A 55,001-nucleotide genomic window follows, 5' to 3' on the forward strand; every position below is an offset into this window, starting at 1 on the left:
CATCGCGGCCCATGCAGCACCGTGAGAAATGTCCGGGCTTTTGGGGGCTACAACAGCGAGTGCGTTTCCAGAGCGGCATCAGCACCTTTCCGCCGATCGGTGCGATCGCGCATCGCATCCGGGCAGGCGATCTCGCGCTGGTCCATGATCTCGGCGACCGTTCCGGCGTCGAGATCGGCCATGTCACGCAGGATACGAGCATTCCCGCGACCGTCAGCATCCAGGATATGCTGTCGCGTCACTTCGCCCTGGTCGGGACCACCGGCGTTGGCAAGTCGAGCGCGGTCTCGCTGCTGCTGCGCCGTGCCGTATCGGTTCGGCCGCGCCTGCGTGTGCTCATCCTCGATCCGCACAACGAATACTCCAGCGCCTTTCCGGACCTGGCCCTGACCATCGACGGCGAAAGCCTCGATCTGCCCTTCTGGATGTTCAAGCAGGACGAGCTGGCCGATGTCGTGTTCCGGGGGCGGGCGGCCCTTGAGGACGAGCCGGATATCCTGCGCGAGGTCGTCTCGGCCGCGCGGACGCGCTATCGCCTGCCCAGCGGGCAGGATCTGGCGCGCGATCTCGGTTCCAGCCTGCTGAAGCGCCCGCTCGATCTCGGCGCCCCGCGCCAGTCGGCGGACGCGCACCAGACCGGGGGAGTTGACGCCGCCACGCCCTATCGGCTCAAGGATCTGTTCGCCGTCATCGACGAGCTGATCGGCTTGCACGAGCAGCGCTGGCCCCGCGTCGCCCTGCGCTCGCTGAAGGTGCGGCTGGAATCGCTCCATGCCGATCCGCGCTACCGCTTCATGTTCGGGCGGGCCAACATGTACGAGACCGTGGCGCCGATCCTCTCCCAGGTTTTCCGCATTCCGATGCATGGCCGGCCGATCACGGCCTTCCAGCTCGGCGGCCTGCCGGCCGAGGTCGTGAACGCAGTGGCCTCTGTGCTGTCGCGCCTGGCCTTCGACCTTGCCAGCGCGAGTCAGGGCGCCTGCGAAATCCTCGTGCTCTGCGAGGAGGCGCATCGCTATGTGCCCTCCGATCCCAAACTCGGTTTCGCGCCGACGCGGCAGGCGCTCGCCCGGATCGCCAAGGAAGGCCGCAAATACGGCGCCTATCTCGGCATCGTGACCCAGCGCCCGGGTGAGCTCGACCCGACCATCCTGTCGCAATGCTCGACCATCTTCGCGATGCGACTGGCGAACGAACGCGACCAGCAGATCATTCGCTCGGCGATCTCCGACGCCTCCGCCAGCACGATCAATTTCCTGTCCTCGATCGGCAATCGCGAGGCGATCGCCTTCGGCGAGGGCGTCGCGACGACGATGCGGATGCGCTTCGCCGAGCTGAAGCCGCACGAACTCCCTGCAATGGGCGCGCGCGGCGGCGAGGTCGCAGGCCGGCCCGAGCCGACGCTGGATGATATGGTGCGCCGCTTAGGCGCCTGAGGCCGACGCGGCCACCGCGAATTTCTTGCATCGCGGTGGCTTTGCCTGTAAGGCCGTGCTCAATCCATTCCCTGCATCGCTGAGATCGGAAGAAGCCGGCCATGGCTCGCGTTACCGTTGAAGACTGCATCGACAAGGTCGAGAACCGCTTCGAGCTGGTGCTGCTTGCCAGCCACCGCGCGCGGATGATCCAGTCGGGCTCGTCGATCCTCGTTCCCCGCGACAACGACAAGAACCCCGTCGTTGCGCTCCGCGAGATCGCCGATGAGAAGCTCAAGCCCGAGGATCTCAAGGAAGATCTGATCCACTCCCTGCAGAAGCATGTCGAGGTCGACGAGCCGGAGCAGGAGACCGTTCCGCTGCTCGCCAGCCCCACCAGCGCCGCGACGCCGGACAGCGAAGTGCAGTTCGACCGCATGAGCGAAGAGGACCTGCTGCGCGGCCTCGACGGCCTCGTGCCGCCGACCGAGAGCGCCGACGACGAGGACTGATCCTCGATCACGAAATCCGGTGCGCGGATCGAATGTGAATCGATTGTTCACCGTTTCCGACTAAAGCCCGGCACTGCCGGGCTTTTTTCATGGCCCTTCCGGAAAACGCCTTGCTGCCGCCGATGCCTGTGCAAATAATAATGTGTTGCAATGATTGCAGGACGAGGCTGGGGCCCGCATGGGCATGATGCGGCAATACGAGCTCGTTGACCGGGTCAGGAGCTACAATCCGAATACCGACGAGGACCTGCTCAACCGGGCCTATGTCTATGCCATGCGTGCTCACGGCACGCAGAAGCGCGCCTCCGGCGATCCCTTCTTCGCGCATCCGCTCGAAGTCGCGGCGATCCTGACCGATCTCAAGCTCGACGACGCCACCATCGTCGCCGCCGTCCTGCACGACACGGTCGAGGACACGGCCGCGACGCTGGAAGAGATCGAGACCATGTTCGGGCCGGACATCCGCCGGCTCGTCGACGGCCTTACCAAGATCAAGAAGCTCGACCTCGTCTCGAAGAAGGCGGCGCAGGGCGAGAATTTCCGCAAGCTGCTGCTCGCCATCGTCGACGACATCCGCGTGCTGCTGGTCAAGCTGGCCGACCGCCTGCACAACATGCGGACGCTGCATTTCGTCCCGCCCGAGAAGCGCCTGCGCATCGCCGAGGAAACGATCGAGATCTACGCGCCGCTCGCCGGCCGCATGGGTATGCAGGAACTGCGCGAGGAGCTGGAGGAACTCTCCTTCCGCCACATCAAGCCCGAAGCCCACGCCACCGTGACCAAGCGGCTGGAGGAAGTGACCGCACGTGAGGGCAAGGTCATCGGCGAGATCGAGGAGGACCTGAAGGGCAAGCTCGCCGCCAGCGGCATCCAGGCCGAGGTCTTCGGGCGCCGCAAGCGTCCCTATTCGATCTGGAAGAAGATGGAGCGGAAATCCGTCTCCTTCGAGCAGCTCTCCGACATCTTCGGCTTCCGCGTCATCGTCGAGAGGCCGGAGGATTGCTACCGCGTGCTCGGCATCGTCCACATGACCTGGCCGATGGTGCCCGGCCGCTACAAGGACTACATCTCGACGCCGAAGCAGAACGACTACCGTTCGATCCATACGACGGTGGTCGGCCCCGGCCATAGCCGCGTCGAACTGCAGATCCGCACCGACAACATGGACCGCATCGCCGAGTACGGCATCGCCGCCCATGCCCATTACAAGGATGGCCGCGCCGGCGAGCCGATCGGCCTGGCCGACGAGAGCCGCGCCTATCAATGGCTGCGCCGCACAGTCGACCTGCTGGCCGAGGGCGACAGCCCCGAGGAATTCCTCGAGCACACCAAGCTCGAGCTCTTCCACGATCAGGTCTTCTGCTTCACGCCGAAGGGGCGGCTCATCGCCCTGCCGCGCGGCGCGACGCCGATCGATTTCGCATATGCGGTTCATACCGATGTCGGCAACAGCGCCGTCGGAGCCAAGATCAACGGCCGCATCGCGCCGCTCCTGACCGAGTTGCAGAATGGCGACGAGGTCGAGATCACCCGTGCCGACGGGCAGGCCCCGCCCGCCGCCTGGGAATCGCTCGTCGTCACCGGCAAGGCCCGCGCCGCCATCCGCCGCGCCACCCGCGCCGCCGTGCGTCGTCAATATGCCGGCCTGGGCCGCCAGATCCTCGAACGCGCTTTCTCCCGCGCCGAGCGCGCCTTCTCCGACGACAAGCTCAAGGCTGCGCTGAAACGCCTTGCCCGCAACACCGTGGACGACGTGCTCGCCGCCGTCGGGCGTGGCGAGATGTATTCGGGCGACGTGGTCAAGGCCGTCTATCCGGACCTCGAACTGGAGAAGCGCGGTTCGACCGAGGGCAAGCCAGGCGCGGCCGCCAGCGGAAAGGGCTGGTTCGAGCTGCGCCAGAACGAGAACCTCAAGTTCAAGCTGCCGGGCGAGGAGCCGGATACCGCGATCCCGATCCGCGGTCTTGGCGGAGACCTGCCGGTGCGCTTCGCGCCGCATGGCGGGGCTGTACCGGGCGATCGCATCGTCGGCATCCTGACCCCGGGCGAGGGGGTGACGATCTACCCGATCCAGTCGCCCGCGCTCGCCGCCTTCGACAACGAGCCGGATCGCTGGCTCGATGTCCGCTGGGACCTCGACGACAAGGCGCCGCAGCGCTTCCCGGCGCGCATCGCCCTGAAGTCGATCAACGAGCCCGGCTCGCTCGCCCAGATCACCACGACCATCGCGGAGCATGACGGCAACATCGATTCCGTCTCGATGAACCGCCCGAACCAGGACTTCACCGATGTCACCATCGACCTCACGGTCTGGGACCTGAAGCACCTCTCGGCCATCATCAGCGAGTTGCGCGAGAAGCGGGTGATCAGCCGCGTCGAGCGCGTGGTCGGGTAGGGGCTGCGGTCATTTCCGGCTCAGGCCTGCGGCCCGAGCCGGAAACCACCTTTGTCATTCCGGGGCTTCGCGGAGCGAAGAACCCGGAACCCACGATGGGGTGGGCCATTTGCAGCTCGTCATTGAAGGTCCCACCCGGTCGTGGGTTCCGGGTTCGCGCCTGTGGTGCGCCCCGGAATGACAAGGGGACGAGACCGGTGCGATCTGGCGCCGACGGCTGCAGGGCGGCGCCATCGGGGTGAAGACTACCCCCGGAAAGCCGCTGCCAGTTCGCGAACGAAAGCGCCCGCGCGCGGCGTTGCGACATTGCTCCTGAGCACGACCTGCGATCCGCCGAGCACGGGCAGCCCCCATGCAGGCCCGATATCGACCGCGCCCGCCGGCGCGATCCGCGCGGCCAGCGGCGAAATGCCGAGCCCGACTTGAACGGCCGCCGCAACCGCTGCCATGCCGCCGCCGACGAAGGCTTCGCGCCATGCGATGCCGGCGCGGTCCAGCGTATCCATGCTGTGCCGGCGCAGGCGGCATTCTGCGACGAGGCTGACCAGCGGCACGGGCGCATCGGGCGGCCGCACGAAGCTGGGCGCCGCGAACCAGCCGACCGCATCGTCGCGCAGGACCTCTCCGGTCCGACCCGCCGCGAGCCGGCGCACGATCACGACATCGAGCTCGCCTCGTTCGAACGCCTCTTCCAGCATCCGCGACGGCTCGATCCTGAGATTGATGACGATGCCAGGATCATGCGCCGTCAGGCGTGCGAGCACGGCTGGGACCTCGGCGCCAACAGCCTGCTCGCTGATGCCGACCGCGATATGCTCGGGCGCGACCGCGAAGGCCGCGAGCGCCTTGCCATGAGCGGCCATCAACTCGCGCGCGGCCGGCAGGAAGCGCTCGCCCTCGGCCGTCAAGCGGACAAGCCGCGGGTGGCGCTGCAGCAGCAGCCGGCCGAGCCCATCTTCCAGTCGCTTCACCCGCGTGCTGACCAGCGATTGCGTCGTGCCGAGCGCCTCGGCGGCGCGGGTGAAGCTTTTCAGCTCGGCCGCGCGCAGGAACGAGGCGACGGCGTCGATGTCGAGAGTGCCCATAAATCATAATATCATATCATTGGTATCATCATAGATATGATTTTCAGATTGTATGGGGCGGCCTATGTTCGTCTCGACAGGCGCGGTTGCGCCTCGAGACGGAGACAGACCATGCCCCTGATCAGGATTTCCATGCGCCGCGGCCGCCCGGCTTCCGAGCCGGCTGCCATCATCGACGGTGTCTACAAGGCGCTGCGCGAGACCTTCGAAGTGCCGGAGAAGGATCTCTTCGCCGTCGTCCACCAGCACGATGCCGACGAGTTCGTCTTCGACGCCAATTATTTCGGCTTCAACCGCAGCGACAGGCTGGTGATCATTCAGCTTACCGTCGCCAATACGCGCGGCGTGACGCAGAAAAAGAAGCTCTACGCCGCGATCACCGAGAATCTCATGAAGGAGCCCGGCCTGAATCCGGACGACATCTTCATCAACCTCGTCGAGGTCAAGCGCGAGGATTGGTCCTTCGGCGGCGGCATCGCCCAGTACGTGGCGTGAAGCCTCTTGGAAGGTCTCAGAAACACGCCGTCATCCCGGATCTCCGCTTCGCTGCGTCCGGGGTGACCCGCGCTTTCCAATAAAACCCGAGGCTTCACGAGATGGGGAGCGCCCCATAGCCGGTATGACGTCGCGTATGAAATTGCAGCAACGCGCCTCTCGCCCTAAATCCTGTCCTCATGGAATGGACCGACGAGGGCACGATCATCGGCCTCAAGGCTCATGGCGAAAGCGCCGTGATCCTGGAGGCGATGACGCGCGAGCACGGCCGCCATCTCGGCCTCGTCAGGGGCGGGCGCTCGTCCAAGGCGCAGGCCTCGCTGCAGCCGGGCAATCATGTCTCGCTGACCTGGCGCGCCCGGCTCGACGAGCATCTCGGCGAGTACAAGGTCGAGCTGCTCGGCTCCCATGCCGCCCGCCTGATCGCCGCGCCGGTCGCGCTCTACGGGCTCGGCACCATCGCCGGCCTGCTGCGCCTGCTGCCGGAGCGCGATCCGCATCCCGGTCTCTATGAAGGGTTGTCCGTCCTCGTGGCCCATCTCGACGAGGCCGAGATGGCGCCGGCGCTGATCATCCGTTTCGAACTGGCGATGCTCACCGAACTTGGTTTCGGGCTCGATCTGGCGCGCTGCGCCGTCACGGGCTCGCCTGATGATCTCAGCCATGTCTCGCCGAAATCCGGCAAGGCCGTCAGCCGGCGAGCTGCGCAGCCCTATCTCGACCGCCTGCTGAAACTGCCTTCGTTCCTTGTCGAGGGGCAGGGCGGGCGGCGCCCGTCTCCAGCCGACATCCTCTCGGGTTTCGCGCTGACGGGCTTCTTCCTGCGCCGCCATATCCTCGATCCGCGCGGCCTGCGCGAGCCGCCTGAGCGGGAGCGGCTGATCGAAATGGCGACGCGGGCCGCGGCGAATGCACCGCCCGGCGAATCATCCACCGCCTAAGCGCGAAAAGGCATCCCCTGCGTTTGCGAAGGGGGCTTCGTACCTGCATTGTTCTGGCGGGCTGATTCGCGACGTGCCATAGAGCAGGCGCGAATTTTTGGACAGCACAAGGGCTGACGCAGCATGGGCAAACCGGTCGATCCGCCGCCGGAAGATGAAGCCGAGCGCATCGATCTGAAATCGGCGCTCGAAGAGCGCTATCTCGCCTATGCGCTCTCCACCATCATGCACCGTGCCCTGCCGGATGCGCGCGACGGCCTGAAGCCGGTCCACCGCCGCATCCTGCACGCCATGCGGCTGCTGCGGCTCGACCCCGGCCAGGTCCACAAGAAATGCGCCCGCATCGTCGGCGACGTCATCGGCAAGTTCCATCCGCATGGCGACCAGTCGGTCTATGACGCGCTGGTGCGCCTCGCGCAGGATTTCGCCCAGCGTTACCCGCTCGTCGACGGGCAGGGCAATTTCGGCAATATCGACGGCGATAACGCCGCCGCCTACCGCTATACCGAAGCGCGCATGACCGAGGTCGCGCGCCTGCTCCTTGACGGCATCGACGAGGATGCGGTCGACTTCCGCGAGACCTATAACGGCGAGGACGAGGAGCCGGTCGTTCTCCCAGCAGCCTTCCCGAACCTGCTGGCCAACGGCTCGCAGGGCATCGCGGTCGGCATGGCGACCTCGATCCCGCCGCACAACGCCGCCGAGCTCTGCGACGCCGCGCTCTACCTGATCCAGCACCCGGAGACGACCTCCGAGCAGCTGATGACCTTCGTGCCCGGCCCGGATTTCCCGACGGGCGGCATCATCGTCGAGACCCGCGCCTCGATGGCGGAGACCTACCGCACCGGCCGCGGCGCCTTCCGCACCCGCGCGCGCTGGCATTCCGAGGATCAGGGCCGCGGCACCTGGCTCGCTGTGGTCACCGAGATCCCCTACATGGTCTCGAAGGGCCGGCTGATCGAGAAGATCGCCGAGCTCCTCAACGACAAGAAGCTGCCTTTGGTCGGCGACCTGCGCGACGAGTCGGCCGAGGATATCCGCATCGTCATCGAGCCGCGCGCCCGCAATGTCGATCCCAACCTGATGATGGAATCGCTGTTCCGGCTCTCCGAGCTCGAATCGCGCATTTCAATGAACATGAACGTGCTGACCGGCGGGCTGGTGCCGCGCGTGCTCGGCCTCGCCGAGGCTCTGCGCGCCTGGCTCGACCACCGCCGCGAGGTGCTGCAGCGGCGCTCGCGCTTCCGCCTTGGCCAGATCGACAAGCGCCTCGAAATCCTGCGCGGCCTGCTGATCGTCTATCTCGACCTCGACCGGGTGATCAAAATCATCCGCGAGGAGGACGAGCCCAAGATCGAACTGATGAAGGTCTTCGACCTCACCGAGATCCAGGCCAACGCGATCCTCGACACGCGCCTGCGCGCCTTGCGCAAGCTCGAGGAGATGCAGCTCAAGACCGAGCTCGACGAATTGACCAAGGAGAAGGAGCAGATCGAAGGCCTGCTCGCCTCCGAGGCGACGCAGTGGAAGACCATCGCCTGGGACATCCGGCAGGTGAAGAAGACCTTCGGCCCGGAAACCGCGATCGGCAAGCGCCGCACCGATTTCGCCGATATGCCGGAGACCGCCGATATCGACCTGACCCAGGCCATGGTCGAGCGTGAGCCGATCACGGTCGTCATCTCGAAGAAGGGCTGGATCAGGGCCTTGAAGGGCCATGTCCAGGACAAGTCGAGCTTCTCCTTCAAGGGCGACGACGCGCTCCAGACCGCCTTCTTCACCGAGACGACGGCGAAGGTGCTGGTGCTCGCCTCGAACGGCAAGGTCTTCACGCTGGATGCGTCCAAGCTGCCGGGCGGACGCGGCTTCGGCGATCCGATCCGCCTGATGATCGAGCTGGAGGAGACGGCCGAGATCGTCTCTGCCTTCCCCTACAAGCCGGGCACGAAGCTGCTGATGGTGTCGAGCGAGGGCAGGGGCTTCGTCGCGCCCGCCGACGATGTCGTCGCCAATACCCGTAAGGGTCGGCAGGTGCTCAATGTCGACGGCACGCATGTCGCGATGCTGGCGGCGCCGGCCGATGGCGACCATGTCGCGATCATCGGCGAGAACCGCAAGCTGCTCTGCTTCCCGATCTCGGAAGTGGCGGAGATGGGCCGTGGCAAGGGCGTGCGCCTGCAACGCTACAAGGATGGCGGCCTCTCCGACGCCAGGACCTTCAACCTCGCTGACGGCCTGACTTGGCTCGACACCTCCGGCCGCACCTGGACGGTGACGCAGGCCGATCTGCTGGAATGGCTCGGCCACCGCGCCGAAGCCGGGCGCCTGCCGCCCAAGGGCTTCCCGAAGAGCAATACGTTCGGGGGGTGAGGCAGGAATAGCGTCATGCTCGGGCTTGGTCCGAGCATCTCGGGACCAGCGCGCTCTTGGCAAAGGCTTCTCGGGTCAAGCCCGAGAATGACGCCAGATCAAAGGCTTGCCGGGAAAGCCGGAATCAAGATTGTAACCGCCTGAATCAGCGTCTCAGCGGATTTCCTGCCCGATGATGCCGGCTTCGAGGCCGATCGTGATCTTGTCGGTGACGGCCCAGAGCACTCCGGCGCGCGCCTCGGGTCGCACGGCGATGTTGCTGCGGCTGAAAGGTGAGGAGAAGGCCGTCGCGCCGTAGCGCCAGGTCTCGTTGGCCGCGGTCAACCCTGCCGTCGTGTAGAGCATGACGTCGGGCGTCACGAGCACGCCAGCCTGAACCCTGAAGGCGCCGGCCAGGTCACGAGTATAGGCGACATTGCCGAAGCTCGGATAACCATAGCCGCCGACAGCGGGGGCGTAGTCGATCGCGCCGGCGATACCGTAGACGAAATTGCCCTCGCGCAGCATCTTGCCCGCTTCCAGTCCGATCGTCGGGCCGGCGCTGGTGCGCATATGCTTGCTGCTGGTGACCTGGAAGCCCGAAGAGATGCGGGCATAGGACCCTTCCCATTTCGGCGACAGGCTGGGCTGGTCCCAGGCGAAGGAGGGCAGCGGCGCGAAACCGGAGAGCGGCAGGAACGCCTGCGCCTGCGCCGATTCACCTGCGCCGAGCAGGGCGGCGAGCGTCGCGGCGGATAGAAGCGGAAATCTCACGTCGAAAGCGTCCTCGCGACAGCGTGCTCGGTCGGAAGCTAGCATGGAGCGAGGCGAATGTCGCGGTTTTGTGGCCGGGGCCGGCTGCGCCTCAGGCGATCTTGGTCCTGAGCTTGAGGAAGCCCAGCGTCCGCTCCGCCGTCGCGAGATCGAGCTTGTCATAGGCGTCGACATCGTCATCGACGTCGCGCGGCGAGAAATAGAGCCGGCGTGCCCGCAATTGCAGGATGGCGCGGAAGGCGGTGGCGCCGATGCCGAGCGAGCGGCAGGCGACGGCGATGCCGCTGGAATCCCGCTGCATCAGCACGCGCAGCGCCTGTTCGATCGAGATGCCGCCGATTTCGGAGAGCACCTGCGAGAGGTGATAGGCGCGATCCTCGTCGGCCAGCATGGTCAAGACGTCGTCGACCTCGCGCACCTTGGCGGCGAGGTCGGAGAGCAGCAGCTTGACCTCGAGGCGTTGCTGGCGCGCCTGGCGGGCAAGCGAGACGCTCGCGTCAGTGGCAGGCGCCGCATTGCCGCCGTCGGAGAACTGTTCGACGATCCGCAGGACGCGCTGCGCGCGGTTCGGCGCGAGATCGGAGCGCCGGGCGAGGGCGTCGGTGATGGCGGCATCGTCCCCGCCACGCTCCAGCAGCCGGTCGAAGCCGCGATCGGAGAAGGCGGCGCCTTCATTGGCGCTGACGGTATGCAGCACCTTCTGGTCGCCGCGTTCGACGAGGATGTCGGTGACGCCCTCGGAGAGGCGCGCGCGCTCGGCAATGGCGACGAGATGTTGCTGCGACTGGCTGACAGCGATGGCGGCGAGATCGGTATCGGTCAGGACCGGGGAGAGGGACAGCACGAGGCGCGCGACCTCGGCATTGCCGTCGCCGCCGAGCGTGACCGCGACATTGTGCGGCAGGGTCGGCATCGCGGCAACGCGATCGGCATAGCCCTTGCGGTCCTCGTCGCCGAGATGGCCGAGCGAGCCGGCCGCGATCTCACCGTAATGCTCCTTCACGGCCTCGTTCGGATCGTGGTCGAGCAGGAAGAGATCCGTCACGGCATGGAGAAGCTGCCGGCGCGAATCCGACGACATGTCCGCCGGCATCCGGGTCAGGTTACGCAGCATGAGGGCTCCCACGGCAAAGCAGTGGCAGCACTCTGCGCAGGTCCGGCTTGATTTACTCTTAAGGCGATCGCGTTCTTTTCTGAACAACGGGGCAATGACGCCCCGTTGTTCAGTCCGTGGGTAAGCCTGCTGCTCGGGGAAGCAGGCTTCTCGGTTATGCGCTCATAGGTTGTATGTTTCTTGTCAGTACGGCGTCGATCATCACCATGACGATAAGCGACAGCCCGACCAGCGGAAAGATGAGACCGCCAATGGCGAGCAAGGCCACGACCACACGCAGCGTTGCCTTCTCAGCCGGCAGCGGCGGCACGCCGAGCGACCCTTGCGGGCGCCGCTTCCACCACATCACCAACGCCGAGACGCAGAGCAGGACGATGGCGAAGCAGGCGGCGAGCATCACGATCTGGTTCGCTACGCCGAATTCCTGCCCCATATGGACATTGATGCCCCATTCCAGCGCTTTGCCGAGCGGGCCGTAATCGGCATAGCTCATGTCGATCAGAGGTTTGCCGCTATACTGGTCGAGATGGATGACGCGCTGGAGCGCCATGTCCTTCGGGTAGACCGAGCCGGTATAGACCCCGCTTGGGCCGCCGGGGAGATTGACGGCATAGCCGCGCGTCAGGCCCAGCCGATCGAAGGTGGCGACGGCGGCATCGAGGCCGATCGCATCGCCGCCCGTGGCCTGAGAGGCCGGCAGTTTCGCTTGCTCCAGCGACCATGTCGTTGGCGCGACATGGGCGAGATGCTCGTCCGACATCGGCACGGCGACGCGCAGGCCGGTCGGATAGCCGAAATTATGGCCGTTGGCCCATTGATTGACCTTGGCGCCCCAGAGCACCGACCAGGGCATGCCGGTGATCGCGAGGAACAGGATGAAGCCGCCGGCAACGAGGCCGGTAACCGCATGGAGATCGCGCCAGAACACGCGCTGGCGCGGCTTGCCCCGGACCGTGACAACGCCGCCGCTCTGCTTGCGCGGCCACCACAGATAGAGGCCGGTCAGCACCAGCAGGATCGCCCAGCCCCCGGCGATTTCGAGGGCGCCGTTCGCGATCGGCCCGAAATAGGCGAGGCTGTGGATCTGCCGGATCACCCACATCACCGTGCCCTTGTCGGGGAACTGGCCGAGCACGCGGGCGTCGTAGGGGTCGACATAGACCACCATCCGCGTCCCCGCCGGATTGCGGACCGTGACCTCGGCCGAGGCGGTCGCGGTTTCCGCCTGCAGGTACTTCACCGCCTTTCCGGGGAAGGCTTTCACGGCCTGCGCCACGATTTCGCTGGGCGGCCGCTCGCCCGTCATCCGGGCCTCGACCCGCTTGACGTCGCGATGGATCAGGCCGTCGATCTCAGCCCGGAAGAGGTAGAGCCCGCCGGTCACGGCCAGCAGGATGAGGAAGGGCAGGGTGATCAGTCCGGCATAGAAATGCCAGCGCCAGACGGCGCGGTAGAGCGATGCGGCTGGCCGGCCTGCGCGTTCGGGCGCGGCCGTCGCCGTTGAGACGGTTGTCATGGATAAATCCTGGTCTGAGCTGAAGGAGGAAGGGCTTCAGACCGGGACAGGGGGAGCGCGCGCGCCGAGTGGGTATCCCGGAGCGGAGGGAGACGAAACCTGTTCCCCCGTCAGGTTGTCGGCGAAAGAGCGTGCGGGCTGGCGCGCGACAAGGGTGGTGGCTGGAGAGGTCGGCGGCAGCGCGATCGCCGTCGACAGGCACAAGCTCGCGCAGCAATCCGGCAGTTTCGCGCCGCTGCCGTCGGGCGCCGGGTCGAACGGCGTCGTCTGGCCGGGCGCGCAAAGCGGATGCACGAGCCCGGCGGAGGGTTGCGCCGACAATCCGGCGGCAAGCGCGACCAGCGTCGTCTGCAGGATGAGGACATAGACGGCGATGAGCGCGATCGCGCTCCTTCGCCAGTTCATCCGTCCCGCAGCTCCCGTCATGGAGGAAGGCTTAGCCAATCCGCGCGATCGGCGGAAGCGGGCTTCGTGACGCGCCCTTGCTTACGCCGGCAGGCAGGCCGGGCCGAGCGGCTCGAAGCTCTTGTAGGTCAGGATGAATTCCTGATGACCCAGTTCTTCCGATTTCGTCCGGCCGCCCTGCCCGAGCGAGACGACGAGATCGCGGATCTCGGTGCCGACTTCGTCGAGCCCGGCGCGGCCTTCGAGGATGCGCCCGGCATCGACATCCATATCCTCGGACATCCGGCGATAGGTCTCAGGATTGGCGCAGATTTTGACGACGGGCGAGATCGCCGAGCCGACGACCGAGCCTCTGCCCGTCACGAACAGCACGCAATGCGCGCCACAGGCGATCAGTTCCGCAATCTCGGCATTGTCGTTGATGTTCGGGAAGCCGAAGCGGACTTCGCCATCCGGCACGACGTCGAGCAGGTAGAGTCCGCCATGCGGCGGCACGTCGCCCGGCTTGATCAGGCCGGAGATCGGCGATGCCCCGGACTTGGCATAGGCGCCCATCGATTTTTCCTCGATGGTGGAGAGCCCGCCCTCGGCATTGCCGGCGGCGAAGGAGCCGTAGCCGAGCGTCGCGTAGTAGCGTGCCGCCTTGGCCACGGATTTCTCCAGTTCGGCGCCGAGCTCCGGCGTGATCGCGCGCGCCGCCATGATGTGCTCGCAGCCGATCAGCTCGCCGGTTTCCTCGAAGATGCAGGCGGCCCCATCTGCGATGAGCTGGTCGAAGGCGCGTCCGGCGGCCGGATTGCCGGTGATGCCGGAGGTGCCGTCGGAACCGCCGCAGACCGTGCCGACCACGAGTTCGGAGACGGCCATCGGCACCGTCTCCTGCGCATCGAGGAGGCTGCGTTGTTCCTCGACCCAGGCGCGACCCTCGCGGATCGAGGCGCGGGTGCCGCCGGTGCCCTGGATGATGATCGTCTTCACCGGCCGCCCGCTGGCGCGCACCGCACGCTCCAGCGCGTATTTGTTGAAGCTTTCGCAGCCGAGCGAGACCAGGAGCACCGCGCCGACATTCGGGTGAGTGCAGAGCTGCTCCATCATCCGCTCGGCATAGGGGTTCGGGTAGCAGCCGGGAAAGCCGATGGCGTGGACGCCTTCCTCGCGCCAGGGCAGGGCGATCTCGCGTGCGACATGGTGGGCGCATTCGACGAGATAGGCGACCGCGACAGTGTTGCGGATGCCCTTGCGCCCGTCGGAGCGAAGATAGCCGCGCATCGTGCTCATGCCGAGGCTCCCGCCTTGCGTTCGTCTTCGAGATGATAGGTCGGCGTGTAGTCGCTGCGCATGTTGTGAACATGGACATGCGCGCCCGGTGCGATCGTCTCGGTCGCGACACCGATCGGCGCGCCGTATTTCAGGATCTTCTCGCCGGCCGCAATCGTGCGGCGGGCGAGTTTGTGGGCGAGCGCGATGTCACGGTCGAGCGCGGCCTGTCCGGAGCCGGTCTCGACCGTCTCGCCGGCCTTGAGGCGAACCCGCGCGACGAGGACGTTGTCGCGCGGATCGAGCAGGATGAGGCGCGGATCGTGGGTCATGGTGAGCCGCCCTTTGAAGGAGGAAACGCGTCAGAACTTGCCGTATTGCAGATAGGCTTTCTGCGGGTCGGTGCCGGCGAGGATCGCGGTGCGGACCTTGTTCTCGGCCGTGATCGCGGTCTCGGACTTCTCCAGGACTTCCTCGATGATCTCGGCGGGGATGCGCACGACGCCGTCGCGATCGGCGAGGATATAGTCGCCCGGCCGGATCCAGACCTCGCCGATCTTGATCGGCTCGTCGACCGCCTTGGGAAGCCAGGCGCCGACGATGTCGCGCGGCGTATAGGCCTTGAAATAGGCTTGGAAGCCCATCTCGACCATGAATTCGGTATCGCGCGAGAGGCCGTCGATGACGCAGCCGCGCACGCCCTTGTTCTTCAGCGTCTCGGCCGAGAGCTCGCCCATCAGCGCGATCTCGTTGGTGTTCGGCTGGCAGACCCAGACATGGCCGGGCTTGGCGGCCGAGAGCAGGCCGGTCCAGCCCAGCAGCGTCTCATGCGCGTCGAATTCGCCGGTCTTGCCCTCGACGGTGAAGGCCGGCCCCGCCAGCTTCTGGCCGGGCAGGAGCGGGCGCAGTTCCGGCGGCAGGACGAAGTCCTTCAGGCCCATCGCCCGCATCGTGTCGTGGATGATGCCGGTGTAGCAGCGCTCCAGCCTGTCGGTCAGTTCCTGGCTCATCATTCCTCCGGGGCGGCCCCTGTCATGCGTGTCTGCCGCGGGCCGTTGCCGCTACAGTGTCGGCAGGAGCGATGGGCGGCAAGCGCGTTTTCCGCGCGTCGCTGATGCGTTTCAATCGGTTGAAACGTTGCGTTCAACCCGCTCCCAGCCTTGCGGCATCAGGCGTTCCTGCGGCAGGAAGCGCGACTTGTAGGTCATCTTCGGCGAGCCCTCGACCCAATAGCCGAGATAGACGTAAGGCAGGCCGAGGCGGCGCGCCCGGGCGATATGGTCGAGCACCATGAAGGTGCCGAGCGAGCGCAGTTCCAGTCCGGGGTCATAGACCGAATAGACCATCGAGAGCCCGTCGCTGAGCGTATCGGTCAGGGCCATCGCGAAGAGGTCGCCGGCGCCTCGCCCGGTGAAACCGGAATCGGGGCCACGGCGGCGATATTCGATCAGGCTGGTCTCGACATGGGTGTCCTCGACCATCATCGCGAAATCGAGCGCCGACATCGTCGCCATGCCGCCATCGGGATGGCGCTCGTCGAGATAGGAGCGGAACAGGGAATAATGCTCGGAGCGCGGCCGCGGCGGCAGGGCTTCGCCGATCAGGTCGCTGTTGCGGGCGAGCACCCGGCGGAAGCCGCGCGTCATCCGGAAATCGTTGACGCAGACGCGCACCGAGACGCAGGCGCGACACATCTCGCAGGCCGGGCGATAGGCGATGCTCTGCGAACGCCGGAAGCCGCCTTGCGAGAGCACGTCGTTGAGCTCGCGGGCCCGCGAGCCGACGAGGTGCGTGAACACCTTCCGCTCCTCGCGCCCGGGCAGATACGGGCACGTGGTAGGCGAGGTCAGGTAGAATTGCGGGGCATCCCGCAATGGGCGCGTCACGTCGGCTGGCTCCCCGGAAGCTTCCGACTCTCAATGTAACATCGGCCGCACCGGCAACAAGCGCGGCGCGGCCGATCGGGAGCGGTTTCGCGGTCTTTTGACCTGGCTCAATCAGGTGCGAACAACGACGAGGCCCGTCAGCAGGTCGTGGCCCATGCGCCGGTCCTCGCGGGCAAAGCCGCAGGCGACGTCGACGAGCCAGAGCAGGAAGGTGCCGGCCGCGACATAGAACAGAAGCGCATGCACGGCTGCGGCCAGCCCGTCGGGGCGCCCGCCGCTGGCGGTCTCCACCCTCAGGCCCGCAACGCGCATGCCCCAGGTCGACTGCTTGCGCCCGCCGATCGTCAGCGCGGCATAGCCGAGCGCCGTCGCGACGGTGGCGATCGGAATCAGCAGCCAGGTCGCGCCGAAGGTGACGACGCCGAGCAGGGCCAGCAGGAACACGACCAGCCAGCCCAGGAAGAACAGCACGACGATGTCGACCAGCCAGGCGAACAGTCGCGAGCCGAGAACGCCACTGACGTTCTGGTAGGGACGCGGCTCCAGCGCCGTGACCGGCGGCTGGCCATAACGGGTATCGCTCATCGGGACTTCGATCCTCCATCGGCGCGCGGAATGCTGCGCCCGCCGGATAATGTTTGTTTAGCGGGCCGGTTCCGCAAGACCGCGCGGCAGAATCCGCCGCGGCGCGAAGCCGTTCTTGGCGAGCGCGTCCTCGATCGCGCGCGAATGCGCCGCCCCGCGCGTCTCCACGGTGACGTCGAGCGTGACGCCCTTCGCGGGCACGTCGAGGAAGAGCCGGCCATGGCTGACTTCGAGGATATTGGCTCCTTCCTCGCCGAGCAGGCTCGCGATCCTGCCGAGCAGGCCCGGCCGGTCGCTGGTGGTCAGGCGGAAGGCGACGATGCGGTCGTCGCGCTCCAGCTCGCGCACCATGATGGCGGCGAGCAGGCGCGTATCGATATTGCCGCCGGTGAGCACGAGCCCGACCTTGCGGCCGGCATAGCGCTCCGGCTCCTTCAGCATCGCGGCGAGGCCGGCCGCGCCGGCTCCTTCCGCGAGGCTGTGCTGAAGGCTCGCATAAGCGTTGACGGCGCGTTCGATCAGGTCCTCGCCGACGAGGACGATGTCGCCGACCAGGGCGGAGATCACCGGCAGGGTCAGCTGGCCGACGGTCTTGACCGCGATGCCTTCGGCGAGCGTCGGCCCGCCGATCGGCTTGTCCTGGCGATGCACGGCATTGAAGAAGGAGGGGTAGAGCCCGGCCTCGACGCCGATCAGCTCGATTCCCGGCTTGATCGCCTTGGCCGCCACCGCGTTGCCGGCCATCAGGCCGCCGCCGCCGAGCGGGATGATCAGCATGTCGAGATCGGGTGCGTCCGCCAGCATTTCGCGTGCGAGCGTGCCTTGCCCGGCCATCACGGCCGCGTCGTCGTAAGGGTGGACGAAGGTGAGTTTCTCGGCTCCGGCAAGTTCATGCGCCTTCTGGCTGGCTTCGGCGAGCGTCTCGCCGTGCAGCACGACGCGGGCGCCATGGGCGCGGGTGTTCTCGACCTTCACCAGCGGCGTCGGCTCGGGCATCACGATCGTCGCAGGCGTGCCGAAGCGCTTCGCGTGATAAGCCACTGCCTGGGCATGGTTGCCGGCCGACATCGCGATGACGCCGCGCGCCCGCTCGGCCTCGCTCAGCGTCAGCAGCTTGTTGACCGCACCGCGTTCCTTGAACGAGGCGGTCGCCTGCATGTTCTCGTGCTTCACCAGCACGGTCGCGCCGGTCAATTCTGAGAGGCGCGGCGCCGGCACCAAGGGCGTGCGCAGCACATGCCCGGCGATCCGCCCGGCAGCGGCGTCGATGTCCTCGGGGGTGATCGCGAAGCTCTCGCTCATGCTCGGGTCTCGAATCCGGTCGGCAGGCGAAGGAGAGGGCATCACACGCGGCGCGGCGTCAATTCGCCGTCGCCGAAAAAGCCGCCGGGGCGCCAGATCAGCACGATGGCGAGCAATGAATAGACCGCGAGGTCGCGCTGCTCGATCGGCAGCGTCGCCGACCAGATCGCCTCGAAGGCGGCGATGCAGAGGCCGCCCAAAGCTGCGCCGCTGACCGAGCCGATGCCGCCGAGGACCGCCGCGACGAGCGCCTTCAGGCCGAGCGAGAAGCCGCCGGCAAAGCCCATGCCGCCATAGATCGCGGTGACGATGACGCCGGCGATGCCGCAGCAGACGCAGGCGATGATGACGGCGACGTCATGGACCGCGCGCGCGTCGACGCCGAACAGCGCGGCGGTCTTGGCGTCGTCCGACACAGCCCGCCAGGCGCGGCCATAGGCCGTGCGGCGGATCAGCATGACGACAGCGAGCGTCGCACCAAGCCCGATTGCCGCCAGCGCCAGCGCGAGCGGATTCAGCGTGACCACGAAATTGCCGGTATGGGCGAGCGGGATCGGCGTGTTGAACACCGGCGGCAGCCAGCGCAGCTCCGGTCCCTGCGCCAGCCGGAGATATTCGGACATGGCGATGGCGAGCCCGATCGTGGCGATCAGCAGCTGCTGGCCGGTCGCGCGTTCGAGATGGCGCAGCACGAAGCGGCCCATGGCGAAGCCATGCAGGGCACAGACGGCGATCGCGACCGCGAACGCGACGGCAAGCCCCGAAAGCGGCGTCGAGATCGTGAGCGAGAGCAGAAGCGCGACCCCGACGACCGAGGCCAGTGCACCCAGCGCCGCGAACTCGCCGAAGCTGAGGATGATCCGCCCGGTCAGGCCATAGACGAGGGCATAGGCGGCGGCGAGCATGCCGTAGATCGCGGCCGAGGGCAGGGCGCTCAGGCCCTGTTGCAGGCCGTAGGCGAGGCCGGCGGGGATCGACGGCAGGGTCTCGGCTGCAGGTTCGGCCGGGTCTGGCGGGGGCGAGGCCCGGTCCTCCAGGTAGAAGCGCCGCAGCAGGTAGAAGCTCGCATCGGCCATCGGCCGCCCGTCCGAGGCGATGCCGATCATGGCGCCACGGCTCGGCCCGGTTCCTTCGCTTGCGAACAGGCAATCGATGCTGCGATGGCGCGAAAGGCCGTCGCCGAGCTGGACCCGGTAGAGCAGCCGGAGCGCGCGCGGTACGGGCCCCTTGGTGGTCCGCTCGATCTCGATGCGGGCGTTGGGCGGATTGAGCGGCGGGATCGCCTGCCGGCAGAGCCGCATCTGGTCGGTGTCGAAATCGGCACCACAGCCCGCGAGGGCGAGCGTGACGGCAGCCAGAATCGACAGGAGGAGCGGGCGCATGCTGGCGTGACGGTAGCGCGGCCCGCCCCACAGTGTCATCCCGTGCGCGGTGCAGCGCGCAGCGATGCGCCGCAGACACGGGACCGCGCGACGAGAAGGCGCCTTTTCCGGCGAACGATCCCGCATCTGCGCAGCAGCACCGTCGTGCCGCAGCGCGTGCGGGATGACGCGTTACGCGCCGGCCTTCAGCTTCTTCGCCACGCGCGGGGCGAAATAGGTCAGCACGCCGTCGGCACCGGCGCGCTTGAAGGCGAGCAGGCTTTCCAGCATCGCCTTGTCGCCGTCGAGCCAGCCATTATTGGCGGCGGCCATGATCATCGCGTACTCGCCGGAGACCTGATAGGCGAAGGTCGGCACGCGGAAATGATCCTTCACCCGCGCCACCACGTCGAGATAGGGCAGCCCGGGCTTGATCATCACCATGTCGGCGCCTTCCTCGAGGTCGAGCATCACTTCCGCGATCGCCTCGTCCGAATTGGCCGGGTCCATCTGGTAGGTGCGCTTGTCGCCGACGAGCGTGGCATTGGTGCCGATCGCATCGCGGAACGGGCCGTAGAAGGCCGAGGCGTATTTCGCCGCATAGGCCATGATCTGCACGTCCTCATGGCCCTCGCCGTCGAGCGCCGCCCGGATCGCGCCGATACGCCCGTCCATCATGTCGGAGGGGGCGATGACGTCAGCCCCGGCGTCGGCCAGTGCCAAGGCCTGCCCGACGAGGATCTGCACGCTGGCGTCGTTGAGGACGCGCTCGCCCTCCATCACGCCGTCATGACCATGCGAGGTATAAGGGTCGAGCGCGGCGTCGCAGATGATGCCGATGCCGGGCACCTCGCGCTTGATCGCGCGCACGGCGCGGCACATCAGGTTGCCGGTATTGAGCGCCTCCGAGCCGGTGGGGTCGCGCAGGGCCTTGTCGATGAAGGGGAAGGGCGCGATCGCGGGGATGCCGAGCGCGGCGGCTTCGGCCGCCTGGCGCACGGCCTCGTCGATATTGAGGCGGTCGACGCCGGGCATCCATTCCACCGGGGAACGGGCCTCGCTGGAATCCATCAGGAAGATCGGCCAGATCAGGTCGTCGGTCGTCAGAGCCGATTCCCGCACCAGCCGGCGCGACCAGTCCGCCTTGCGGTTGCGCCGCATGCGGCGCGTCAGGCCGAGCGACGGCGTGTCGTCATGGCGGGATTTCGGGGTCGGGAAAGGCCGCACGACCGGGGATTCCATGGCGATTGCCTCAAGCGATGAACGGTACGGGCGCGGCGTTCGTCATGCGGGCGAAACCGGCCGATGGCTTCTTTATCACATCGGAACGATTCCAAAACAGGGCGCATGGTCGCAACTTTGCCGGCGTCAGTGCTTAGGGCCGCTATCAACCCGTAGCGGACTTAACGTCCAAGTGCCTCGCTCTGCCGGATTAGAAGGCGCATGCGCTCACGGGTGACGCGAGTCAGAGGGGCAACGCGCTTGCGCCGCTCGGTTTTGTCAACGTCGCAAGTCCAGTCCAAAGCCTTTCGCTCGCGGCCTTGGGTATAGCAAGCAGACCCGGATGCGCCGTGCTTCAGCCCTTGATCGTCCAAGTGCCATGCGGCGAACCCGCACGGTTCAACAATTTGGTCGCAAAAGAGCGGGGCAATGACGTCGTCAGTGTCCAGGCACCTGACGGCGGTTCGAGAGCAACCGGCATCGTTGGTATCTGAGCACCAGATACTGGGTTCTAGAGCGCTTCCCTTGCACTGCTCGCAACCATCGGTCCATCTGACGCAGAATGGTGCCGACCATTTGCGCGCAGCGACAGATCGTGGGAGTTCCACTGATCCCATGGGTAAGGCAGGCCGAGGCAGAACGACTCGATATTGGCCCGGCTGGTTCTCGCGCGGCGCTTGCAAGTTAACTTGCGCGACCGCACCGTAGGCGCTCCAGATCAAAGCGGCTGCCGCCATCACTATTCGCATGCCGCACTGCCTAGCTGTCAGCTCAGACCCGACGCTAATCTGATAGGCAGCGCCAGTCGATCCAAATATCCGCTTTCGCCCCCAAGCCGTCATCCACACCGACACCCGCCTCGCGTTGACAAGCCATGTCCCGCCTTCCAGAACCGCTGCCCACGGAAGCGGGATCGGACCATGACTGAAGATCGCGAGATCATCTGCGAGATTCGCGGCGCTGCCGGCGTCGTCGTGCTCAACCGGCCGAAGGCGCTGAACGCGCTGAGCCTCGGCATGGTCCGCGAGCTCGCCCGCGCGCTTGATGCCTGGGAGAACGACCCGCAGGTCACGCGCGTCGTCGTCGTCAGCACCAGCGAGAAGGCTTTTTCGGCCGGCGGCGATATCCGCTGGCTGCATGATTGCGGCAAGGCCGGGCGGCATGACGAGATGCTCGCCTTCTGGGGCGAGGAATACATCCTCAACCACCGCATCAAGACCTATCCGAAACCCTATGTCGCGCTGATCGACGGCATCGTCATGGGCGGCGGCGTCGGCATATCCCTGCATGGCAGCCACCGCATCGCCGGCGACCGCTATCTCTTCGCCATGCCGGAGGTCGGCATCGGCTTCTTCCCGGATGTTGGCGCAACCTACGCCTTGCCGCGCCTTGAAGGCGGTTTCGGCAGCTTCCTCGCGCTCACCGGCGAGCGGGTCGGTGCGGCCGATGCGCTGGCAGGCGGCCTTGCGACCCATGGCGTGCCGAGCGAGCGCATGGCGGAGCTTGCCGATGCGCTGACCAGGCCCGGTTCTGTCGACGACATCCTTGCGGGCTTCACCCTCCAGCGCGGCCCCGGCCCCTTGCATGCTGAGCGGGCGGTGATGGCCGAGGCCTTCACGGCCGCGACCTTGCCGGAGGTGATCGCTCGTCTGCGCCAGGCTGCCGAGAAGGGCAGTGCCTTCGCCGGCAAGCTGCTGCAGACCATCGCGGTCAAGTCGCCGACCAGCGTCGCCATCGCCTTCGAGCAGATGCGGCGCGGCGCCGGGCTCGATTTCGCCGAGGCGATGCGCACGGAATATCGCATCGTCTCGCGCATTGCCCGCGGCCACGACTTCTATGAGGGCGTTCGCGCCGTGGTGATCGACAAGGACCAGGCGCCGCGCTGGCAGCCGGCGACGCTCGACGACGTCCGGCCGGCGGATATCGACGCCTATTTCGCGCCGCTCGGCGCCGACGAATTGAAGCTGGAGGGTTGAGCTTGGGCCTGGGAGGAGATGGCGAGGCCCTGCGAGGCGCCCGGACGGGTGAGGCCGAGGGCAAGCAGGCCAACCGCTGGCGGCTCGCCCTCGTCTGGTTCCTGCGCTTGCTGTCAGCCTTCTGGCTCGCCAAGGGGCTGACGGCTTGGATGGTGATCTTCGGCCTGCCCGGCAACCCGCAGCCGCCTTTCGAGAATCGCCTGCTGAGCTATCAGGCGATCATCGTCTATTTCGCGGTTATCGATCTCGTCGCCGCCGTCGGCCTCTGGCTGACCTCGACCTGGGGCGGCGTGCTCTGGCTGCTGGCCGCGATCAGCCAGATGCTGCTCGGATTCCTCTTTCCGCGCTTCGTGCCGATGACGGCCTGGCTCGTCGGACTCTATGTCGGGCTGATCGCGGTCTACTTCCTGGCGACCTGGGCGGCCGAGAACGAGGCGGAATAGCTGGCGGCGTGTCGGCAGAAGGTGTCTTCCCGCACGCTGCGCCATGCAATGCCGCTGCGCAGATGCGGGACCGTCCTCAGGAAAAGGCGTCTTCTCGTCGCGCGGTCCCGTGTCTGCGGCGCATCGCTGCGCGCTGCGCCGCAGACACGGGATGACAGCGCGGGTCAGCCGCGCTGGTTCGCAATGACGGTTGGGGCGCCTGACCGCTCGATTGCTCCGAGTCATGGTAAGAATCGCTTTAGCTTAAGCGTTTCTGGCTTCACTTACGATTCACCCAAAGGGGTAAATCCCTGATTCATCCTGATATTTAAACTCGTTTTCATCCGCTCCAGCATATGGTGTTTTTCAGAAGCGGACCGGGAGACAAATCCTGGCCGACACACAACAGGCGGGATATACCATGAAAGCGAGCGTCAAGACTTCTGATGTTGCCAAGACCGGCGATGCAGATCTCAACGTGAAGCCTCTTTATCTTGAGTCCCTCACGCTGGTGGAGCGGCTGCATCGCCGCCTGCTCGATGTCATCAAGGATGAGTTCGAGCGTCGTGGCCGTGACGACGTCAACAGCGTGCAGGCCCTGCTGCTCTACAATATCGGCGATGCCGAGCTGTCGGCGAGCGAGCTGCGCACCCGCGGCTACTATCTCGGCTCGAACGTGTCCTACAACGTCAAGAAGCTGGTCGAGCTCGGCTATCTCCACCATGCCCGGTCGCGCATTGACCGCCGTTCAGTCCGCATCAGCCTGACCGAGAAGGGCGCCAGCGTGCACGACATCGTGAAGGGCGTGTACGATAAGCATGTCCGCACGGTCGAGCAGATCGGCGGCATCGCGGCCGACGACTTCGAGCGGATGAACAACGCCCTGCTGCGCCTCGAGCGCTTCTGGACCGACCAGATCCGCTACAAGCTCTGAGATATCAGTCGCTTCTCGGCGACGACCTGCCTATCCGCCTGCCAGGACGCGGCCGGGACAACCTCCCGGTCGCGTCGGCGCGTTTCCGGTCGCTGCCGGGGGCACTGTGGTTTTGCAGCCATGCATGCAGCAAAAGCGGGCCATGCCCTAAATTCGCCTCTGTCATCACGCCTCGTTAACTGTGCTAGGACACCGTCGGCGGCAGTGAGCTTGTCCGTCGCGCCAGTGCATCGCCAGCGTCGCCTGTTCCGGCGACGTTTTTGTGTGGTCTACGTGCTTGCGTGAAGTCTTGAAGAGGGAAGAGATGTCGCATTTGAGCCTGACCCGCCGCGAAACCGTGCTGGCCCTGCTGTCGGGCGCCGCCACGGCCGCTGCTGCACCGGCGCTCGCCCAGCAGGCCGAGTGGCGCCAGAGCTACGATGCCGGCGCCCGCAACGCGGTGGCGCGCTCCTCGACGCCGATGCTCTCAGCCGAGGCCCTGCAGGCGACCGAGCAGGCGATCGTGGCCTATCGCGATCTCGCGGCGCGTGGCGGCTGGCCGCAGGTTCAGTTGCCCGACCGCATGAACGTGGGTGCGAAGGGGCCGGGCGTGGTGGCCCTGCGCCGCCGCCTGATCGTCACCGGCGATCTCGATGCCGCGGCCGGCGAGAGCAGCATCTATGACTCCTATGTCGAGGCGGGCGTGCGCCGCTTCCAGTCGCGCGTCGGCCTGTCGACGACGGGCGCGATCAACCGCGCCACCGTCGCCGCGCTCAACGTGCCGATCGACCGCCGCATCCGCCAGCTCGAGACCAATGTCGTCCGGCTGCGCAGCTGGTCCGGCAACCTCGGCGGGCGCTATGTCGTCGCCAACATCCCGGCCGCTACGGTGGAGACCGTCGAGAACGGCCATGTCGCGACGCGCCATGCTGCCGGCGTCGGCAAGATCGACCGCCAGTCGCCGCTGTTGCAGACGAAGATTCCCGAAGTCAATTTCAACCCGACCTGGACGGTTCCGGCCTCGATCATCCGCAAGGATCTGATCCCGACCATGCGCAAGCAGCCGAACTACCTGACCGAGAACAAGATCCGCATCATCTCGCCGAATGGCGGCGAGATCGCGCCGGCGAGCGTCAACTGGAATTCCGATGAGGCGACGCGCTACACCTTCCGGCAGGATCCGGGCGGCGAGTTCAACTCGCTCGGCTTCGTGCGCATCAATATCCCGAGCCCGCACGGCGTCTACATGCACGACACCCCGTCGAAGGGCATCTTCGGCGACGATTACCGCTTCGTTTCCTCGGGCTGCATGCGCGTCCAGAACGTGCGCGACTATGTCGCCTGGCTCCTGAAGAACACCCCCGGCTGGGACCGCGCCAAGATCGACGAGACCATCCAGTCCGGCCAGCGCGTCAATGCCCGCATCGCCGATCCGGTGGCGTGCTACTGGGTCTATGTCACCGCCTGGGCCACGCCCGATGGCGGCGTGCAGTTCCGCGACGACATCTACAACAAGGACGGCCTCGGACCGGCGCCTGTCGCCGCGCTGCAGGGCGATCAGGACATCTGACGCTTGCGATTTACGCGCGTTTCGAAAAGCCCGCCGGTCTCCGGCGGGCTTTTTCATGGAACGAAGTTGCTCGGCTGGCGTCAGCGCGTCAGCCAGGATGGCGCGACATAGCCGACGCAGCGCGCTTCCCCGCGGCCAGGGTTCATGACCTCGAAGGCCGGAACGGGGCAGTTGTTTCCGGGCGCGCCATTGTTGAGGCGAGAGATGTTGCTGTAGCCGTCCGGTGACCAGCGATAGACGCTCGTCGATCCGCCCGGATAATATTGCCTGGTCACCGTCCAGGTTTCGGCTGTCGCCTCCTGGCTCGGCAAGGGCAGCGACAGGACGAAGGCGCTCGCGCCACCGAGAAATGCCTTCTTGAGCTGCTTGGAGATCGGCTGAGTCGAAGCTGAAACACGACTCGCGTTCTGTTTTGGGGCGTTCTGTGTCATCGAGAGGCATCCAGTGTTGCGCTAGGTCAGGCGCAGCAAGCCGCAAGCCATAATTTGTTAACCATAATGTGGGCGCCTCGATGTCCTGGGCGGAAGCGCCAGGTTCCGGCTCCTTCTGTGCGGAGTTGGGAGCGACCCAGCCGCGACTTGCGCCGCCCGTGGGCGGTCAGCGGTTCCTACGGAGGAGCTTCGCGGCACCGGCCGCAAGCGCCATGATCGCGAGCAGCCAGGCCGTGCCGCCGAACAACGCTCCATAGCCATGGCTTGCGATCAGGGGTGTGCTGGCCAGCGGCGAGCAGAACTGGCCGATGAAGATCGAGGCGGTCAGGATGCCTCCCGCCATGCCCCGCGACCGCCGGGGCGCCAGGTCGAGCGCCATCGCGACGAAGCTCGGCGAAACCAGCGCATAGCCGGCCCCGATCAGGAGCGCCGCGATGAACAGCAACGGCGTCGATGCCGCGCCGGAGAGGGACAGGAAGCCCAGCGCCATCGCGGCATAGCCGGCGGCGAAGATGCCTGCGGAGCCGAACATCTGCCGGACGCGCCGATAAAGCAGGGCGCAGCCGCCACCCGAGATCATCAGCAGGCCGAGGACCGTGCCGGTCATCGGCGCGCTCTCGTAGCCCCGGACCTCCAGGAAGAACGAGATCTGCGTCGGCATCAGGAAGAAGATCATGTTCGTCAGGCCCTGAAGCAGGACCAGCGCGGCGAGCAGGCGGCGCCAGGATGGGTGTCCGCCATCGCCATCCGCCGGCAGTACACCCGACGCGGCTGCGATGCGCGGCGGCTCGATGATGGCCAGCCACATCAACGGCAGGAAGATCGCTGCCAGCCCATAGATCGCGAAAGGCAGGCGCGGCGACAGGCTGGCTGCCCATCCGGCCAGTGAAATGAAGACCAGCCCGCCGAAATTCCGGGCCGAGATCTGCAAGCCCGTCAGCGCGTTGCGGTCGTCCCCGGCGAAGTAGTCGCCGATCAGCGCGGTCTGGGCCGTCATGATCAGGGCGACGGCGACGCCGAGCACGAGGCGGCTGGCGAAAATGGAGGGCAGATCGGGCAGGGCGAGCCCGGCACAGCCTGCGATCACGAACAGCACGACGCCGGTGAGCAGCATCGCGCGCCGGCCGATGCGGTCTGCTGCGAAGCCCGCCAGCGGTGCGAACAGCGCGACGCTGAGTGAGGGCGCCGGCACCAGAAGCCGCGTCAGCAGCGCGGCGTTCGGGTCATCCGCGAACAGGCGCTCGATGCTCGGAAGCGCCGGGCTGATCGTCGCGTTCGCCATTGTGGTGAGCGACGCCGCCATCAGGAGCGCGGCGGCGCGCGGATCTCTCCAGATCGGTCTTTCCCTTGTTCCAACAAGGCTTTCCATGGCTTCTCCTCTTGCCGATTTCATCCGTTCGGCAGAGCCTACGAATTCAAGTCGACTTGAGGTCAAGCATGCTGTTGCTGGATATCGGAGAGGTCGCGGAGCGCTCGGGCGTGCCGGCCTCGGCCCTGCGCTATTACGAGGAGATCGGCCTCATCCGTTCGGAGGCGCGACGCGGCCTGCGCCGACAATACGATCCCGATGTCCTGCTCAGGCTCTCGCTGATCGGGCTCGGCAAGACCGCCGGCTTCTCGCTGGAGGAGATCGCCGCGATGTTCGGCGCGGACGGGCAGCCGAACATCCCGCGCGAGCAGTTGCGGGCGCGGGCTGACGAATTGCAGCGGCAGATGATCGGGTTGAGGACGCTGCGCGATGCGCTCCGTCATGTCGCGGACTGCCGGGCGCCGACTCACCTGGAATGTCCGGCTTTCCGGGCATTGCTGAGGACCGCTTCGCGCCGGCCGCTCGCCTACACGCCGTCTCGTCCGGAAGAGGAGAAGAATTTGCTACCGAAGCGGCGAAAACGGGGTGGCTGATGGCTGCGGCGATACAGCTTTTCCTCCGCGCGATCTATCGCTTGGACAGCCCCCCGCCACATGATAGGGGAGCCGCGACGGAGCCGGGCGCTCACCGGCCGTTGAACTTCAGGAGCCGGACATGACCGAAGCCGCGCTGGACAAGCACCTCTCGAACTCCTTCTTCGGCGCTTCGCTGCATGATGCCGATCCCGAGATCGCCCGCGCGATCGACCTGGAGCTCGGTCGCCAGCGCGACGAGATCGAGCTGATCGCCTCCGAGAACATCGTCTCCCGCGCCGTGCTCGAGGCACAGGGCTCGGTGATGACCAACAAATATGCCGAGGGCTATCCGGGCCGGCGCTATTATGGCGGCTGCCAGTTCGTCGACATCGCCGAAAAGCTCGCGATCGAACGCGCCACGCGGCTCTTCGGCTGCACCTATGCCAACGTCCAGCCGAACTCCGGCTCCCAGGCCAACCAGGGCGTCTTCATGGCCCTGATGCAGCCGGGCGATACCTTCATGGGCCTCGACCTCGCCGCTGGCGGGCACCTGACCCATGGCGCGCCGGTCAACCAGTCCGGCAAATGGTTCAACGTCGTGTCCTACGGCGTCTGCGTCGTCGACCAGATGATCGACTACGACGCGATGGAGCGCCTCGCGGTCGAGCACAAGCCGAAGATGATCGTGGCCGGCGGCTCCGCCTATGCCCGTCACTGGGACTTCGCCCGCTTCCGCGAGATCGCCGACAAGGTCGGCGCCTATCTCTTCGTCGATATGGCGCATTTCGCCGGGCTCGTCGCCGGTGGCGCGCATCCCTCGCCGTTCCCGCACGCCCATGTCGTGACCACCACGACGCACAAGACGCTGCGCGGCCCGCGCGGCGGCATGATCCTGACCAATGACGAGGCGATCGCGAAGAAGGTCAATTCGGCGATCTTCCCGGGCATCCAGGGCGGTCCGCTGATGCATGTGATCGCGGCCAAGGCGGTCTCGTTCCAGGAGGCGCTGCAGCCGGAGTTCAAGGCCTACGCACATGCTGTCGTCGCCAACGCCAAGGCGCTGGCCGAGACGCTGAAGTCGAAGGGCTTCGACCTCGTCACCGGCGGCACCGACAACCATCTGATGCTGGTCGACCTGCGCTCGAAGAAGCTGACCGGCAAGGCGGCGGAAGCCGCGCTCGGCCGCGCCCACATCACCTGCAACAAGAACGGCATCCCGTTCGACCCCGAGAAGCCGATGACGACCTCGGGCATCCGCCTCGGCACGCCTGCGGCGACCTCGCGCGGCTTCGGCATTGCCGAGTTCAAACTGGTCGGCGAACTGATCGCCGAGGTGCTGGACGGCCTTGCGGCCCATGGCGAAGAAGGCAACGCCGCGATCGAGCAGGCGGTCACCGCCAAGGTCAAGGCGCTGACGGCGCGCTTCCCGATCTACTGAGACCGGATCGGGAAACCATCCCGCTTCGCGCTCAGGGGAACGTGCCCTTGAGCTCGAACATGATCATGTTCTCGCTCTGGTTCCCCATGTCGGGGCGGTTCCGGCGGCTGAGATCCACGCCCAGCTTCAGGCTCTCGGCCACCCTGTAGGAGGCCGAGGCGCTGCCGGTGACGTTGTCGTCCTTGATATTGGCGGCAACCGACAGGCCGAAACGATCCTTGTTGGCGCTGAGCCTCAATGTGAGGTCGACCTTCGGCTGTGTCAGGTCGAGCTTGTTGGCCGCGGTCAGGCTGATCACACCGTATTTGAGCCCGACTTCGCTGGTGATTTCGGGCGCCTTCAGGTTGGCGGTGACGATCTGCAGCGACAGGTCGATCTTGAGCTGCTCCCATTCCAGCTTGCCGGTCACCTTCCCGCCAAAGCGCTCGGCCGTGGGGTCGAAGACGAGGCCGCCGACGCCGAGCTTCAGCGCGCCGACCTTCAGCACTTCGAACTTGAGCTTCTCCAGCTCCCGGATGCCCATGCCGTAGATCGTGCCGGAGGGCTTGGTGATGTAGAGCGCGACGCCGGCGCCGACCGCCAGAACCGCGCCGACCACATAGAGAATGCCTTTGTTGTGATCGACCCAGACGCCGACCGCCGATGATTTCGCCGCGTCCTCGAAGTTCTTCAGCTGCTTTTCCAGCGCCTTGAACTTCGACGATTCCTTGATCTGCTTGAGATAGGCGTCGGTCGCGGCCGTTTTCACGCCATCGACAACCGAAGACTGCAGCTTGCCGATCTCTTCTGGGGTCAACTGGGAGCTGGCGGTCGGGCTGCGGGATTTCGCGAAGCTCAGGACCGCATTCTCGGCTGCCTTGAGCAGCGCCGGGTTCTTGAAGGTCTGGACGATGCGCTCGGGGGACCGGGCGATCTCGGAATCGAGCAGATCGAAGGCCAGCAGCACCAGGCCGCCGAACGCTTCGCCCATGTTGCCCTCGTTCTCTGCCATGATAGAAGCTCCGCCGCGCGCGCTGTGAAGGTCGAGTGTTCGTCGTCTCAGCGCGCCCTGAGGTTCATCGCCGCCGCATCATAGCAGCCTCTGGGCATCTGGCGCGGAAACCGGTGCTGGGGCAAAGAAGCGTCGGTCGCCCCGCCGATCAGGCATTCCGAAGGATAAGCGCATGCGCTGCCCCTATTGCAGCTCCCTCGACACGCAGGTGAAGGACTCCCGTCCCACCGACGACCACGCCTCGATCCGCCGCCGCCGGGTCTGTCCCGATTGCGGCGGCCGCTTCACCACCTTCGAGCGCGTGCAGCTGCGCGAATTGACCGTCGTGAAGCGGTCGGGGCGGCGCACGCCCTTCGACCGCGACAAGCTGGAGACCTCGATCGCTCACGCCTTGCGCAAGCGCCCGGTCGCGCCGGAGCGGATCGAGCGCATGGTCAACGGCATCGTCCGCCAGCTGGAAAGCTCGGGCGAGGCGGAGATCCAGAGCTCGGCCATCGGCGAGCTGGTGATGGAGGGGCTGAAGGGCCTCGACGACGTCGCCTATGTCCGCTTCGCCTCGGTCTACAAGAATTTCCGCGAAGCCAAGGACTTCGAGGAGTTGCTCGGCCAGCTCGGTACGATCGAGGAGGAGGGCGTCTCCGCCCCGCCGCGACGCGTCGATGACTGATCCCAAGGTTTCTGCGCGCGAAGCGGGTTCAGCTTTGCGCGAAGGTCACGCATCGGAACAACAGCGAGAGACCGACCGTGTCTTCATGCGCCAGGCGCTTAGCTATGGCGCGCGGGGCCTTGGCACGACCGCGACCAACCCGTCTGTGGGCGCCGTCATCACGCGCGACACCCCCGATGGCCCCGTGGTGGTGGCGCGTGGCCATACCCAGCCCGGCGGCCGCCCGCATGGCGAGGCGCATGCCTTCTCGCGAGCGGGCGCTGCCTCGATGGGTGGCACGCTCTATGTCACGCTCGAGCCCTGCTCGCATCGCTCGGTGCGCGGCGGCATTCCCTGCGTGGAGCACACCATCCTCTCGGGCGTGAAGCGCGTGGTCTCGGCGATGTCCGATCCCAACCCCTTCATTGCCGGGCTTGGCCATGCCTTGCTGCGTACCGCTGGCATCGAGGTCACGGTCGGCGTCCTGGAGGAGGAGGCGCGGCGTACCCATCGCGGCTATCTCACGCGCATCACGCAGGGCCGCCCGATGGTGACCTTCAAGATCGCCCGCACCGCCGATGGCTATGCCGGCGGGGCAGGGGGCGTGCCGCTCGCCGTATCGAGCCCGGTCGCCGGCGGCTGGGTCCATCTCCAGCGCGCGCATCATGATGTCATCATGCTGGGTATCGGCTCGGTGCTGGCTGACGATCCGCAATTGACCGTGCGCCTGCCGGGCCTTGCGGATCGCTCGCCGATCCGCGTCATCCTCGATACGCATCTGCGCCTGCCGCTGGCCTCGAAGCTCGTCCGCACGGCCCATGAGGTTCCCGTCTGGGTGATCGCGGCCGAGACGGCGCCGATCGAACCGGAACAGGCGCTGGTCGCGGCCGGGGTCGAGGTCATGCGGGTCTCGCCCGGCCCCGACGGCCATCTCGACCTGCGCGAGGCGCTGATGCTGCTCGGCACGCGCGGCATCAACCGCGTCTTCTCGGAAGGCGGTCCGCGCATCGGCGAGAAGCTCGCGCTTGAAGGGCTGGCGGACGAGGTCATCGTCTCAACCTCGCCGAAAACGCTGGGGCAGCCCGGCATTGTTGCTGTGCGTCCGGGGCTTGCCGCCCAGTTGGCCGACCCCGATCTATACGCCCTTGTCGAGGCCGGTCAGATCGGTCAGGACCGTTTCGAGCATTTCACGAGGAGAGGCTGATGTTCACCGGCATCGTCACCGCCATCGGCGAGGTCGTGGAGGCCGAGCGCAAGGGGCCCAGCCTCAAGCGCCTCGCCATCGCCTGCCCCTACGAGGCGGAAGGCATCGCCATCGGCGCCTCGATCGCCTGCGCCGGCGTCTGCCTCACCGTGACCGCGCTGCGCCCGCGCACCGACGGCGAACCCGGCTGCATCTTCCAGGTCGAGGCCGCCGCCGAGACGCTGGCCAAGACCTCCGTCGGCTCGTGGGAACCGGGCACGCGGATCAATCTGGAACGCTCGCTCAAGGTCGGCGAGGAGCTCGGCGGCCATCTCGTCACCGGCCATGTCGACGGCGTCGGGCGCATCCTCAAGATCGAGCCGATCGAGCCTGATCCGAACGAGCCCTGGGGCGCGACCGCGCGTTTCCATATCCGCGCGCCGCAGGGGCTGCCCCGCTTCATCGCGACCAAGGGCTCGATTTGCCTCGACGGCACCTCGCTCACCGTCAATTCGGTGGAGGACGATGTCTTCACCGTCCTGCTGATTCCGCACTCCTTCGCAGTCACCACCTGGGGGCAGCGTGGGGAGGGCGACCCCGTTCATGTCGAGGTCGATCTGATGGCACGGTATGCCGCGCGGCTTGCGGAGGCGCGCCCGCAAGGGTAACCAGCCCGATCACATTCCAAGAAGGATAGAAGAAATGGCCGGACCCCGGCAGACCTCGGCCGACAAGGCCGCAACTCCTGCCGTCGAGATCGACGGCGCTCGCGTCCTCGTGGTCGAGGCGCGCTTCTACGACAAGTACGCCGACGAATTGCTGGCGGGCGCGATGGCGGCGCTGGAAGAAGCCGGCTGCCGCGTCGATGTCGTCACCGTTCCCGGTGCGCTGGAAATCCCCTCGGCGATCGTCATCGGCCTGCGCGCCGCCGACGAGGCCGTCGACCCCTATGAGGCCGTCGTCGCTCTCGGAACCGTCATCCGCGGCGAGACCGGCCATTACGACATCGTCGCCGGCGAAAGCTCGCGCGCGCTGATGGATCTCTCGGTCGCCTTCGCGCTTCCGCTCGGCAACGGCATCCTGACCGTCGAGAACGAGGCGCAGGCCTGGGCTCGCGCCAATCGCGAGGACATGAACAAGGGCGGCGCCGCCGCCGAAGCGGCGCTCGCCGTGCTGCGCTACAAGCGCTCCCTGGCGGAGCCGTCCCAATGAGCCGCGCCGAGAAGCGGCGCGGCGCGCGGCTCTCGGTCGTGCAGGCGCTCTACGAGATGGAAATCGGCGGCCGTGGCGTCGTCGAGGCGATGGCCGAGTTCGAGCATTTCTGGATCGGCAAGGAGGTCGAGGAGATCGAATTGCCGCAAGCCGAAATCGCCTTCTTCCGCGATATTCTCAGTGGCGTCGTCCGTGAGCAGCGCCTGGTGGATCGTACCGTCGACGAGTTGCTGGCCAAGGACTGGCCGCTGAAGCGGGTCGAGGCAGTGGTCCGCGCGATCCTGCGCGCGGGTGCCTATGAGCTCGCCTTCCGCAAGGACGTGCCGGCGCGTGCCGTGATCTCGGAATATGTCGCGGTCGCGCGCGCCTTCTATCAGGGCGAGGAGATCGGCATGGTCAACGCCGTGCTCGATCGCATGGCCCGCGACTTCCGCGCCGACGAGTTCGATATCCCGGCGGCGTAGGTTTTCCTCAACCGTCATCCCGGGCGACCGAAGGGAGACCCGGGATCCATTCCGGAGCGCTTCCGAATAAGGTTCAGGCATGGATCCCGGATCGGCGCAGCTTCGCTGCTTGTCCGGGATGACCTTGGAATAGTTGCGGAGCTTCGCTGCCCCATGGCTGACAATCAGCGCCCCGGCGAATTCGAGCTGATCGCCCGCTATTTCGCGCCGATCGCCGGGCCGGGCGGGCTTGGCCTTCTTGACGATGCCGGGCTGTTGCGGCCCGGCCGCGGCTACGAGGTCGTTGTCACCGCCGACGCCCTTGTCGCCGGCGTCCATTTCTTCCCCGGCGACCCGCCGGACGCGATCGGCTGGAAGGCGCTGGCCGTCAACCTCTCCGATCTCGCCGCCAAGGGCGCCAAGCCCGAGGGCTTCGTGCTGACGCTCGCCCTGCCGCGCGGCTGGACCGAGGGCTGGCTCGCCGGTTTCGCGGCTGGGCTTGCCCGCATGGCCGAAGCGGCCGGCTGCCCGCTGATCGGTGGCGACACCGTCTCGACCTCGGGACCGCTCACCCTGTCGATCACCGCCTTCGGCACGGTCCCGGCCGGGCGGATGGTCAGGCGCTCCGGTGCGAAGCCGGGCGACGTCGTGCTCGTCTCCGGCAGCATTGGCGACGGAGCGCTCGGTCTCAAGGTCCATGGCCCGGACAAGCCGGGCTGGGTTGCCGGACTCGGGGTCGACGATCGCGCCTTCCTTGCCGATCGCTATCTGCATCCGCAGCCACGTCATGCGCTGGCCGAAGCGCTGCAGCGCCATGCCTCGGCCGCCATGGACGTTTCCGATGGGCTCGTCGGCGATCTCGCCAAGCTCTTGAGCGCCTCGCATGTCGGCGCCGAAATCGATCTCGACGAGGTTCCGCTCTCGGGGGCGGCCCGCGCCGCGCTCATGGCTGTTCCCGCATTGGCGGAACTGGCCTGGACCGGCGGAGACGACTACGAAATTCTCTGCACGGCCTCGGAAAGGGAATATCCTGCTCTGATCGCGGCCGCAGAGGGAACGATGCTTTCGCTGGTCCCGATCGGGCGGATCTCGGACGAGGCCGGCGTGGTGACTTATCGCGAGAAGGGTGAGGCGCGCCGCTTCGCGCAGGGCTCCTTCTCTCATTTCTGACAGCGGCGCATCATGGCGGCCGCGAGGCGCGTTGTGATGAATCAGCATTTCTCGGCTTTCGATGGCGACAAGCTGGCCAAGCGCAACGCGCTGGTGCTCGCGGGCGCGCAGGCGCTCGGCGGCGCCAACCCGGCGATCATCGTCTCGCTCGGCGGCATCGTCGGCGCCCAGCTCGTCGCCGATCAGGCTTTCGCGACCGTGCCGGTCAGCCTGCTCCAGCTCGGCATCGCCGCGGGCGTCATTCCGGCTGCGATGGTCATGCGCCGGCTCGGGCGGCGCAACGGCTACCTGATCGGGGCGCTCGTCGGCGCGGCCGGCGCGAGCATCGCGGCCGGCGGCGTCTCGCTGCGCCTGTTCTGGCTGTTCTGCCTGGGCACCTTCGTCTGCGGGCTCTACGGCTCCTTCGTCCAGAGCTATCGCTTCGCCGCCGCCGATACCGCGACCGACGCCTTCCGGCCGCGCGCGATCTCCTGGGTCATGATCGGCGGCCTTGCTGCGGGCATCATCGGCCCGCAATCGGTCTACTGGACGCGCGACCTGACGCCGGCCGCGCCCTTCGCCGCCAGCTTCCTCGCCCAGGGCATGCTGGCGCTGATCGCGATCCTGATCGTCTCGCGTCTGCGCGCCCCGCCGGTCGCGGCGGTCCGGTCGGGCGGCGGGCGCCCGCTCGGGGTGATCATGCGCCAGCCGAAATTCATCGCCTCGGTCACCGCCTCGCTCGTCGCCTATGGCCTGATGAGCTTCGTCATGACGGCGGCGCCGATGGCGATGGTCGCCTGCGGCCATTCGGTCGGCGACGCCACGCTCGGCATCCAGTGGCATGTGCTGGCGATGTTCGGGCCAAGCTTCTTCACCGGTCGATTGATCGCCCGCTTCGGCAAGGGCACGGTGACCGCGGTCGGACTTGGCCTGACGGCGCTGGCCGCCGTCGTCGGCCTGACGGGCCTGAGCGTCGGCCATTTCTGGCTGGCTTTGATCCTGCTCGGTGTCGGCTGGAATTTCGGCTTCATCGGCGCGACCGCGCTGGTGACCGACTGCTACCGGCCGGAAGAGCGCGTGAAGGTGCAGGCCGCCAACGATTTCCTCGTCTTCGGCTCTGTCGCGATCGCCTCCTTCTCGTCGGGCGGCCTGCTCAGCCATGGCGGCTGGGAGGTCGTGAACTGGCTGGTCTTCCCGCCGGTCGCCATCGCCCTGGCGCTGGTGGCATGGCAGCGCTTCCAGCGTCCGGCCACGGCCTGAGCCACTGGCAGATCCCTGATCGGAGCAAACGCATGACCAACCGTGCCTTCCCGCCTGCGACCGGCCAGGTTCCGCCCGGCGCCATCGGGCATAATCGCGGTGTCGTCTGCTCCAACTACGCCTTCATGCCGCCGGAGGGCGTGCTGGTCAGCCGGCTGCCACAATACCGGGACACGATCGTGCGCGTCCTCACGGGGCCAGTCATGGGCGCGGCCTTCGCCCAATATGTCCTCGAGATCGCCCCTGGCGGTGGCACGCCGGCCGCCTTCGGCGAGGACGGCATCCAGCATTTCTTCTACGTCCTCTCGGGTGAGGCGCGGATCGTGGTCGCTGGCGGCGCGGCGCAGACGCTCACGGCTGGCGGCTTCGCCTATCTGCCGCCGGCAACGCCCTTCACGCTGCGCAACGAATCGGCGGAGGGCATCCGCGTGCTCGCTCTGCGCAAGCGCTACGAGGCCGTACCAGGTCTTGCCGTGCCAGAGCCGATCGTCTCGCATCGGGACGCGGTGCCGATGACGAATCACACCGGTATGGAAGGACGCGGCTTCCAGTTCCTGCTGCCCTATGGCGACATGCGCTTCGATTTCGAGATGAACCTGATGTGGTTCAAGCCGGGCGTCTGCTTCCCGGCGGTCGAGACCCATGTGATGGAGCACGGCCTCTACATGCTCGAAGGGCAGGGGCTCTACTTGCTCGGCGCCGATTGGCACGAGATCTGGGAGCGGGATTTCATCTGGATGGGCGGTTTTTGCCCGCAGCAGTTCTACCCGACCGGTTACGGCGATGCCTGCTATCTGCTCTACAAGAACGTCAACCGCGACCTCGCGCTCTGACGATCCGCCATCCGCTCTGACATCCGACGAAATCTGTAAGCCGGGGCGTTTGCGCTCCTCGCCGAAACTTGCCACAAATTCGCCTGACACTGGCGACGCGGAGCGGGCCTTGAGTCTTTAGGGCCCGTTTTTTCGCTGCCTGACGTCCAACGCTGCAAAAATGAGGAGCGACAGCGCTCCCGCCGACTGCAAGCTCTAGGGTCAGGAAATCGAATGTCAGCTCTGCTTCTCATCATCATATTGAGTGCGCTTTCCATAGCCTATGGCGTCTGGGCCTATGGCGATGTGATGAAGCGCGATGCCGGCAACCAGCGCATGCAGGAGATTTCCGGTGCGGTTGCCGAAGGCGCGCAGGCCTATCTCAAGCGCCAGTACATGACCATTTCCATGGTCGGCGTCGTTCTCTTCGTCGTTCTCGCCTGGCTGCTCGGCAAATGGGTAGCGGTCGGCTTCCTGATCGGCGCGGTGCTTTCGGGCATGGCCGGCTTCATCGGCATGAATGTCTCGGTACGCGCCAATGTCCGCACGGCCCAGGCTGCGATGCAGTCGCTGGGCGAAGGCCTTGATGTCGCCTTCAAGGCGGGCGCCGTCACCGGCATGCTCGTCGCCGGCCTCGCGCTGCTCGGCGTCGCCGTCTATTACGGCGTCCTGACCTCCTATCTCGGTTTTGAGCCTTCCAGCCGCACGGTGATCGATTCGCTGGTGGCTTTGGGCTTCGGCGCTTCGCTGATCTCGATCTTCGCCCGTCTCGGCGGCGGCATCTTCACCAAGGGCGCCGACGTTGGCGCCGACCTCGTCGGCAAGGTTGAGGCCGGCATTCCCGAGGACGATCCGCGCAACCCGGCGACCATCGCCGACAACGTCGGCGACAATGTCGGCGACTGCGCCGGCATGGCCGCCGACCTGTTCGAGACCTATGCGGTGACGCTGGTCGCGACCATGGTGCTCGCCGCGATCTTCTTCGCCGGCCAGCCGGCGCTCGGCACGATGATGCTCTACCCGATGGCGATCGGCGCGGCCTGCATCGTCACCTCGATCATCGGCACCTTCTTCGTGAAGCTCGGCGCCAACCAGTCGATCATGGGCGCGCTCTACAAGGGTTTCATCGCGGCCGGCGTGCTCTCGATCGGCGCGATCGCAGCCGTGAACTACGCCATGTTCGGCGGCTTCTCGGCGGCCTTCAAGACCGTGCAGGGCGTCAGCTTCACCTCGGGCGGGCTCTTCGCCTGCGCGCTGGTCGGCCTCGCGGTAACGCTGCTCATCGTCGTCATCACCGAGTACTATACCGGCACCGGCAAGCGCCCGGTGGTCTCGATCGCCCAGGCCTCGGTGACCGGCCACGGCACCAACGTCATCCAGGGCCTCGCGGTCTCCCTGGAATCGACCGCGCTGCCGACCATCGTCATCATCGCCGGCATCATCGCTTCCTACAGCCTCGCCGGCCTGTTCGGCATCGCCATCGCGACCACCGCCATGCTGGCGCTGGCCGGCGTGGTCGTCGCGCTCGATGCCTTCGGCCCGGTGACGGACAATGCCGGCGGCATCGCCGAGATGGCGGGCCTGCCCAAGGAAGTGCGCAGCTCCACCGATGCGCTCGATGCGGTCGGCAACACCACCAAGGCCGTTACCAAGGGCTATGCCATCGGCTCGGCCGGCCTCGGCGCGCTGGTGCTCTTCGCCGCCTATACCTCGGACCTGAATTTCTTCATCTCCGAGGCCAACAAGGCGGGCTCGACGGCCTTCCAGTACTTCAAGGGCGTGACGGTCGATTTCTCGCTGTCCAATCCTTACGTTGTCGTCGGCCTCCTGCTCGGCGGCCTCATTCCCTTCCTCTTCGGTGGCATGGGCATGACGGCGGTCGGGCGTGCGGCGGGCTCCGTCGTCGAGGAAGTGCGCCGGCAGTTCAAGGAAAAGCCCGGCATCATGGAAGGCAAGGACCGGCCCGATTACGGCCGTGCCGTCGACATGCTGACCCGCGCGGCGATCAGGGAAATGGTCGTGCCCTCGCTCCTGCCGGTGCTGGCGCCGATCGTGACCTATTTCGTGATCTACTGGATCGCCGGCAAGAACAACGCCTTCGCTGCCGTCGGCGCCATGCTGATGGGCGTGATCGTGACCGGCATCTTCGTCGCGATCTCGATGACCTCGGGCGGCGGCGCCTGGGACAACGCGAAGAAGAGCTTCGAGGACGGCTTCGTCGACAAGGACGGCGTGCGCCATCTGAAGGGCTCGGACGCGCACAAGGCCTCCGTGACCGGCGATACCGTCGGCGACCCCTACAAGGACACGGCGGGCCCCGCCGTGAACCCGGCGATCAAGATCACCAACATCATCGCCCTGCTGCTCCTGGCGATCCTGGCGCATTCCTGATCGCAGCCAGCATTGAGATGCTTACCGACCCGCGGCGCAAGCCGCGGGTCTTTTTCGCCAAGCTCGGGAGAGGACGAAAAATTATTGAAGGCAAGGGCTTAAGGGCTCCACTTGAATCAGATCGGTAAGCCCTTGAATCAAGCTTGGAAGCTACGGCCGGCTCCGTAGCGTTCCCGCATGCGCCGCAGCCGGCGCGCTGGCATGGTCCTGCCAACTCCAGGAGGAACCATGTCTGCCCGAACGCTCGAGCATCCTACCGCCACCCCGAACCGTGCCGTGGAGCTTGCTCTTCTGCTGGTGCTGGCCGGGCTCTGGGGCGGCTCCTACACCTTCATCAAGCTCGGCGTGGAGACGATCCCGCCGCTGACCCTGATCACCGCCCGGACGCTGATCGCCGGCCTCGTCCTGCTCGTGGTCATCCGCTGGCGCGGCCTGCGGCTGCCGCGCGATCTTGCGACCTGGCGCCTGTTCCTCGTCCAGGCCGGCCTCAACAGCGTCGTGCCCTTCACGCTGATCGCCTGGGCCGAGCGCAGCGTCGATGCGGGGCTCGCCACGATCCTGAGCTCGACGAGCCCGATCTTCGTCGTCCTGCTGTCCTGCTTCTCGGCTTCGGCCGAGCGCTTGTCGGGCTTGCGCCTCGTCGGCATCGCGGCCGGTCTCGCCGGCACCGTCCTCATCGTCGGCGCGCAGGCGATGACGGGCTTCGGCGAGCAACTCTGGGCGCAGCTGGCGCTGGTCGCGGCCAGCATCTGCTATGGCGGCGCGGCCTTGTTCGGGCGGAGCTTCAAGGGGCTGGATCCGATCATGCCGGCGGCCGGCTCGCTGCTCTGCGGCGCGCTCGTCCTGCTGCCGCTCAGCCTGATGCTGGACCGGCCCTGGACGCTGTCGCCCTCGGCCCAGTCGATCCAGGCGCTGATCGCGCTCTCGCTCGTCTCCACGGCCCTGGCCTTCGTGATCTATTTCCGATTGATCGCACGGCTGGGCGCGGTCGCGACGACGTCGGTCGCCTATCTCAGGGTGCCGACCGGCGTGTTGATCGGCATGGTCTTCCTGGGGGAGGCGCTGGCGCCGACAGCCTGGGCCGGGCTGGGTTTTGTGATCGCAGGGGTCATGGCGATGACCGTGCCGCTGCGCGCTCGCCCGGCAGTCTCCTGATCGGTGCCGCCACGTCCAAACGAAAAAGCCCGCGGCGTGAGCCGCGGGCTTTTTCGATCGTTGGAAGGCGTTCCGCTTACGAGCCGAGCGGATTGAACTTGGTGACGCCCCTGAACAGGTTGCGCAGGAAGCTCTGCTCCTCGCCGCCCGTCGGGGTGGTGCGGCTGATGAAGTCGAAGATCACGCCGTCCTGCAGGCCGTAATGGGCGATGCGCTCGACCTTGAAGCCCTTGTTGAAATAGATCACCAGCACCTGCTGGTCGATGAGCTGCGGGTCCTGGAACTGGAACCGGCGACGCATCGTCTGGCTGATATAGTAGAAGGTGCGATTGCCGACCGTCGAGGTGGTCGAGGGCGTGCCGAGCGTCGTCAGCACCGCCTGCACGTCCATGCCGACCTTGACCTGCGCGATCAGGGCGTCGTCCATCACGAAGCCGCGCCGGAACTCCTCGTTGATGCCGGCGGAGGTCGGCAGCACGAAACCGCCCGCATCGGGGCCGCAGCCGGCGAGCGCAAGAGACGTGGTCGCGAGAGCTCCGAGCAGAGCCGTGCGGCGGGTGATCTGGGTCATGCGGGCACGATCCGAAAGGCGAGCGCGGCCGGAACGATCCAAGCCGCTTGTCAAAAGGGTAAGGGTTGGCGTAACGCCCGAGGATGGCTTTGGCAAGGCGAGGACGCCCCGGGCAAGAGCGGGCGGGAGTAAACAGGTGATTTTCGGGTTGTTCGGCAAGCGCGCCAATCGGCGCTCCCCTGTGGACACGCTGTTCGCGCGGGTCGCAGAGGCGTCGCGCCTGCCGGCGCTCTACATCGAAGGCGGGATTCCCGACAGCTTCGAGGGCCGTTTCGAATCGCTGACCCTGCACGTTTTCCTGGTGTTGAGGCGCTTGCGCGAATTGCCGCCGCCGGCCGCAGAGCTGGCGCAGGAATTCGTCGACGCCTGTTTCGCCTATCTCGAGCTCGGCTTCCGCAATGGTGGCGTCAGCGACATCGCCGTACCCAAGAAGATGAAGAAGGTCGGCCAGATGTTCTATGGCCGGGTGCAGGCCTACGAGGCTGCGCTGGTCGCCCCCGGTCCTGAGGCGTTGACCGAAGCGCTGGGGCGCAATGCCTGCGCGCCGGAGGCGGCGCCTGCGCTCGCGGCTTATATGCGGGCCGCCCAGGAGAGGTTGGCCGCCGCCGATCTCGACGGCATCCTGAACCGGGATGATCTTTTCCCGGCCTTCTCGACCCCGGAGGTCGCTCATGACGCCTGATCATCCGCCGGCTGCGCTGCTCAAGCACCCGGTCCGTGTCGAGGCGATCCGCCCGCGCGGCAGCGAGGTTGTGGTGCGGGCCGAGGCGGAGCAGTTGCCCGCCATCGCCGCGCAGCTTGGCCTCGTTTCCGTGGAGGCGCTGGAGGCGCGCTATACCCTCTCGCGCAATGGCGAGCGCGTGAAGCTCGACGGCCGCATCGCGGCCCGCTTGCATCAGGCCTGCGTCGTGACGCTCGAACCGTTCCCGGTTCAGCTCGACGTGCCCGTGCAGCTCGATTTCGCTCCCGAGGAAGAGGTTGCCGCCTTCGCACGGCGCAACGAGCGCGACGATGCCGAGATCGATATCGAGGTTCTGCTGAACGAAGCCGATCCGCCCGAGCCGATCGTCGATGGCGCGATCGATCTCGGCGGCATCACTTTGGAGTTCCTGGCGCTGGCGCTCGATCCCTATCCGCGCAAGCCCGGCGCCAGCTTCGAGTCGTCGGCGGGTGACACCGGCACGGAATCGCCGTTCGCGGCGCTGGCAAAGTTGAAACGCGGTGACTGAAGCGCTCTCCGGCACTTGCGCTGCTTGCGACAACGGTCCAAGTCGCTATTGTCCGGCCGGCATCAAGCCGTCCCGGATCGAAGGTCGGCCATTTCCGGGACACGCCAGAATTCCATGACAAGACCGGTTACAATCGCGCTCGATGCGATGGGCGGGGATCACGGCCCCGCCATCGTCATTCCCGGCGCCGCCCTGATGCTGGAACGTCGCCCGGATGCCCGCTTCGTCATTTTCGGTGACGAGAAGCAGGTGCTGCCGCTGATCGACCAGCATCCGAAGCTCAAGGCGGTCACGACCTTCCACCACACCGAGGTCTCGGTGAAGATGGACGACAAGCCGAGCCAGGCCTTGCGCTATGGCCGCTACAAGTCGTCGATGTGGCGTGCGATCGACGCGACCAAGACGGGGGAGGCGGATGTCACCGTCTCCGCCGGCAATACCGGCGCGCTGATGGCGATGTCGAAATTCTGCCTGAAGTCGATGCCGCAGGTCGACCGGCCGGCGATCGCCTGCCTCTGGCCGACCGCGCGCGGCGAGAGCATCGTGCTCGATGTCGGCGCCACGATCGGCGCGGATGCGCGCCACCTTGTCGACCTCGCGGTGATGGGCGCGGCCATGGCTCGCGTCGTGCTCGATCTCGACCGGCCGACGGTCGGCCTGCTCAATGTCGGCGTCGAGGAGATCAAGGGCGTCGAGGCGGTCAAGGAGGCCGGGCGCATCCTGCGCGAGAGCGACCTGCCGCATCTCGCCTATCACGGCTTCGTCGAGGGCGATGATCTCGGCAAGGGCACGGTCGACGTCGTCGTCACCGAGGGCTTCACCGGCAATATCGCGCTCAAGACCGCAGAGGGAACCGCTCGCCAGATCGCCGATTATCTTCGTGCGGCGATGAGCCGTTCGCTGATGGCCAAGATCGGCTATGTCTTCGCCCGCGGCGCCTTCGCGGCGCTGAAGGACAAGCTCGACCCGCGTAAATCGAATGGCGGCGTCTTCCTCGGACTGGAAGGCATCGTCATCAAGAGCCATGGCGGGACGGATGCGATCGGCTTCGCCAGCGCCGCCGAATTGGGCTATGAAATGGCACGCGAGGACCTGATGGCGAAGGTCCGCGAAATGGTCGCCGCGAGCACGCGTCCGGAGCTGACCGTCGCGCAGCCCGCCGAGGCGGAATAGGGAACAACCTTTTTGTCCATCCTGCGCTCTCAAGTCGTCGGCTGCGGCTCCTATCTGCCCGCGCGCATCGTCACCAATGCGGAGCTCGCCGCGCGCGTCGACACCAGCGACGAGTGGATCGTCCAGCGCACCGGCATCCGCCAGCGCCATGTCGCGGCCGATGACGAACCGACATCCATCGTCGGCCTCAAGGCCGCACAGGCGGCGATCACTGATGCCGGCATCGACCCCTCCGAGATCGACCTGATCATCGTCGCGACCGCGACGCCGGACCACACCTTTCCCGCCACGGCGACGCAGATCCAGGCGGCCCTCGGCATCAACGGCGGTGTGGCTTTCGACGTGCAGGCGGTCTGTTCCGGCTTCGTTTTCGCGCTGGCGACGGCCGACAAGTTCCTGACCACGGGCAGCGCGCGCGCCGCCCTCGTGATCGGCGCCGAGACCTTCTCGCGCATCCTCGACTGGGAGGACCGCGCGACCTGCGTGCTGTTCGGCGATGGCGCCGGCGCCGTGGTGCTCAAGGCCGCGCCGGGCGAGGGGACGCTGGCCGATCGCGGCATCCTGACCACCCATATCCGCTCGGACGGCCGCTACAAGGACAAGCTCTATGTCGATGGCGGCGCCGGCTCGACCAAGACGGTCGGCTTCCTGCGCATGGAAGGCAAGGAAGTCTTCCGCCACGCGGTCACCAACCTCGCCGAGACGGTGCGTCACACCTTCGAGCAGACGGGCCTGTCAGGCGCCGATATCGACTGGTTCGTGCCGCATCAGGCCAACCGCCGCATCATCGACGCGACGGCCGACAAGCTCGGCATCAGCCATGACCATGTCGTCGTCACCGTCGACCGTCACGGCAACACCTCGGCGGCCTCGATCCCGCTCGCCTTGGCCGAGGCTCATGCCGATGGCCGCATCAAGCGCGGCCAGCTCGTCCTGATCGAGGCGATGGGCGGCGGCTTCACCTGGGGCTCGGCCTTGATCCGCTGGTGACGTTGCGGCAATAAAACCACGAAAATTGTCATGAAACATCGCTATTTCGGGTCGAAACCGGCCTGAGGCGGCACAATGGCCGTCCTTGAGGATTGACCCGCGCGACGGGGGCGCCTAGCGTCCGCCGTCCGTAATGGCGAAAGGCCGGCGGTTTTCCGCTGCGCCTGCAATACGCCTTGGAGGATATGAATGGCGGGGCAAACGGTCACTCGTGCGGACCTGTGCGAGGCTGTCTACCAGAAGATCGGCTTGTCGCGGACGGAGTCGTCGAAGCTCGTCGAAGCGGTGCTCGACGAGATCTGCGACGCGGTCGCGCGCGGCGAGAATGTGAAGCTGTCTTCGTTCGGTTCTTTCGTCGTACGAGACAAAGGCGAGCGAATCGGGCGTAATCCCAAAACTGGCGTTGAGGTGCCCATCGAGCCGCGTCGCGTGATGGTGTTCAAACCCTCGAACGTGATGAAGGCCCGCATCAACGGGCAGTCAGGTGAGGGTGAGACTGAGTGAGCCTGGAGTTCCACGCCGGCGATACCGAGGCCGAATTGGACACCAAGAGCCCAGATGCCTTTCGGACTATCAGCGAGGTCGCCGAAGACCTCGACATACCCCAGCATGTGCTTCGATTCTGGGAAACCCGTTTCAACCAGATCAAGCCGCTGAAGCGTGGCGGCGGACGCCGCTACTACAGGCCTGACGACGTCGCCCTGCTCAAGGGCATCCGGCGCCTGCTCTATGGCGAAGGCTATACGATCAAGGGCCTCCAGCGCATTCTGAAGGAGCAGGGGCCGCGCCATGTCCAGGCGATCGGCCGCGGCGCGCCGATCGGGGCCATGAGCGGCGCTATGCCGGCTGCCGCGTCCGCAGGACCGGCCACCTTGCCGGGCGCCATGGCTGAGGCCGCGCCGGAGCGGATGGCGCCTTATCGGCAGCCTGTGCCCGAAGGGCTCGACGACGTCTCCATCCTGACCGCGGTCATGAAGGAACTCGGCGAGTGCCGGCGCATCCTCGAACAGGCCCTGCAGCCGGCGCCTGACGCCGCCTGACCCTTGGGCTTGCGGCTGCGCCTGCCGCGCTTGCGCCGTTGCAGGCGCCGGGCCGGTTGATCGTTTTGCTCCGAACCATAGGTTCAAGGCCGGGGACGAACCGACACGTCCTCTCTTCGGCGCGGAAACCTTGCGCCCCGTCTCTCAAGGAGCGCCGGCATGGCCTGGTTTTATTTGTTCGTCGCGGGCCTGTTTGAGGTCGGCTGGGCCATCGGTCTCAAATACACCAACGGCTTCGCGCGGCTCGTCCCGACGCTGTTCACCGGCGCGAGCATGGTCGTCAGCCTCGGCCTGCTTGGCCTCGCCCTGAAATCGCTGCCCGTCGGCACGGCCTATGCGGTCTGGACCGGCATCGGCACGATCGGCACGGCGATCCTCGGCATCGCCCTGCTGGGCGAGCCGGCAGGCGCCTTGCGGCTGGCCTGCATCGGCCTGATCGTGGCCGGCATCGTCGGGCTCAAGCTGGTCTCGGCGTGAGCGCCAGGGCTCAGCTGCGCCGCCAGGATTCCGGCCAGTAGCCGCCGCGCTCCAGCAGCACGATCAGCACGATGACGGCCAGCGTGACCACGAGGGTCATGAGCTTCGCGTTCCAGGGCACGCCGCGGCCGACGAGCCAGATCAGGCTGAGGCCGATGATCAGCGGGATGACGATCTCCATAGCTTGAGCCTAACCCGCGCGCCGGCTGCGCAGCAATAGCTGCCGGGTTTGCGTGATGGCGCAGGGGAAGTCCGTCGGGATCTACCGCAGAGATCTCTCCATCGACGGAGGTCCCGATCCGGGTCGGCCGCCGATCGGGCGATCGCCCTCGACCAGCGGCTTCAATCGCGCCAGTTCGACCGCCAGGAAATCGAGGAAGAGTCTGACGCGGGGCGTGTGCCGCATGTCCGGATGGGTCAGCAGCCAGAGATCGGCGGCAAGGTCGGCGTCCGGCTCTCCCAGGCGTCTCAGGGCGGGACGCGTGTCGCCGATGAAACAGGGCAGGAAGCCGACGCCGATCCCGGCCTGGACCGCCTCGGCAAGGCCGAGCACCGTGTTGAGCCGGTAGACGACACGCTCCGGCGCGACATGGCGGGCGAGATAGCGCACCGCGCTCAGCATGGTGAACTGGTCGCCGAGCGAGACCCAGCTGCGCTCCCACAGGCTCTCGCGAGAAGGACGTTCGGCTTCGGGAAAGTCGACGGCGCGACCATAGAGCGCCCAGGCTATGCGGGCGGACTTGCGGCCGACCAGCGTCTCCGGCGGATGATCGGTGGCGCGGATCGCGACATCAGCATCGCGCTTGGAGAGGTTGGCGGCCTGGTTGCCGATCAGGATATCGAGCCGGATATCCGGGCACTGCTCAAGAAAACCGGCGAAGAGCGGCGTCAGCAGGTCGACCAGCAGGGAGTCGTTGGTGGCGACGCGCAATTCCCCGGCCGGCTTGATCTCCTGCCCGGCGAGCTTGCGGGCGAAGGCGGTGATGTCGTCGTCGACGCGGGCGGCGAGCTGGATCATCTCCTCGCCGGCCGGCGTCGCGACATAGCCGCTGCGATGGCGCTCGAACAGGCGGGTGCCGAGCGCCTCCTCGATCTGGCCGAGGCGGCGGAACACCGTCGAGTGATTGACGCCGAGCGCTGCCGCGGCTGCCGGCAGCGCCCGCTTGTCGGCGATCGCCTTGATCAGGCGGAAATCGTCCCAGGCCAGGGGCTTCGCGGCTTGATTCATCCGCTCACTCTCGGCCAAGGCGCGCGCCCCTTCAAGGCGGGTTCGCGTCACGCCAGCGCCGGCTTGGCGGCCGCCGCGGAGCCCGTGCGGGTCACGGCAAGCGCCCCGTCGCCGATCAGCACATGCGCCAGCGCGGTCAGGGCGAGGAAGGCGGGATATTCCCAGCCGCCATTCGGCGCATTGAAGACCCAGCCGTTCGGAGCGTGGATCGCGAGAGCGCCAAGCAGAACCGGCAGCAGCGCGGCCGAGACGAGGCGGCCATGGAAGCCGATGAGGATGGCGATGCCGCCGATGAGCTCGGCCAGCATGATCGGCCAGGCGAGGAAGCCCGGCAGGCCGACCTGCCCAAGGAAGCCGGTGAAGCCGGCGGGCGTGAAGATGACGAGCTTGAGATAGGCATGGGCGATGAACATCAGGCCGAGCGCGACGCGCAGGCCGAGGGCGCCATAAGGGGCGAGACGATTGTCGATCATGGGAAGTCTCCTGAAACGGGACCGGTTGGTCTCGGGTCAGAAGATTGGTCAGCCTTGTTCGCAAATCAAATTGTAGATTGGCGATAAAGACATTGCGTGGATGCAATGAATTGTCTCTGGCGTTCGGCCGCCTTCATGCCGATCTTCCGGTCAACCGAGCGGATGTCGCTCATCGTGATCAGGAAAACGGAGGACCTCGCCATGCAGATCAACGGCCTTCACCACGTCACCGCCATCTCCGGTCCGGCGCGCCGCAATCTGGACTTCTATGCTCGCGTGCTCGGCCTGCGTCTCGTCAAGAAGACGGTGAACTTCGACGATCCCGGCACCTATCACCTCTATTTCGGCGATGTGGATGCCGCACCCGGCTCGATCCTGACGTTTTTCCCTTGGGAACATGCGTCGCCCGGCCGGCTCGGCGTCGGCGAGACGCAGGAGACGGTCTTCCGGGTTCCGGAAGGCTCGATCGGCTTCTGGGCTCATCGCTTCGTCGAGCAGGGCGTGCCGCATGAGGTGCCGGTGAAGCGTTTCGGCGAGACCGTGCTGAACTTTCGCGACCCGGACGGCATGAGGCTCGCCCTTGTCGGCCTGCCGGGCGTCGAGAAGGAGCCCGCCTGGACTGACGGCGGCATTCCCGCCGAGCATGCGCTGCGCGGCTTCCATAGCGTCAGCCTGCTGCTGGCCGATGCCGCGCCGACCGGCGCCATCCTCAGTGACGTCTTCGGCTTCACGGAGATCGGCCGCGAGGGCACGCTGATCCGTTATGCCGCGAAGGGCACGGCGATCGGCGGGGTGATCGACCTGCGCGTCGCCGGCGGCTTCCTGCCGGCCCGGCAGGGCGCGGGCTCGGTCCACCATATCGCCTTCCGAGCGGCCGATGACGCCGCGCAGGAGGAGATGGTGCGCCGCCTTGTTCAGAACCATGGCATCAGCCCCACGGAACAGCGCGACCGGAACTATTTCCGCTCGGTCTATTTCCGCGAGCCCGGCCATGTCTTGTTCGAGATCGCGACGGATATTCCCGGCTTCGCGGTCGATGAGCCTGCCGCCGAACTCGGCCGTTCGCTGAAGCTGCCGCCCCAGTACGAGGCGCATCGCAAGGAGATCGAGGCGGTCCTGCCCGCTCTCGGCTGACGAAACCCGCCGCCCGCCCTTCAGGCGGGCGGCGGAGCGACACCACAGCGCTCTGCCTGCTTGCCGCAAGGGGCAGGGCGCCTCCGCTTGATGAAGGGAGATGACCATGACCGCCACGACCGTCGATACCGATTTCATTCATGTCTTCGAGCCTGGCAGCGATCCGGCGCGCCGGCCGCTGCTGCTCCTGCACGGCACCGGCGGCGACGAGCGCGATCTTCTCTCGCTCGGCCGCACCGTCGCCCCTGGCGCGAGCCTGCTCTCGCCGCGCGGCAAGGTTCTGGAAGGTTCGGCGCCGCGCTTCTTCCGCCGTCTCGCGGAAGGCGTCTTCGACGAGGCCGATCTCAAGCGGCGCACCGACGAGCTGGCGGAATTCGTGCTGTGGGCGCGGGAGCGTTACGGCCTGCCGGCGCCGCTCGCGCTGGGCTTCTCCAACGGCGCCAATATCGCGGCGGCTCTTCTGCAGCAGCGGCCCGAAATCCTGGCCGGCGCCGCGCTTCTACGCGCGATGGTGCCTTTCGTGGAAGTGTCGGAAGCCGATCTCGCGGGCAAGCCCGTGCTGATCCTGTCGGGCGCGCTCGATCCGATCGTGCCGAAGACCGATGCCGAGGCGCTTGCCTGCCGGCTCTCTGGTAGCGGTGCGACGGTCGAGCACCGCGTGCTGCCGGCAGGGCATGGGCTCGGCCAGGCCGATATCGGCTTGCTCAAGGACTGGCTGGCGCACCGCTGAGGGATCGCGGCATCGCGGAGATCGTTCTGCGATGCCGCGTCGTGCGAGCAAAACGGGCTTTGCCGGAGGCCCCTAGTCGATCAGGGGCATGAGGACGGCCATTGTGATGGCCAGAAGCACGAGCATGCGCAGCAGAACCGCCCGCTGGCTCGAAACCGGCATGTCCACCGAATGTGACACGGCACGCATCTTCGACCTCCCAATCGACGCTACGTCAGGGGATCGTGAAGCCTGACGTAACGTCTGGCAAGCCGGTTGACGATGCCGGGCAGTGGACAACTCCGCCCGCCCCGATCTCGCGCTCGAACCGGTGTGGCGAAGGCGACGGGCGCTTGTCGTCAGGCTTCGGCCATGACGCTCCCGATCGGGTCCGCCACGATGACGCGGCGCGCCTTGCTGGCCTGCTCGGCCATCAGGGCCTGGTCGATCCTGCGGCGATACTCGGCCCAGGAGCTCAGGCTCAATCCGCAATTGGCGCAGGAGACCACGCTGGCATCGCTGAGCGCGTGCGGAATCGAGACGCCCGGCGAGCCGCAATCCTCGCAATGGAACCAGTCTTGCTTCAACGCGATACCGTCCGTGGCCATTATTGACGCTACGGCAATCCGTGTGCCGTGCCGCCATCAAGGGCCATCGCAGATGACTATGGGCTGAACGCGGGACGCGCGGGGGCGGACCGGATCGCTACTCGACGGCCGTGGCCAGGTCGCGATGATCGATCTGTGCGACCCGCTCGGCTTCGTGGCTGCTCGAGACCAGGCGCAAATCGGGCCGGCCGGCCGGCTGCACTGAAGGAAGATCCTTCCGGTTGGCGGCGGCACGACGAATCTGGGCCCGTCGCGCGATGAGCGACATCTGATGCTTGTGTGTCATGGTGGAACTACCTGGAGCCGCACTTTCTTCATCGCATCGAAGCAAGTGTTCGAGCAGCCCCCATTTGGGGTATCTGCTTCCGCAGGCAGGCCTGCTGCCCTGATCAGATCACGAACATGAGGACCAGTGCCGCCGTTCCGTTGATCGCGGACAATAGCCAGTGCGGCACGGTGACGCCGATCACTGTCGCGGAAGCTCCATCCTGGTCGAGCATGAGCCCCTCACTCGGTTTCAGGACGAAAGCGCAGATCGGGCGCTGTCGCCCCCCATTTGGGAGAGGATCCCTACCGGGATGTGACGCCAGCCCGGGCAGTGCGTCTTGAACCGACGCAGAAAGAGCCGGGGACATCGCGAACGCGTCGATTGCGCGGCAAGGTGCGGGGTGGTGAAAGCCCCTCCCATGGGGATGAGAGTTTTCTTGTATCTGGCCGGGGATTCTCACCCGGTCGACCAGCATGTCGAGCAGGCTCTTCGTCGACGCCTTGCCGGGCAGGGTGTGCTGTTTCTTGGAGAACGCGACATCTGCGACGCGGATCGTGGGCTCGAGAAGCGAAAGTCGGCATTTGTACGCATGAGCGATCATTTCGCCGGAAAGCAGATGATCGCGATCGGTCGATCCTCCGGCGGGCGCATCATCTCCCTTGCCGCCAGCGAAGGAGCGCCCCTGACGGCCATGGTGGCGCTGGGCTACCCGTTCCGCGCGCCCGGCTCAGATGAAGACCCGGCACGAACACGGCATCTGGCGTCGCTTCAGGTGCCATTCCTCATTTTGCAGGGCGAAGCCGACTATTATGGCGCAAGAGAGTTGGCGATGGAGCGGTATCCCCTCTCGCCGGCCGTGCGCATCGAGGCAATCGAGGCCGAACACGACCTGCATCTTTCGCAAGAGCAGTGGGACATGATCGCGGCGCGAATCGTGCGACACGCCGATGAACAGCGATGGACCGCACGGCTGCAGCGGACGATATCGGGGCTCGCGAGGCGAATGTCCCGGTAGCTGGAGCCGCCGACCCGGCGCGAATAACGGAGACCTTGTGGAAGAGCCTTGTGCCGAGCCGCAGGGATTCTCGACATCCGCATGCCCGCGCAGCCGCAGTGCAGATCGCAACGGCTCGAAGCCGACGATTCTCGGGATGTAATGGTCGGAGCGAGAGGATTCGAACCTCCGACCCCTTGTCCCCCAGACAAGTGCGCTAACCGGGCTGCGCTACGCTCCGACGGGTCGGCTTATAGTGGTGAGGCGCGGCAGATGCAATGCGCTTCGATGCGATCATGAACAGTCTTGATGCTGGGCGCATGAAGCCGCCTTTCAGCAAGGCCAGCATGCGTTAACTGTTGTTTAACCTTCCCGTTGCGGCCGTCGGGCCCAGCAGCCAATGTCGTCTCGGGGCAGGGCACGCAGAAGCGGAGGCGATCATGACGATGGCAAGTCTTGCGATTGCAGGCTCCGGGCCGGGGCGCCGGACTACGGCGCAGCCGGCCGGCTCGCTTGCGACCTTCTTCGGAGGGATCAAGCCCGACTGGCACTCGCAATGGGCCTGGGACCACTACGAGGCGACCATTCTCGGATTGGCGCATCAGTTCGGCCTGCGCAGCGTCTGCGAGATCGGCGGCGGGCGCGATCCGCTGTTCACCCAGGAGCAGGCCGCCCGCAACGGCATCGACCTCATCGTCAACGACATCGATGCCGGCGAGCTGGCCCTGACGGGGCGGGGGCTCAGGACCGCGCGCTTCGATATCGCCGGAGACCTCTCCGAGCCCGATGTCCGGCGTGGCGGCTACGACATGATGGTCTCCCGCATGGTCTTCGAGCATGTCGACGGGGTCGAGCGCGCCTGGCGCAACATCCATGAATTGCTGGCGCCGGGCGGTGTGGCGCTCGCCTTCTTCCCGACGCTGTGGGCGCCCGTCTTCGCACTGAACCACGTCCTGCCGGAAAAGGCCTCGCACGCCATCGTCCACGCCCTGTTCCCGGCGCGCCGCGATGGCGGCGGCGATCCGAAGTTTCCTGCGCTCTACGATGGATGCCGCGGCGACCCGGCCGTGCTCGAGCCGATGTTGAAGCGGGCCGGCTTTGCCGAGACCCATGTCCAGCGCTTCTGGGGGCATGGCTATTTCGACCGGATGCCGGGGCTGAAGCAGCTCGACCACGCCTTCAATGCAACGGCGGCGCGGATCGGCTGGAATCTCGTGACGACCTACGCCTATGTCGTCGTGCGCAAGGGCAGGGGCTGAGCGCTTTCCGTCTGCGTCGAACCGGCCCCGCGCGGGCGGACCATCGCGGAAGGGAAACGCACCCGGCGCCCGATCGGGCGCTCGACACAGCCGTAGAGGAGCACCGAGGTGAGCGCCGCGGCCGTCATCGCGAGGGCGATGTAGAGTTCCAGCGGCAGCGCTCCTCCGACCAGCTTGACCCAGACTTCCCGCAGCGGCCGCAAGGCGAAGGGATGGAAGAGGTAGAGGCTGTAGGACGCGTTGCCGAGGCCGGTGAGCAGCAGCGCCAATCGCGGCGGGGCTCCGCGATAGAGCGCCGCGCCGCCGACGATCAGGGCAGCGGGCAGGCCCCAGCGCAGAGCCGGCGCGATCGTCTCCTGTCCATCAAGTCCGAGAAACCTGAACATGCCGGCGAAGCCGAGGGCAACCAGCAGCACGGCGCTTGCGGCCGGCAGCCGGATACCCTGTCGATGGACAAGCGCCAGCAGGCAGCCGAACAGGAATTCGAGGATGATCTGCTGCGTCCAGAAGGCGAGCTGCACCTGCGCCGGCTTCAGGAGCGCGCCGGCCAGGGCGAGGCCGGAGATGACGAGCGCGAGCGCGATCATGCCGCGCCGCAGGGGCAAAAGCAGCGCGCCGGCAAACAGCACGTAGAAGAACATCTCCAGGTTCAGCGTCCAGCCCAGCGCCATCACCGGTCTGATCTCGTCGCCGCCGCGCAGGCTCGGGATGAAGAGATAGGAGGCGAGGATGTGCTGCCAGTCGCCGAACGGCACGTTGAGCAACTGGGGAGCGATCAAGCCTCCGATCAGCAGGATGCTGGTCAGGAGCCAGTAGAGCGGCACGATCCTGGCGATGCGTCGGGCGAGGAAAATCCGCCAGGCGCCCGGCCGGCCAAACAGGTCGGCCGAGGTATGGACCATGATGAAGCCGGAAATCACGAAGAAGATATCGACGCCGATACCCCAATACATGAAGGACGCGTCGATGGCGGGCAGGCCCACGCGCGGGCCGATGGCCTCCGTCTCATGGGCGGCATGGCCGAAGACCACCAGCAGTGCGGCGATCGCGCGCAGGGCCTGGATGGTCTCGATCTGACCACCCGGGGCATTCTCGCGGGTCGATGGCGCTGCTGCCGTCACGAGCGCTCCTCGCCGCCGCCGTCGCCTGGTCGCAATGCGGCCAGACCCCAGATCAGGCCCAGCATCAGATAGAGATGCCGCCAGTGGTCGCTGTCGATCTGGGAGCCCTGCAGGATGGTGACGAAAAGCACGGACCAGATCGCGATGGCATGCAGCTGTGTCGGGCCCGGCCGGAACACCACCCGCCAGCCGATATAGGAGGTTGCAACCATCAGGCTGGCCCAGGACAGCCCGCCGAGCCAGCCATAGGAGGCGAAGGCATTGATGTAGACATTGTGCGGGTCGGCCTGGTTGAAGATCCAGCGGAATTGCAGGGGCCCGAAGCCGTTGGGCGCATCGAGCAGCATCGGAATGGCGCGCAGCTGGTTGCCGAAGCGGCCGGTGACGCCCAGGTCATAGTCCTGGTTGAGGCTGGCGCGTGCGTCGAAGACGTTGCGGATCTCCTCGAAGGAGAGCGCGACCAGCAGCGCTGCGAACGCCGCGGCGAGTGCCGCAAGCGACATCGTGACGATGCGCGCCCGGCGCGCGGCGTCGGACGCGGTCAGGAAGGTGAGAGCGACCATCAACGCCGCCGAGACGAGGAGCACGCCCCAGGCGCCACGGGAGAAGGTGAGAAACAGCGCGGCGAGCGGTACGCTGAGCGTGATGAGGCCGCGCAGCATGCCGACCTGACCGGTCAGTATCCGTTGCAGGACATAGACGATCGGCAGGGCGAGATAGGGCCCCAGCACGTTGGGGTCCTTGAAGGTGCCGGAGGCGCGGCCGTAGAGCGTGAAGGCCTGGCCGAGCCCGGCGATGTCGAAATAGCCGAGAAGTGCCGCCAATCCCGCGATCCAGGCAGCGAACAGGTAGCCGCGGCGCAGTGTCTCCAGCCTTCCGGCTGCATCCTGCGACATGATGCCGGCGATGAAGACTGCCGTGATCATCAGATAGACCGATACGGCGGTGAAGCGCACCGCGTCGCCGTCGCTCATCCAGGGAATGAGGGAGACGATGCCGCCGATATTGTAGCCAAGCAGCAGCACGGCGAGCGGCAGGAGCTTCTGGGAGAACCGGATGCCCGTCAGCGCGAAGACGAACAGCGCCAGCAGGAAGACGACCTCATACGGCGAGGGCTCGATCAGCGCGAGCCCGCTGGATGCACCGAGCAGCCACAAGATGCCGCGCTTGATCGCCGCGTAGGAGATCGTCAGTCGTTCGCCGCGCGGCGGGGTCTGCGCCAGCGTGCTCAATAGGCG

58 protein-coding genes and 1 tRNA gene (1 of these 59 running past the window's edge) are annotated in these 55,001 nt (G+C 66.5%); 33 read left to right on the plus strand and 26 right to left on the minus strand.

All coding sequences use genetic code 11. The annotated features are described in order from the left end of the window. The first annotated feature begins 59 nt into the window (after window positions 1-59). The 3 genes from ACODTJ_RS23430 to ACODTJ_RS23440 all read left to right on the plus strand — a co-directional run bounded on the left by ACODTJ_RS23430 (window position 60) and on the right by ACODTJ_RS23440 (window position 4,322). Window positions 60-1,436 carry an ATP-binding protein gene (locus ACODTJ_RS23430; protein WP_488850241.1) on the plus strand — a complete coding sequence of 459 codons (1,377 nt, stop codon included), beginning with the start codon at window positions 60-62 and terminating at the stop codon, window positions 1,434-1,436. A gap of 101 nt (window positions 1,437-1,537) precedes the next feature. Continuing rightward, a complete protein-coding gene (gene rpoZ / locus ACODTJ_RS23435) occupies window positions 1,538-1,927 on the plus strand; it encodes a DNA-directed RNA polymerase subunit omega (protein ID WP_291651738.1) in 390 nt (129 codons plus the stop codon). A 184-nt stretch (window positions 1,928-2,111) separates the two neighbouring features. Beyond that, entirely contained in the window at window positions 2,112-4,322 is a 2,211-nt protein-coding gene (locus ACODTJ_RS23440) for a RelA/SpoT family protein (RefSeq protein ID WP_454659012.1), read from the plus strand. A 245-nt stretch (window positions 4,323-4,567) separates the two neighbouring features. Here ACODTJ_RS23440 and ACODTJ_RS23445 read toward each other — a convergent pair whose 3' ends face one another. After that, window positions 4,568-5,407 carry a LysR family transcriptional regulator gene (locus ACODTJ_RS23445; protein WP_454657468.1) on the minus strand — a complete coding sequence of 280 codons (840 nt, stop codon included), beginning with the start codon at window positions 5,405-5,407 and terminating at the stop codon, window positions 4,568-4,570. A gap of 111 nt (window positions 5,408-5,518) precedes the next feature. Between ACODTJ_RS23445 and ACODTJ_RS23450 the strand changes: the two genes are divergently transcribed. The 3 genes from ACODTJ_RS23450 to parC all read left to right on the plus strand — a co-directional run bounded on the left by ACODTJ_RS23450 (window position 5,519) and on the right by parC (window position 9,213). After that, complete coding sequence (locus tag ACODTJ_RS23450; RefSeq protein WP_454657467.1) at window positions 5,519-5,902, plus strand: tautomerase family protein; 384 nt, start codon at window positions 5,519-5,521, stop codon at window positions 5,900-5,902. A gap of 179 nt (window positions 5,903-6,081) precedes the next feature. Beyond that, window positions 6,082-6,843, plus strand: coding sequence for a DNA repair protein RecO (gene recO, locus ACODTJ_RS23455; protein WP_488850244.1), 762 nt, complete (start codon window positions 6,082-6,084; stop codon window positions 6,841-6,843). 123 nt (window positions 6,844-6,966) lie between these two features. Next, a complete protein-coding gene (parC, locus tag ACODTJ_RS23460) occupies window positions 6,967-9,213 on the plus strand; it encodes a DNA topoisomerase IV subunit A (protein ID WP_454657465.1) in 2,247 nt (748 codons plus the stop codon). 153 nt (window positions 9,214-9,366) lie between these two features. Here parC and ACODTJ_RS23465 read toward each other — a convergent pair whose 3' ends face one another. The 12 genes from ACODTJ_RS23465 to hemB all read right to left on the minus strand — a co-directional run bounded on the left by ACODTJ_RS23465 (window position 9,367) and on the right by hemB (window position 20,634). Next, entirely contained in the window at window positions 9,367-9,966 is a 600-nt protein-coding gene (locus ACODTJ_RS23465) for an outer membrane protein (RefSeq protein ID WP_454657464.1), read from the minus strand. A 91-nt stretch (window positions 9,967-10,057) separates the two neighbouring features. Continuing rightward, entirely contained in the window at window positions 10,058-11,080 is a 1,023-nt protein-coding gene (locus ACODTJ_RS23470) for a DUF2336 domain-containing protein (RefSeq protein ID WP_488850247.1), read from the minus strand. Between the two features lie 154 nt (window positions 11,081-11,234). Further along, a complete protein-coding gene (locus tag ACODTJ_RS23475; protein ID WP_454657462.1) occupies window positions 11,235-12,596 on the minus strand; it encodes a PepSY-associated TM helix domain-containing protein in 1,362 nt (453 codons plus the stop codon). A 36-nt stretch (window positions 12,597-12,632) separates the two neighbouring features. Next, window positions 12,633-13,001 (minus strand): hypothetical protein, encoded by a 369-nt coding sequence (locus ACODTJ_RS23480; RefSeq protein WP_454657461.1) that lies wholly within the window; start codon window positions 12,999-13,001, stop codon window positions 12,633-12,635. A gap of 81 nt (window positions 13,002-13,082) precedes the next feature. Beyond that, window positions 13,083-14,279 carry a UxaA family hydrolase gene (locus ACODTJ_RS23485; RefSeq protein WP_454657460.1) on the minus strand — a complete coding sequence of 399 codons (1,197 nt, stop codon included), beginning with the start codon at window positions 14,277-14,279 and terminating at the stop codon, window positions 13,083-13,085. After that, window positions 14,276-14,590: a UxaA family hydrolase gene (locus ACODTJ_RS23490; protein ID WP_454657459.1), complete on the minus strand. Its 315-nt coding sequence runs from the start codon at window positions 14,588-14,590 to the stop codon at window positions 14,276-14,278. Before ACODTJ_RS23490 ends, ACODTJ_RS23485 begins: the two co-directional genes overlap by 4 nt. Window positions 14,591-14,620: 30 nt before the next feature. After that, window positions 14,621-15,268 (minus strand): RraA family protein, encoded by a 648-nt coding sequence (locus ACODTJ_RS23495; protein WP_454657458.1) that lies wholly within the window; start codon window positions 15,266-15,268, stop codon window positions 14,621-14,623. 111 nt (window positions 15,269-15,379) lie between these two features. Then, entirely contained in the window at window positions 15,380-16,144 is a 765-nt protein-coding gene (locus tag ACODTJ_RS23500; RefSeq protein WP_454657457.1) for an arginyltransferase, read from the minus strand. A 111-nt stretch (window positions 16,145-16,255) separates the two neighbouring features. After that, window positions 16,256-16,729: an RDD family protein gene (locus ACODTJ_RS23505; protein ID WP_454657456.1), complete on the minus strand. Its 474-nt coding sequence runs from the start codon at window positions 16,727-16,729 to the stop codon at window positions 16,256-16,258. Between the two features lie 57 nt (window positions 16,730-16,786). Further along, on the minus strand, window positions 16,787-18,031 hold the full coding sequence (locus tag ACODTJ_RS23510) for a threonine ammonia-lyase (protein WP_454657455.1): 1,245 nt from the start codon (window positions 18,029-18,031) through the stop codon (window positions 16,787-16,789). 41 nt (window positions 18,032-18,072) lie between these two features. Then, window positions 18,073-19,452, minus strand: a complete 1,380-nt coding sequence (locus ACODTJ_RS23515) for a branched-chain amino acid ABC transporter permease (RefSeq protein ID WP_454657454.1) — start codon at window positions 19,450-19,452, stop codon at window positions 18,073-18,075. Window positions 19,453-19,584: 132 nt separating this feature from the next. Further along, window positions 19,585-20,634, minus strand: a complete 1,050-nt coding sequence (hemB, locus tag ACODTJ_RS23520) for a porphobilinogen synthase (RefSeq protein WP_454657453.1) — start codon at window positions 20,632-20,634, stop codon at window positions 19,585-19,587. A gap of 899 nt (window positions 20,635-21,533) precedes the next feature. Between hemB and ACODTJ_RS23525 the strand changes: the two genes are divergently transcribed. The 4 genes from ACODTJ_RS23525 to ACODTJ_RS23540 all read left to right on the plus strand — a co-directional run bounded on the left by ACODTJ_RS23525 (window position 21,534) and on the right by ACODTJ_RS23540 (window position 25,494). After that, window positions 21,534-22,589, plus strand: coding sequence for an enoyl-CoA hydratase/isomerase family protein (locus ACODTJ_RS23525; protein WP_454657452.1), 1,056 nt, complete (start codon window positions 21,534-21,536; stop codon window positions 22,587-22,589). Window positions 22,590-22,591: 2 nt separating this feature from the next. Continuing rightward, on the plus strand, window positions 22,592-23,032 hold the full coding sequence (locus tag ACODTJ_RS23530) for a DUF6163 family protein (RefSeq protein WP_454657451.1): 441 nt from the start codon (window positions 22,592-22,594) through the stop codon (window positions 23,030-23,032). A 400-nt stretch (window positions 23,033-23,432) separates the two neighbouring features. Continuing rightward, the gene (ldtR, locus tag ACODTJ_RS23535; RefSeq protein WP_454032473.1) at window positions 23,433-23,945 is read left to right on the plus strand and encodes a transcriptional regulator LdtR; all 513 of its coding nucleotides are present in this window, start codon (window positions 23,433-23,435) and stop codon (window positions 23,943-23,945) included. A 304-nt stretch (window positions 23,946-24,249) separates the two neighbouring features. Next, window positions 24,250-25,494, plus strand: a complete 1,245-nt coding sequence (locus tag ACODTJ_RS23540; RefSeq protein WP_454657450.1) for a L,D-transpeptidase family protein — start codon at window positions 24,250-24,252, stop codon at window positions 25,492-25,494. Window positions 25,495-25,574: 80 nt separating this feature from the next. Here ACODTJ_RS23540 and ACODTJ_RS23545 read toward each other — a convergent pair whose 3' ends face one another. Both ACODTJ_RS23545 and ACODTJ_RS23550 read right to left on the minus strand, forming a co-directional pair. Continuing rightward, window positions 25,575-25,925, minus strand: coding sequence for a hypothetical protein (locus ACODTJ_RS23545; RefSeq protein WP_454657449.1), 351 nt, complete (start codon window positions 25,923-25,925; stop codon window positions 25,575-25,577). A gap of 166 nt (window positions 25,926-26,091) precedes the next feature. Continuing rightward, window positions 26,092-27,294 carry an MFS transporter gene (locus tag ACODTJ_RS23550; RefSeq protein ID WP_454657448.1) on the minus strand — a complete coding sequence of 401 codons (1,203 nt, stop codon included), beginning with the start codon at window positions 27,292-27,294 and terminating at the stop codon, window positions 26,092-26,094. A 68-nt stretch (window positions 27,295-27,362) separates the two neighbouring features. On the opposite strand from ACODTJ_RS23550, the gene ACODTJ_RS23555 reads away from it, so the two are divergent. Beyond that, window positions 27,363-27,827: a helix-turn-helix domain-containing protein gene (locus tag ACODTJ_RS23555; protein WP_454657447.1), complete on the plus strand. Its 465-nt coding sequence runs from the start codon at window positions 27,363-27,365 to the stop codon at window positions 27,825-27,827. A 121-nt stretch (window positions 27,828-27,948) separates the two neighbouring features. Continuing rightward, the gene (gene glyA / locus ACODTJ_RS23560; RefSeq protein WP_454657446.1) at window positions 27,949-29,247 is read left to right on the plus strand and encodes a serine hydroxymethyltransferase; all 1,299 of its coding nucleotides are present in this window, start codon (window positions 27,949-27,951) and stop codon (window positions 29,245-29,247) included. Between the two features lie 31 nt (window positions 29,248-29,278). Here the strand turns inward: glyA and ACODTJ_RS23565 are convergent, their stop codons facing one another. Further along, a complete protein-coding gene (locus ACODTJ_RS23565) occupies window positions 29,279-30,238 on the minus strand; it encodes a hypothetical protein (protein WP_454657445.1) in 960 nt (319 codons plus the stop codon). Between the two features lie 172 nt (window positions 30,239-30,410). Here ACODTJ_RS23565 and nrdR point away from each other — a divergent pair, with 172 nt between their 5' ends. From nrdR to ACODTJ_RS23615, 10 genes are all read left to right on the plus strand, one after another. Beyond that, a complete protein-coding gene (gene nrdR, locus ACODTJ_RS23570; RefSeq protein ID WP_257731624.1) occupies window positions 30,411-30,905 on the plus strand; it encodes a transcriptional regulator NrdR in 495 nt (164 codons plus the stop codon). Between the two features lie 34 nt (window positions 30,906-30,939). Further along, window positions 30,940-32,088, plus strand: coding sequence for a bifunctional diaminohydroxyphosphoribosylaminopyrimidine deaminase/5-amino-6-(5-phosphoribosylamino)uracil reductase RibD (ribD, locus tag ACODTJ_RS23575; RefSeq protein WP_454659011.1), 1,149 nt, complete (start codon window positions 30,940-30,942; stop codon window positions 32,086-32,088). Then, complete coding sequence (locus ACODTJ_RS23580; RefSeq protein ID WP_454657444.1) at window positions 32,088-32,735, plus strand: riboflavin synthase; 648 nt, start codon at window positions 32,088-32,090, stop codon at window positions 32,733-32,735. Before ribD ends, ACODTJ_RS23580 begins: the two co-directional genes overlap by 1 nt. 34 nt (window positions 32,736-32,769) lie before the next feature. Continuing rightward, entirely contained in the window at window positions 32,770-33,279 is a 510-nt protein-coding gene (gene ribH / locus ACODTJ_RS23585; RefSeq protein WP_454657443.1) for a 6,7-dimethyl-8-ribityllumazine synthase, read from the plus strand. Then, window positions 33,276-33,743, plus strand: coding sequence for a transcription antitermination factor NusB (nusB, locus tag ACODTJ_RS23590; protein ID WP_454657442.1), 468 nt, complete (start codon window positions 33,276-33,278; stop codon window positions 33,741-33,743). Before ribH ends, nusB begins: the two co-directional genes overlap by 4 nt. A 153-nt stretch (window positions 33,744-33,896) precedes the next feature. Continuing rightward, window positions 33,897-34,892, plus strand: a complete 996-nt coding sequence (gene thiL, locus ACODTJ_RS23595; RefSeq protein ID WP_454657441.1) for a thiamine-phosphate kinase — start codon at window positions 33,897-33,899, stop codon at window positions 34,890-34,892. Between the two features lie 36 nt (window positions 34,893-34,928). Continuing rightward, on the plus strand, window positions 34,929-36,131 hold the full coding sequence (locus ACODTJ_RS23600) for an MFS transporter (protein ID WP_454657440.1): 1,203 nt from the start codon (window positions 34,929-34,931) through the stop codon (window positions 36,129-36,131). Window positions 36,132-36,163: 32 nt separating this feature from the next. Next, a complete protein-coding gene (gene allE / locus ACODTJ_RS23605) occupies window positions 36,164-36,964 on the plus strand; it encodes a (S)-ureidoglycine aminohydrolase (protein WP_454657439.1) in 801 nt (266 codons plus the stop codon). A gap of 213 nt (window positions 36,965-37,177) precedes the next feature. Next, window positions 37,178-39,334 (plus strand): sodium-translocating pyrophosphatase, encoded by a 2,157-nt coding sequence (locus ACODTJ_RS23610; RefSeq protein ID WP_454657438.1) that lies wholly within the window; start codon window positions 37,178-37,180, stop codon window positions 39,332-39,334. Window positions 39,335-39,562: 228 nt separating this feature from the next. Beyond that, the gene (locus ACODTJ_RS23615; RefSeq protein ID WP_454657437.1) at window positions 39,563-40,489 is read left to right on the plus strand and encodes a DMT family transporter; all 927 of its coding nucleotides are present in this window, start codon (window positions 39,563-39,565) and stop codon (window positions 40,487-40,489) included. A gap of 76 nt (window positions 40,490-40,565) precedes the next feature. On the opposite strand, the gene ACODTJ_RS23620 is transcribed toward ACODTJ_RS23615, so the two are convergent. Continuing rightward, window positions 40,566-41,060, minus strand: a complete 495-nt coding sequence (locus ACODTJ_RS23620) for an outer membrane protein assembly factor BamE (RefSeq protein WP_454657436.1) — start codon at window positions 41,058-41,060, stop codon at window positions 40,566-40,568. Window positions 41,061-41,196: 136 nt separating this feature from the next. On the opposite strand from ACODTJ_RS23620, the gene ACODTJ_RS23625 reads away from it, so the two are divergent. From ACODTJ_RS23625 to sugE, 7 genes are all read left to right on the plus strand, one after another. Then, the gene (locus tag ACODTJ_RS23625; RefSeq protein WP_454657435.1) at window positions 41,197-41,742 is read left to right on the plus strand and encodes a ubiquinol-cytochrome C chaperone family protein; all 546 of its coding nucleotides are present in this window, start codon (window positions 41,197-41,199) and stop codon (window positions 41,740-41,742) included. Further along, a complete protein-coding gene (locus tag ACODTJ_RS23630; RefSeq protein ID WP_454657434.1) occupies window positions 41,732-42,289 on the plus strand; it encodes a YceD family protein in 558 nt (185 codons plus the stop codon). Before ACODTJ_RS23625 ends, ACODTJ_RS23630 begins: the two co-directional genes overlap by 11 nt. Window positions 42,290-42,403: 114 nt before the next feature. Further along, the gene (plsX, locus tag ACODTJ_RS23635; protein ID WP_454657433.1) at window positions 42,404-43,462 is read left to right on the plus strand and encodes a phosphate acyltransferase PlsX; all 1,059 of its coding nucleotides are present in this window, start codon (window positions 42,404-42,406) and stop codon (window positions 43,460-43,462) included. A 12-nt stretch (window positions 43,463-43,474) separates the two neighbouring features. Then, window positions 43,475-44,452, plus strand: a complete 978-nt coding sequence (locus ACODTJ_RS23640) for a beta-ketoacyl-ACP synthase III (protein WP_454657432.1) — start codon at window positions 43,475-43,477, stop codon at window positions 44,450-44,452. 189 nt (window positions 44,453-44,641) lie between these two features. Further along, window positions 44,642-44,956, plus strand: coding sequence for an integration host factor subunit alpha (locus ACODTJ_RS23645; protein WP_055726295.1), 315 nt, complete (start codon window positions 44,642-44,644; stop codon window positions 44,954-44,956). Then, complete coding sequence (locus ACODTJ_RS23650) at window positions 44,953-45,492, plus strand: MerR family transcriptional regulator (RefSeq protein ID WP_454657431.1); 540 nt, start codon at window positions 44,953-44,955, stop codon at window positions 45,490-45,492. Before ACODTJ_RS23645 ends, ACODTJ_RS23650 begins: the two co-directional genes overlap by 4 nt. A gap of 159 nt (window positions 45,493-45,651) precedes the next feature. Next, on the plus strand, window positions 45,652-45,969 hold the full coding sequence (gene sugE, locus ACODTJ_RS23655) for a quaternary ammonium compound efflux SMR transporter SugE (protein WP_454657430.1): 318 nt from the start codon (window positions 45,652-45,654) through the stop codon (window positions 45,967-45,969). A 10-nt stretch (window positions 45,970-45,979) separates the two neighbouring features. Here the strand turns inward: sugE and ACODTJ_RS23660 are convergent, their stop codons facing one another. The 3 genes from ACODTJ_RS23660 to ACODTJ_RS23670 all read right to left on the minus strand — a co-directional run bounded on the left by ACODTJ_RS23660 (window position 45,980) and on the right by ACODTJ_RS23670 (window position 47,670). Then, window positions 45,980-46,150: a hypothetical protein gene (locus tag ACODTJ_RS23660; protein WP_454657429.1), complete on the minus strand. Its 171-nt coding sequence runs from the start codon at window positions 46,148-46,150 to the stop codon at window positions 45,980-45,982. 81 nt (window positions 46,151-46,231) lie between these two features. Beyond that, on the minus strand, window positions 46,232-47,197 hold the full coding sequence (locus ACODTJ_RS23665; RefSeq protein WP_454657428.1) for a LysR family transcriptional regulator: 966 nt from the start codon (window positions 47,195-47,197) through the stop codon (window positions 46,232-46,234). 47 nt (window positions 47,198-47,244) lie between these two features. Further along, entirely contained in the window at window positions 47,245-47,670 is a 426-nt protein-coding gene (locus tag ACODTJ_RS23670) for a DoxX family protein (RefSeq protein ID WP_454657427.1), read from the minus strand. 201 nt (window positions 47,671-47,871) lie between these two features. On the opposite strand from ACODTJ_RS23670, the gene ACODTJ_RS23675 reads away from it, so the two are divergent. Next, window positions 47,872-48,804 (plus strand): ring-cleaving dioxygenase, encoded by a 933-nt coding sequence (locus ACODTJ_RS23675; RefSeq protein WP_454659010.1) that lies wholly within the window; start codon window positions 47,872-47,874, stop codon window positions 48,802-48,804. 106 nt (window positions 48,805-48,910) lie between these two features. Beyond that, on the plus strand, window positions 48,911-49,534 hold the full coding sequence (locus tag ACODTJ_RS23680; RefSeq protein ID WP_454657426.1) for an alpha/beta hydrolase: 624 nt from the start codon (window positions 48,911-48,913) through the stop codon (window positions 49,532-49,534). Window positions 49,535-49,872: 338 nt separating this feature from the next. Here ACODTJ_RS23680 and ACODTJ_RS23685 read toward each other — a convergent pair whose 3' ends face one another. Both ACODTJ_RS23685 and ACODTJ_RS23690 read right to left on the minus strand, forming a co-directional pair. Beyond that, entirely contained in the window at window positions 49,873-50,121 is a 249-nt protein-coding gene (locus ACODTJ_RS23685; protein WP_454657425.1) for a hypothetical protein, read from the minus strand. Between the two features lie 97 nt (window positions 50,122-50,218). Beyond that, a complete protein-coding gene (locus ACODTJ_RS23690) occupies window positions 50,219-50,389 on the minus strand; it encodes a hypothetical protein (RefSeq protein WP_454657424.1) in 171 nt (56 codons plus the stop codon). Window positions 50,390-50,825: 436 nt separating this feature from the next. Here ACODTJ_RS23690 and ACODTJ_RS23695 point away from each other — a divergent pair, with 436 nt between their 5' ends. Then, window positions 50,826-51,404, plus strand: coding sequence for an alpha/beta family hydrolase (locus ACODTJ_RS23695; protein ID WP_454657423.1), 579 nt, complete (start codon window positions 50,826-50,828; stop codon window positions 51,402-51,404). Between the two features lie 142 nt (window positions 51,405-51,546). On the opposite strand, the gene ACODTJ_RS23700 is transcribed toward ACODTJ_RS23695, so the two are convergent. Then, window positions 51,547-51,624, minus strand: a tRNA-Pro gene (locus ACODTJ_RS23700). Window positions 51,625-51,823: 199 nt separating this feature from the next. On the opposite strand from ACODTJ_RS23700, the gene ACODTJ_RS23705 reads away from it, so the two are divergent. Continuing rightward, complete coding sequence (locus tag ACODTJ_RS23705; protein ID WP_454657422.1) at window positions 51,824-52,642, plus strand: class I SAM-dependent methyltransferase; 819 nt, start codon at window positions 51,824-51,826, stop codon at window positions 52,640-52,642. On the opposite strand, the gene ACODTJ_RS23710 is transcribed toward ACODTJ_RS23705, so the two are convergent. The 3 genes in view from ACODTJ_RS23710 to ACODTJ_RS23720 are tightly spaced (each overlapping or abutting the next) and all read right to left on the minus strand, a layout consistent with a single transcriptional unit that may run on beyond the window. Next, window positions 52,612-53,763, minus strand: coding sequence for an acyltransferase family protein (locus ACODTJ_RS23710; RefSeq protein WP_454657421.1), 1,152 nt, complete (start codon window positions 53,761-53,763; stop codon window positions 52,612-52,614). The genes ACODTJ_RS23705 and ACODTJ_RS23710 overlap by 31 nt on opposite strands. Next, on the minus strand, window positions 53,760-54,995 hold the full coding sequence (locus ACODTJ_RS23715) for an O-antigen ligase family protein (RefSeq protein WP_454657420.1): 1,236 nt from the start codon (window positions 54,993-54,995) through the stop codon (window positions 53,760-53,762). The genes ACODTJ_RS23710 and ACODTJ_RS23715 overlap by 4 nt, the downstream gene beginning before the upstream one ends. Next, window positions 54,992-55,001: the final stretch of an undecaprenyl-phosphate glucose phosphotransferase gene (locus ACODTJ_RS23720; protein ID WP_454657419.1), read on the minus strand. 1,544 nt of this gene lie beyond the right edge of the window; 10 of the gene's 1,554 nt are visible here — the last part of the coding sequence; its start codon lies off the right edge, out of view; it ends in the stop codon at window positions 54,992-54,994. Before ACODTJ_RS23720 ends, ACODTJ_RS23715 begins: the two co-directional genes overlap by 4 nt.

This window comes from Allobosea sp. FG18 (genome assembly GCF_057809495.1).

Bases quoted from the DNA above. Each gene is read 5' to 3' on its own strand.
- rpoZ (WP_291651738.1), top strand. From the start codon at position 1,538: ATGGCTCGCGTTACCGTTGAAGACTGCATCGACAAGGTCGAGAACCGC.
- ACODTJ_RS23440 (WP_454659012.1), top strand. From the start codon at position 2,112: ATGATGCGGCAATACGAGCTCGTTGACCGGGTCAGGAGCTACAATCCG.
- ACODTJ_RS23445 (WP_454657468.1), bottom strand. From the start codon at position 5,407: ATGGGCACTCTCGACATCGACGCCGTCGCCTCGTTCCTGCGCGCGGCC.
- ACODTJ_RS23450 (WP_454657467.1), top strand. From the start codon at position 5,519: ATGCCCCTGATCAGGATTTCCATGCGCCGCGGCCGCCCGGCTTCCGAG.
- recO (WP_488850244.1), top strand. From the start codon at position 6,082: ATGGAATGGACCGACGAGGGCACGATCATCGGCCTCAAGGCTCATGGC.
- parC (WP_454657465.1), top strand. From the start codon at position 6,967: ATGGGCAAACCGGTCGATCCGCCGCCGGAAGATGAAGCCGAGCGCATC.
- ACODTJ_RS23470 (WP_488850247.1), bottom strand. From the start codon at position 11,080: ATGCTGCGTAACCTGACCCGGATGCCGGCGGACATGTCGTCGGATTCG.
- ACODTJ_RS23475 (WP_454657462.1), bottom strand. From the start codon at position 12,596: ATGACAACCGTCTCAACGGCGACGGCCGCGCCCGAACGCGCAGGCCGG.
- ACODTJ_RS23480 (WP_454657461.1), bottom strand. From the start codon at position 13,001: ATGAACTGGCGAAGGAGCGCGATCGCGCTCATCGCCGTCTATGTCCTC.
- ACODTJ_RS23485 (WP_454657460.1), bottom strand. From the start codon at position 14,279: ATGAGCACGATGCGCGGCTATCTTCGCTCCGACGGGCGCAAGGGCATC.
- ACODTJ_RS23490 (WP_454657459.1), bottom strand. From the start codon at position 14,590: ATGACCCACGATCCGCGCCTCATCCTGCTCGATCCGCGCGACAACGTC.
- ACODTJ_RS23495 (WP_454657458.1), bottom strand. From the start codon at position 15,268: ATGAGCCAGGAACTGACCGACAGGCTGGAGCGCTGCTACACCGGCATC.
- ACODTJ_RS23505 (WP_454657456.1), bottom strand. From the start codon at position 16,729: ATGAGCGATACCCGTTATGGCCAGCCGCCGGTCACGGCGCTGGAGCCG.
- ACODTJ_RS23510 (WP_454657455.1), bottom strand. From the start codon at position 18,031: ATGAGCGAGAGCTTCGCGATCACCCCCGAGGACATCGACGCCGCTGCC.
- ACODTJ_RS23515 (WP_454657454.1), bottom strand. From the start codon at position 19,452: ATGACACTGTGGGGCGGGCCGCGCTACCGTCACGCCAGCATGCGCCCG.
- hemB (WP_454657453.1), bottom strand. From the start codon at position 20,634: ATGGAATCCCCGGTCGTGCGGCCTTTCCCGACCCCGAAATCCCGCCAT.
- ACODTJ_RS23525 (WP_454657452.1), top strand. From the start codon at position 21,534: ATGACTGAAGATCGCGAGATCATCTGCGAGATTCGCGGCGCTGCCGGC.
- ldtR (WP_454032473.1), top strand. From the start codon at position 23,433: ATGAAAGCGAGCGTCAAGACTTCTGATGTTGCCAAGACCGGCGATGCA.
- ACODTJ_RS23540 (WP_454657450.1), top strand. From the start codon at position 24,250: ATGTCGCATTTGAGCCTGACCCGCCGCGAAACCGTGCTGGCCCTGCTG.
- ACODTJ_RS23545 (WP_454657449.1), bottom strand. From the start codon at position 25,925: ATGACACAGAACGCCCCAAAACAGAACGCGAGTCGTGTTTCAGCTTCG.
- ACODTJ_RS23550 (WP_454657448.1), bottom strand. From the start codon at position 27,294: ATGGAAAGCCTTGTTGGAACAAGGGAAAGACCGATCTGGAGAGATCCG.
- ACODTJ_RS23555 (WP_454657447.1), top strand. From the start codon at position 27,363: ATGCTGTTGCTGGATATCGGAGAGGTCGCGGAGCGCTCGGGCGTGCCG.
- glyA (WP_454657446.1), top strand. From the start codon at position 27,949: ATGACCGAAGCCGCGCTGGACAAGCACCTCTCGAACTCCTTCTTCGGC.
- ACODTJ_RS23565 (WP_454657445.1), bottom strand. From the start codon at position 30,238: ATGGCAGAGAACGAGGGCAACATGGGCGAAGCGTTCGGCGGCCTGGTG.
- nrdR (WP_257731624.1), top strand. From the start codon at position 30,411: ATGCGCTGCCCCTATTGCAGCTCCCTCGACACGCAGGTGAAGGACTCC.
- ACODTJ_RS23580 (WP_454657444.1), top strand. From the start codon at position 32,088: ATGTTCACCGGCATCGTCACCGCCATCGGCGAGGTCGTGGAGGCCGAG.
- ribH (WP_454657443.1), top strand. From the start codon at position 32,770: ATGGCCGGACCCCGGCAGACCTCGGCCGACAAGGCCGCAACTCCTGCC.
- nusB (WP_454657442.1), top strand. From the start codon at position 33,276: ATGAGCCGCGCCGAGAAGCGGCGCGGCGCGCGGCTCTCGGTCGTGCAG.
- thiL (WP_454657441.1), top strand. From the start codon at position 33,897: ATGGCTGACAATCAGCGCCCCGGCGAATTCGAGCTGATCGCCCGCTAT.
- ACODTJ_RS23600 (WP_454657440.1), top strand. From the start codon at position 34,929: ATGAATCAGCATTTCTCGGCTTTCGATGGCGACAAGCTGGCCAAGCGC.
- allE (WP_454657439.1), top strand. From the start codon at position 36,164: ATGACCAACCGTGCCTTCCCGCCTGCGACCGGCCAGGTTCCGCCCGGC.
- ACODTJ_RS23610 (WP_454657438.1), top strand. From the start codon at position 37,178: ATGTCAGCTCTGCTTCTCATCATCATATTGAGTGCGCTTTCCATAGCC.
- ACODTJ_RS23615 (WP_454657437.1), top strand. From the start codon at position 39,563: ATGTCTGCCCGAACGCTCGAGCATCCTACCGCCACCCCGAACCGTGCC.
- ACODTJ_RS23620 (WP_454657436.1), bottom strand. From the start codon at position 41,060: ATGACCCAGATCACCCGCCGCACGGCTCTGCTCGGAGCTCTCGCGACC.
- ACODTJ_RS23630 (WP_454657434.1), top strand. From the start codon at position 41,732: ATGACGCCTGATCATCCGCCGGCTGCGCTGCTCAAGCACCCGGTCCGT.
- plsX (WP_454657433.1), top strand. From the start codon at position 42,404: ATGACAAGACCGGTTACAATCGCGCTCGATGCGATGGGCGGGGATCAC.
- ACODTJ_RS23645 (WP_055726295.1), top strand. From the start codon at position 44,642: ATGGCGGGGCAAACGGTCACTCGTGCGGACCTGTGCGAGGCTGTCTAC.
- sugE (WP_454657430.1), top strand. From the start codon at position 45,652: ATGGCCTGGTTTTATTTGTTCGTCGCGGGCCTGTTTGAGGTCGGCTGG.
- ACODTJ_RS23660 (WP_454657429.1), bottom strand. From the start codon at position 46,150: ATGGAGATCGTCATCCCGCTGATCATCGGCCTCAGCCTGATCTGGCTC.
- ACODTJ_RS23665 (WP_454657428.1), bottom strand. From the start codon at position 47,197: ATGAATCAAGCCGCGAAGCCCCTGGCCTGGGACGATTTCCGCCTGATC.
- ACODTJ_RS23670 (WP_454657427.1), bottom strand. From the start codon at position 47,670: ATGATCGACAATCGTCTCGCCCCTTATGGCGCCCTCGGCCTGCGCGTC.
- ACODTJ_RS23675 (WP_454659010.1), top strand. From the start codon at position 47,872: ATGCAGATCAACGGCCTTCACCACGTCACCGCCATCTCCGGTCCGGCG.
- ACODTJ_RS23680 (WP_454657426.1), top strand. From the start codon at position 48,911: ATGACCGCCACGACCGTCGATACCGATTTCATTCATGTCTTCGAGCCT.
- ACODTJ_RS23685 (WP_454657425.1), bottom strand. From the start codon at position 50,121: ATGGCCACGGACGGTATCGCGTTGAAGCAAGACTGGTTCCATTGCGAG.
- ACODTJ_RS23690 (WP_454657424.1), bottom strand. From the start codon at position 50,389: ATGTCGCTCATCGCGCGACGGGCCCAGATTCGTCGTGCCGCCGCCAAC.
- ACODTJ_RS23705 (WP_454657422.1), top strand. From the start codon at position 51,824: ATGACGATGGCAAGTCTTGCGATTGCAGGCTCCGGGCCGGGGCGCCGG.